Origin of the sequence: Vibrio chemaguriensis (assembly GCF_012275705.1) — a bacterium.
GTDB lineage: Bacteria > Pseudomonadota > Gammaproteobacteria > Enterobacterales > Vibrionaceae > Vibrio > Vibrio diabolicus.
On sequence record NZ_SHOE01000013.1, the window covers coordinates 56,527 to 114,197 of the forward strand.

General features: G+C 45.4%; 48 protein-coding genes, 10 tRNA genes and 1 pseudogene (2 of these 59 only partly in view). 47 read left to right on the top strand and 12 right to left on the bottom strand.

Annotation, left to right across the window (positions count from 1 at the left end; genetic code table 11):
• A protein-coding gene (gene barA, locus EX191_RS13645) for a two-component sensor histidine kinase BarA (protein ID WP_193447903.1) crosses the window boundary here: on the bottom strand, window positions 1-1,116 show its start. It extends 1,683 nt beyond the left edge of the window; the window shows 1,116 of its 2,799 coding nt (coding positions 1-1,116); the start codon lies at window positions 1,114-1,116; its stop codon lies beyond the left edge, outside the window.
• 192 nt (window positions 1,117-1,308) lie between these two features.
• Here barA and rlmD point away from each other — a divergent pair, with 192 nt between their 5' ends.
• From rlmD to rpoS, 13 genes and pseudogenes are all read left to right on the top strand, one after another.
• A complete protein-coding gene (gene rlmD / locus EX191_RS13650) occupies window positions 1,309-2,628 on the top strand; it encodes a 23S rRNA (uracil(1939)-C(5))-methyltransferase RlmD (protein ID WP_193447904.1) in 1,320 nt (439 codons plus the stop codon).
• A 123-nt stretch (window positions 2,629-2,751) separates the two neighbouring features.
• Window positions 2,752-4,971: a GTP diphosphokinase gene (gene relA, locus EX191_RS13655; RefSeq protein ID WP_005393896.1), complete on the top strand. Its 2,220-nt coding sequence runs from the start codon at window positions 2,752-2,754 to the stop codon at window positions 4,969-4,971.
• Window positions 4,972-5,177: 206 nt separating this feature from the next.
• Complete coding sequence (mazG, locus tag EX191_RS13660; RefSeq protein ID WP_005393894.1) at window positions 5,178-5,975, top strand: nucleoside triphosphate pyrophosphohydrolase; 798 nt, start codon at window positions 5,178-5,180, stop codon at window positions 5,973-5,975.
• Between the two features lie 211 nt (window positions 5,976-6,186).
• The gene (locus EX191_RS13665) at window positions 6,187-7,827 is read left to right on the top strand and encodes a CTP synthase (RefSeq protein WP_005393892.1); all 1,641 of its coding nucleotides are present in this window, start codon (window positions 6,187-6,189) and stop codon (window positions 7,825-7,827) included.
• A 78-nt stretch (window positions 7,828-7,905) separates the two neighbouring features.
• Window positions 7,906-9,207: a phosphopyruvate hydratase gene (eno, locus tag EX191_RS13670; RefSeq protein WP_005383785.1), complete on the top strand. Its 1,302-nt coding sequence runs from the start codon at window positions 7,906-7,908 to the stop codon at window positions 9,205-9,207.
• 465 nt (window positions 9,208-9,672) lie between these two features.
• Window positions 9,673-9,954, top strand: coding sequence for a cell division protein FtsB (ftsB, locus tag EX191_RS13675; RefSeq protein WP_005380907.1), 282 nt, complete (start codon window positions 9,673-9,675; stop codon window positions 9,952-9,954).
• 1 nt (window position 9,955) lies between these two features.
• On the top strand, window positions 9,956-10,660 hold the full coding sequence (ispD, locus tag EX191_RS13680) for a 2-C-methyl-D-erythritol 4-phosphate cytidylyltransferase (RefSeq protein WP_047008818.1): 705 nt from the start codon (window positions 9,956-9,958) through the stop codon (window positions 10,658-10,660).
• Window positions 10,661-10,677: 17 nt separating this feature from the next.
• Window positions 10,678-11,154 carry a 2-C-methyl-D-erythritol 2,4-cyclodiphosphate synthase gene (gene ispF, locus EX191_RS13685; protein WP_005393886.1) on the top strand — a complete coding sequence of 159 codons (477 nt, stop codon included), beginning with the start codon at window positions 10,678-10,680 and terminating at the stop codon, window positions 11,152-11,154.
• Window positions 11,155-11,199: 45 nt separating this feature from the next.
• Complete coding sequence (gene truD / locus EX191_RS13690) at window positions 11,200-12,243, top strand: tRNA pseudouridine(13) synthase TruD (RefSeq protein ID WP_193447905.1); 1,044 nt, start codon at window positions 11,200-11,202, stop codon at window positions 12,241-12,243.
• Complete coding sequence (surE, locus tag EX191_RS13695; protein WP_046875092.1) at window positions 12,243-13,019, top strand: 5'/3'-nucleotidase SurE; 777 nt, start codon at window positions 12,243-12,245, stop codon at window positions 13,017-13,019. The genes truD and surE overlap by 1 nt, the downstream gene beginning before the upstream one ends.
• Entirely contained in the window at window positions 13,019-13,645 is a 627-nt protein-coding gene (locus EX191_RS13700) for a protein-L-isoaspartate(D-aspartate) O-methyltransferase (RefSeq protein WP_005393881.1), read from the top strand. The genes surE and EX191_RS13700 overlap by 1 nt, the downstream gene beginning before the upstream one ends.
• A gap of 13 nt (window positions 13,646-13,658) precedes the next feature.
• A complete protein-coding gene (locus tag EX191_RS13705) occupies window positions 13,659-14,582 on the top strand; it encodes a peptidoglycan DD-metalloendopeptidase family protein (RefSeq protein WP_006743295.1) in 924 nt (307 codons plus the stop codon).
• 80 nt (window positions 14,583-14,662) lie between these two features.
• Window positions 14,663-15,649, top strand: a pseudogene (rpoS, locus tag EX191_RS13710) (RNA polymerase sigma factor RpoS).
• Between the two features lie 81 nt (window positions 15,650-15,730).
• Here the strand turns inward: rpoS and mutS are convergent.
• Window positions 15,731-18,292 carry a DNA mismatch repair protein MutS gene (mutS, locus tag EX191_RS13715; RefSeq protein WP_193447906.1) on the bottom strand — a complete coding sequence of 854 codons (2,562 nt, stop codon included), beginning with the start codon at window positions 18,290-18,292 and terminating at the stop codon, window positions 15,731-15,733.
• Between the two features lie 84 nt (window positions 18,293-18,376).
• Between mutS and pncC the strand changes: the two genes are divergently transcribed.
• The 25 genes from pncC to luxS all read left to right on the top strand — a co-directional run bounded on the left by pncC (window position 18,377) and on the right by luxS (window position 37,819).
• Window positions 18,377-18,859 (top strand): nicotinamide-nucleotide amidase, encoded by a 483-nt coding sequence (pncC, locus tag EX191_RS13720; RefSeq protein ID WP_193447907.1) that lies wholly within the window; start codon window positions 18,377-18,379, stop codon window positions 18,857-18,859.
• Window positions 18,860-19,059: 200 nt separating this feature from the next.
• Window positions 19,060-20,103, top strand: coding sequence for a recombinase RecA (gene recA, locus EX191_RS13725; protein ID WP_005393872.1), 1,044 nt, complete (start codon window positions 19,060-19,062; stop codon window positions 20,101-20,103).
• 128 nt (window positions 20,104-20,231) lie between these two features.
• On the top strand, window positions 20,232-20,699 hold the full coding sequence (recX, locus tag EX191_RS13730; protein WP_046875088.1) for a recombination regulator RecX: 468 nt from the start codon (window positions 20,232-20,234) through the stop codon (window positions 20,697-20,699).
• Window positions 20,700-20,841: 142 nt separating this feature from the next.
• Entirely contained in the window at window positions 20,842-23,424 is a 2,583-nt protein-coding gene (gene alaS, locus EX191_RS13735) for an alanine--tRNA ligase (RefSeq protein WP_109169448.1), read from the top strand.
• A gap of 212 nt (window positions 23,425-23,636) precedes the next feature.
• Complete coding sequence (locus EX191_RS13740) at window positions 23,637-24,824, top strand: aspartate kinase (protein ID WP_005393869.1); 1,188 nt, start codon at window positions 23,637-23,639, stop codon at window positions 24,822-24,824.
• A gap of 92 nt (window positions 24,825-24,916) precedes the next feature.
• Window positions 24,917-25,114: a carbon storage regulator CsrA gene (gene csrA, locus EX191_RS13745; RefSeq protein WP_004415691.1), complete on the top strand. Its 198-nt coding sequence runs from the start codon at window positions 24,917-24,919 to the stop codon at window positions 25,112-25,114.
• Window positions 25,115-25,448: 334 nt separating this feature from the next.
• Window positions 25,449-25,540, top strand: a tRNA-Ser gene (locus EX191_RS13750).
• A gap of 32 nt (window positions 25,541-25,572) precedes the next feature.
• A tRNA-Arg gene (locus tag EX191_RS13755) sits at window positions 25,573-25,649 on the top strand.
• A gap of 29 nt (window positions 25,650-25,678) precedes the next feature.
• Window positions 25,679-25,770, top strand: a tRNA-Ser gene (locus tag EX191_RS13760).
• An 85-nt stretch (window positions 25,771-25,855) separates the two neighbouring features.
• Window positions 25,856-25,932 (top strand) — tRNA-Arg (locus EX191_RS13765).
• Between the two features lie 55 nt (window positions 25,933-25,987).
• Window positions 25,988-26,064: transfer RNA gene (locus EX191_RS13770), tRNA-Arg, on the top strand.
• A 52-nt stretch (window positions 26,065-26,116) separates the two neighbouring features.
• A tRNA-Arg gene (locus EX191_RS13775) sits at window positions 26,117-26,193 on the top strand.
• Between the two features lie 52 nt (window positions 26,194-26,245).
• Window positions 26,246-26,322: transfer RNA gene (locus EX191_RS13780), tRNA-Arg, on the top strand.
• Window positions 26,323-26,374: 52 nt separating this feature from the next.
• Window positions 26,375-26,451 (top strand) — tRNA-Arg (locus EX191_RS13785).
• A gap of 53 nt (window positions 26,452-26,504) precedes the next feature.
• A tRNA-Arg gene (locus EX191_RS13790) sits at window positions 26,505-26,581 on the top strand.
• 52 nt (window positions 26,582-26,633) lie between these two features.
• Window positions 26,634-26,710: transfer RNA gene (locus EX191_RS13795), tRNA-Arg, on the top strand.
• A gap of 555 nt (window positions 26,711-27,265) precedes the next feature.
• Window positions 27,266-27,523 (top strand): oxaloacetate decarboxylase subunit gamma, encoded by a 258-nt coding sequence (locus EX191_RS13800; RefSeq protein WP_005379932.1) that lies wholly within the window; start codon window positions 27,266-27,268, stop codon window positions 27,521-27,523.
• A 31-nt stretch (window positions 27,524-27,554) separates the two neighbouring features.
• Window positions 27,555-29,339 carry a sodium-extruding oxaloacetate decarboxylase subunit alpha gene (gene oadA / locus EX191_RS13805; protein ID WP_005396707.1) on the top strand — a complete coding sequence of 595 codons (1,785 nt, stop codon included), beginning with the start codon at window positions 27,555-27,557 and terminating at the stop codon, window positions 29,337-29,339.
• Window positions 29,340-29,348: 9 nt separating this feature from the next.
• Window positions 29,349-30,479 carry a sodium ion-translocating decarboxylase subunit beta gene (locus EX191_RS13810; protein WP_005396706.1) on the top strand — a complete coding sequence of 377 codons (1,131 nt, stop codon included), beginning with the start codon at window positions 29,349-29,351 and terminating at the stop codon, window positions 30,477-30,479.
• A gap of 123 nt (window positions 30,480-30,602) precedes the next feature.
• Window positions 30,603-31,553: an NADP-dependent oxidoreductase gene (locus tag EX191_RS13815; protein WP_193447908.1), complete on the top strand. Its 951-nt coding sequence runs from the start codon at window positions 30,603-30,605 to the stop codon at window positions 31,551-31,553.
• Window positions 31,547-32,008, top strand: coding sequence for a YqaA family protein (locus tag EX191_RS13820; RefSeq protein WP_193447909.1), 462 nt, complete (start codon window positions 31,547-31,549; stop codon window positions 32,006-32,008). The genes EX191_RS13815 and EX191_RS13820 overlap by 7 nt, the downstream gene beginning before the upstream one ends.
• A 9-nt stretch (window positions 32,009-32,017) precedes the next feature.
• Window positions 32,018-34,861 (top strand): M16 family metallopeptidase, encoded by a 2,844-nt coding sequence (locus EX191_RS13825; RefSeq protein WP_193447910.1) that lies wholly within the window; start codon window positions 32,018-32,020, stop codon window positions 34,859-34,861.
• 156 nt (window positions 34,862-35,017) lie between these two features.
• The gene (gene gshA / locus EX191_RS13830; RefSeq protein WP_193447911.1) at window positions 35,018-36,586 is read left to right on the top strand and encodes a glutamate--cysteine ligase; all 1,569 of its coding nucleotides are present in this window, start codon (window positions 35,018-35,020) and stop codon (window positions 36,584-36,586) included.
• A 63-nt stretch (window positions 36,587-36,649) separates the two neighbouring features.
• A complete protein-coding gene (locus EX191_RS13835) occupies window positions 36,650-37,216 on the top strand; it encodes a transglycosylase SLT domain-containing protein (RefSeq protein ID WP_226977501.1) in 567 nt (188 codons plus the stop codon).
• An 84-nt stretch (window positions 37,217-37,300) separates the two neighbouring features.
• The gene (gene luxS, locus EX191_RS13840; protein WP_005396698.1) at window positions 37,301-37,819 is read left to right on the top strand and encodes an S-ribosylhomocysteine lyase; all 519 of its coding nucleotides are present in this window, start codon (window positions 37,301-37,303) and stop codon (window positions 37,817-37,819) included.
• A gap of 120 nt (window positions 37,820-37,939) precedes the next feature.
• On the opposite strand, the gene EX191_RS13845 is transcribed toward luxS, so the two are convergent.
• Both EX191_RS13845 and EX191_RS13850 read right to left on the bottom strand, forming a co-directional pair.
• The gene (locus EX191_RS13845) at window positions 37,940-39,208 is read right to left on the bottom strand and encodes an HlyC/CorC family transporter (RefSeq protein WP_193447912.1); all 1,269 of its coding nucleotides are present in this window, start codon (window positions 39,206-39,208) and stop codon (window positions 37,940-37,942) included.
• A gap of 124 nt (window positions 39,209-39,332) precedes the next feature.
• A complete protein-coding gene (locus tag EX191_RS13850; protein ID WP_047008980.1) occupies window positions 39,333-40,127 on the bottom strand; it encodes a cytochrome C assembly family protein in 795 nt (264 codons plus the stop codon).
• Window positions 40,128-40,351: 224 nt separating this feature from the next.
• Here EX191_RS13850 and ffh point away from each other — a divergent pair, with 224 nt between their 5' ends.
• From ffh to rplS, 5 genes are all read left to right on the top strand, one after another.
• Window positions 40,352-41,734: a signal recognition particle protein gene (gene ffh, locus EX191_RS13855; protein WP_005385423.1), complete on the top strand. Its 1,383-nt coding sequence runs from the start codon at window positions 40,352-40,354 to the stop codon at window positions 41,732-41,734.
• Window positions 41,735-41,943: 209 nt separating this feature from the next.
• Window positions 41,944-42,192, top strand: coding sequence for a 30S ribosomal protein S16 (gene rpsP, locus EX191_RS13860; RefSeq protein WP_005379962.1), 249 nt, complete (start codon window positions 41,944-41,946; stop codon window positions 42,190-42,192).
• 29 nt (window positions 42,193-42,221) lie between these two features.
• On the top strand, window positions 42,222-42,770 hold the full coding sequence (gene rimM, locus EX191_RS13865) for a ribosome maturation factor RimM (RefSeq protein WP_005379964.1): 549 nt from the start codon (window positions 42,222-42,224) through the stop codon (window positions 42,768-42,770).
• A 27-nt stretch (window positions 42,771-42,797) separates the two neighbouring features.
• On the top strand, window positions 42,798-43,541 hold the full coding sequence (gene trmD, locus EX191_RS13870; protein ID WP_005425529.1) for a tRNA (guanosine(37)-N1)-methyltransferase TrmD: 744 nt from the start codon (window positions 42,798-42,800) through the stop codon (window positions 43,539-43,541).
• Window positions 43,542-43,582: 41 nt separating this feature from the next.
• The gene (gene rplS, locus EX191_RS13875) at window positions 43,583-43,936 is read left to right on the top strand and encodes a 50S ribosomal protein L19 (RefSeq protein ID WP_005379971.1); all 354 of its coding nucleotides are present in this window, start codon (window positions 43,583-43,585) and stop codon (window positions 43,934-43,936) included.
• A 646-nt stretch (window positions 43,937-44,582) separates the two neighbouring features.
• Here rplS and yacG read toward each other — a convergent pair.
• From yacG to nadC, 8 genes are all read right to left on the bottom strand, one after another.
• Complete coding sequence (gene yacG, locus EX191_RS13880) at window positions 44,583-44,777, bottom strand: DNA gyrase inhibitor YacG (RefSeq protein ID WP_005396692.1); 195 nt, start codon at window positions 44,775-44,777, stop codon at window positions 44,583-44,585.
• A gap of 157 nt (window positions 44,778-44,934) precedes the next feature.
• Window positions 44,935-45,675, bottom strand: coding sequence for a cell division protein ZapD (gene zapD, locus EX191_RS13885; RefSeq protein WP_012841416.1), 741 nt, complete (start codon window positions 45,673-45,675; stop codon window positions 44,935-44,937).
• A gap of 27 nt (window positions 45,676-45,702) precedes the next feature.
• Window positions 45,703-46,317: a dephospho-CoA kinase gene (coaE, locus tag EX191_RS13890; RefSeq protein ID WP_047008979.1), complete on the bottom strand. Its 615-nt coding sequence runs from the start codon at window positions 46,315-46,317 to the stop codon at window positions 45,703-45,705.
• Window positions 46,318-47,187: a prepilin peptidase gene (locus EX191_RS13895; protein WP_193447913.1), complete on the bottom strand. Its 870-nt coding sequence runs from the start codon at window positions 47,185-47,187 to the stop codon at window positions 46,318-46,320.
• Between the two features lie 64 nt (window positions 47,188-47,251).
• Window positions 47,252-48,475, bottom strand: coding sequence for a type II secretion system F family protein (locus EX191_RS13900; protein ID WP_193447914.1), 1,224 nt, complete (start codon window positions 48,473-48,475; stop codon window positions 47,252-47,254).
• A gap of 23 nt (window positions 48,476-48,498) precedes the next feature.
• Window positions 48,499-50,184, bottom strand: coding sequence for a type IV-A pilus assembly ATPase PilB (pilB, locus tag EX191_RS13905; RefSeq protein ID WP_193447915.1), 1,686 nt, complete (start codon window positions 50,182-50,184; stop codon window positions 48,499-48,501).
• Window positions 50,181-50,621 (bottom strand): pilin, encoded by a 441-nt coding sequence (locus tag EX191_RS13910; protein ID WP_017447682.1) that lies wholly within the window; start codon window positions 50,619-50,621, stop codon window positions 50,181-50,183. The genes pilB and EX191_RS13910 overlap by 4 nt, the downstream gene beginning before the upstream one ends.
• A 262-nt stretch (window positions 50,622-50,883) precedes the next feature.
• The gene (gene nadC / locus EX191_RS13915) at window positions 50,884-51,771 is read right to left on the bottom strand and encodes a carboxylating nicotinate-nucleotide diphosphorylase (protein ID WP_005379983.1); all 888 of its coding nucleotides are present in this window, start codon (window positions 51,769-51,771) and stop codon (window positions 50,884-50,886) included.
• Between the two features lie 92 nt (window positions 51,772-51,863).
• Here nadC and ampD point away from each other — a divergent pair, with 92 nt between their 5' ends.
• The 4 genes from ampD to aceF form a co-directional block, all read left to right on the top strand.
• Window positions 51,864-52,415 (top strand): 1,6-anhydro-N-acetylmuramyl-L-alanine amidase AmpD, encoded by a 552-nt coding sequence (gene ampD / locus EX191_RS13920; RefSeq protein WP_193447916.1) that lies wholly within the window; start codon window positions 51,864-51,866, stop codon window positions 52,413-52,415.
• Between the two features lie 405 nt (window positions 52,416-52,820).
• Window positions 52,821-53,588 carry a pyruvate dehydrogenase complex transcriptional repressor PdhR gene (gene pdhR, locus EX191_RS13925; RefSeq protein ID WP_005396680.1) on the top strand — a complete coding sequence of 256 codons (768 nt, stop codon included), beginning with the start codon at window positions 52,821-52,823 and terminating at the stop codon, window positions 53,586-53,588.
• A gap of 48 nt (window positions 53,589-53,636) precedes the next feature.
• On the top strand, window positions 53,637-56,300 hold the full coding sequence (aceE, locus tag EX191_RS13930) for a pyruvate dehydrogenase (acetyl-transferring), homodimeric type (RefSeq protein ID WP_193447917.1): 2,664 nt from the start codon (window positions 53,637-53,639) through the stop codon (window positions 56,298-56,300).
• Window positions 56,301-56,319: 19 nt separating this feature from the next.
• A protein-coding gene (aceF, locus tag EX191_RS13935; protein WP_193447918.1) for a pyruvate dehydrogenase complex dihydrolipoyllysine-residue acetyltransferase crosses the window boundary here: on the top strand, window positions 56,320-57,671 show its 5' portion. Its footprint extends 541 nt past the window's final position; only the first 1,352 of its 1,893 coding nucleotides appear in the window; its start codon is at window positions 56,320-56,322; its stop codon lies beyond the right edge, outside the window.

Below are 57,671 nucleotides of genomic sequence, written 5' to 3' on the forward strand. Positions count from 1 at the left end.
TTCTTCTAAACTTTCTCGGAAATCAAACGGAATGTTTTCCAGCGCCAGCTTACCCGCCTCAAGTTTCGAGAAGTCGAGAATGTCATTGATGATGTTCAGTAGATTGTTCGCCGATTTCTCAATCGTCTGTAGGTAATCAGTTTGGCTGTTAGAAAGCTGCGTTTTAAGCATTTGACGAGTAAAGCCAATAACCCCATTGAGCGGAGTACGCAGTTCGTGCGACATGTTCGCCAAGAACTCAGATTTAACCCTGGCCGCTTCTTGCGCGCGTTTCTTCGCGATATCTAACTCAACGTTCTGAATCTCTAGCTGCTCAAGCGTTTCACGCAAGTCTGATGTGGCTTGGTCTATACTGTGCTGCATCTCCACGTGATATTCCGATAGAGATACCGCCATGGCGTTAATACCGTTTTTCAGTTGGTCTAACTCACCATGCATTTTACCTTCGATACGCACGTCTAGGTGACCACGGCGGATGCGGTCAACGACATTCTTCATGTGGGTGATAGGCTGGGTAACATCGTGCATCAGACGTGAAGCAAACACACTTGCCAAGCCAAGACCGAGTATAAGAACTAAAAAAGCAGAGAACACTTCTTGATACTGTTGCAGCCTTAAAGAGGAGAGATCTAACTCAACGGCAATATAACCAATTGCTTTAGTTCCTTGGCTTTCGTTCGACAGCTCAGCTAAATAGTGACCCTCGGACAAAATAGGTACGCGCAATATCAGTGAGTTTTCGTAGATTTCCGAATTGCCCAGTTGCGGGATCGGTTTATCTTTAGGGAACATCAAGGCTTCGAAATTAGGGTGAAAGTTAGATGTCACGAAGAGCTCATGATGTTCATCAAACACCGCGATACTACGAACCAGTTTAGAGTTTTTGCGATGGGCGTAGCTTATCAAGCGACGTACCGCCTCTCGGCTTTCTGATAGTAGATGAGTTTCACTGGCAATTGCTAACGGCTCAATGATGCTGTTACCAGTGGTGATAACTTGTTTCTCAAGGTCTTGGTAGCGATTAAATGAGAAAAAGCCGCTCAGTAATAAACCAATGATGAGAGTGGGAGCGAGAGTCAGTGTAATTACACGTGCTCGTAAGCCATATCTGGTCATGTTATCTAATTACATCGGAGTCTGGATATGGGAAAATAACGCATTATTTCTCAAGCGCACGATAAGGCGTTGAGCAAAGAAGTGACGTCACCTAATAAACGGTAAGCATAATCAAGTCACTCGAATCACACAACGGCTGCAATCAAGAATAGTGAAGCCGAAGAGCAATTAGACATAAATCAGGCATAGAGCATGGCACGCATCTTTCAACCGAAAAAGAAAACCCAACTAAATACTCGTCATCAAGCGGTGCAAGTGGAGCGTTTAGATCACCACGGCGCAGGTATTGCTTACCTAAAGAAAAAACCGCTGTTTATTGATGGCGCATTGCCGGGAGAAGAAGTCGTCACGCAGTTAGTGGAAGAAAAAAGTAAATTTGCTCGCGGTAAACTGATTAAGATTCTCAAGCCGAGTGACACTCGCGTGGAGCCATTTTGTCCGCATTACCACGAGTGTGGTGGCTGTGATTTGCAACATCTAGATTATGACCAACAATTGACGTACAAACAGCAAACACTGCGTCAGCTGATGCGAAAATTTTCAGGCAATGATATCGAGCTTGATGCGCCATTATTAGGGGATTCACTGGCCTATCGTCGTCGTGCGCGAGTGAGCTTATTTGTCGATAAAAAAACACGTCAATTGCACTTTGGTTTCCGTAAAAAGCAGAGTAAGCAAATCGTGCAAGTGACCGACTGCCCAGTGCTGGCGCCGGAACTGAACGTTCTGCTTCCAGAGATTTATTCAGCACTAAAAGCGTTTAAAAAGCCGGAACAATTGGGCCATGTAGAGCTGGTACTTGGTGATAATGGGCCGTGTATTACGTTGCGTCACTTGAGTGCTCTGACAACGGTTGAAACTAACGCTCTAACGGAGTTGGCAAAGCGTCATGGTGCATCGCTGTACTTAATGCCAGCAACAGATCTGCTAAACCTTGTTGAAGGCGATATGCCTTTCTATCAAGAAGTTGGCGTGAAAATTCCTTTTGCGCCAAATAATTTCATTCAAGTGAACCAAGCCGTAAACCAAAAAATGGTCAAGCAAGCGGTTGAGTGGTTAGACCCGCAAAAGAGTGACCGAGTGTTAGATTTGTTCTGCGGCGTAGGCAACTTCAGTTTACCGATTGCGAAGTTAGCTAAGCACGTGGTTGGGGTCGAGGGTGTTGCAGAGATGGTCGAAAAAGCCACAAATAATGCATCCTTGAACCAAATCAATAATGCGCAATTTTATCACGCTAACCTTGAGCAAGATTTTGAAGGGCAGGTCTGGACGGAAGAACAGTTTGATAAAGTGCTGTTAGACCCAGCACGCGCGGGGGCAAGTGGGATCATCGATCAAGTTTCTGAGCTTGGCGCACAGCGTGTAGTTTATGTTTCTTGTAATCCTGCTACCCTTGCTAGGGACAGCCAAAGCTTGATGGAGCAAGGCTATAAATTAACTAAATTAGGTATGCTGGACATGTTCCCTCATACCAGTCATCTAGAATCGATGGCATTGTTTGAAAAGTCCTAACTTTAGGACTTTGGCCCCTTATTTGTGGTGGGTGGTCATAAAGCCAGCGTTTATGCGCAGGTAAAAGAACTAACCTGGACGGTGTTAGTCAAACCACACGAATATAATAATTAGGATGATGAGATGGTTGCGGTAAGAAGCGCGCATTTAAACCAAGATGAACAGTTTGAACTCGAAAACTGGGTGGCTAGCCTAGGTCAAGAGAAAAACACAGCCTCACGCTTAATCGAAGTATATCGAGATTGCCAGACGGTATTAGCCGATAACGAGCAAGCGGAACTGTTGTTGTGGCGTGGACGAGAAATGATCGAAATTTTGATCACCTTGTCTATGGATCAGGCCACCTTAGTGGCTGCACAACTGTTTCCTTTGGTTTCAAGTGGTGCTTTTAACAGAGAAATTCTGGAAGAGAAATACAGCAAAGAAATCATAAAATTAATCGATGGCGTTGAAGAGATGGCGGCTATTGGCCAACTCAATGTCAACATGGAAGGCAGTGCGGCGTCATCTCAGGTAGATAACGTACGCCGCATGCTGCTTGCCATGGTGGATGACTTCCGCTGCGTGGTTATCAAGCTTGCGGAGCGAATTTGTAATCTTATTGAAGTTAAAAAAGCGCCTGATGAGGTTCGACGTGCGGCGGCAAAAGAGTGTGCCAACATCTATGCGCCGCTAGCAAACCGATTAGGCATCGGTCAGCTGAAATGGGAAATTGAAGATTACGCTTTCCGCTACCAACAGCCGGAAACTTACAAACAAATTGCCAAGCAGCTTTCTGAGCGACGCATCGTTCGTGAACAGTACATCAAAGACTTTGTTGAAGACCTTACGCACGAAATGGAAGTGTCAGGTATTAACGCCGAAGTGAGTGGTCGACCTAAGCACATCTACAGCATTTGGCGAAAAATGCAGAAGAAGAGTTTGGCATTCGATGAGCTGTTTGATGTTCGAGCAGTACGTATCATCGCAGACAAACTGCAAGACTGTTACGCGGCTTTGGGCGTAGTTCACACCAAATACAAGCACCTACCGAGCGAGTTTGATGACTACGTTGCTAACCCTAAACCAAACGGTTATCAATCGATCCACACCGTAATTCTAGGGCCAGAAGGCAAAACCATCGAGATCCAGATTCGTACCAAGCAAATGCATGAAGAGTCGGAGCTGGGTGTTGCAGCGCACTGGAAATATAAAGAAGGGGCAAGCAGCCGAAGCGGTTATGATGAGAAGATCACGTGGCTGCGTAAGCTACTGGATTGGCAAGAAGAAATGTCAGATTCTGGCGAAATGCTTGATGAGCTACGTAGCCAAGTCTTTGATGACCGCGTCTATGCGTTTACGCCTCGTGGCGATGTTGTCGATTTACCTATGGGGGCAACGCCGCTAGATTTTGCCTACCATATTCACTCCGAAGTGGGACACCGTTGTATCGGCGCCAAAGTCGGAGGCCGCATCGTACCGTTTACTCATAAACTACATATGGGGGATCAGGTTGAGATTATCACTCAGAAAGAGCCTAACCCATCACGTGACTGGTTAAACCCATCATTAGGCTTTGTTCATTCTGGCCGCGCGCGTGCCAAAATTAACGCCTGGTTCCGAAAGCAAAGCCGTGAGAAGAACCTTGAAGCGGGTCGTGAAATTCTTGAACATGAGTTAGCAAAAATTGGCGCAACGTTAAAAGATGCTGAGCATTACGCTCTCAAACGGTTTAACGTCAAAACACCAGATGAGCTTTACGTTGGTGTTGGTAGCGGTGATTTGCGTATCAACCAAATCATTAACCATATTAATGCGCTCGTTAACAAGCCAACGGCAGAAGAAGAAGACCAGCAAGCACTGGAAAAACTGCAAGAAGCAGAGCACAAATCACCAGCGCAAAGCCGACCGAAAAAAGACGCCGTCGTTGTAGAAGGCGTTGATAACCTAATGACGCACCTAGCGCGTTGCTGTCAGCCAATTCCAGGTGACGATATCTGTGGCTACATCACGCAAGGCCGCGGGATTTCAGTACACCGTAGTGACTGTGAACAGCTAGAAGAACTGCGCCATCACGCGCCAGAGCGTATCATCGATACTGTCTGGGGCAGCGGCTTCGTCGGGTCATACATCCTCACCGTCCGTGTTGAAGCGATGGAGCGAGGTGGTCTACTCAAAGACATTACGACACTGTTCGCCAACGAAAAGATCAAAGTGACCAGTATGAAGAACCGAGTCGATTACAGACGTCAACTTGCCATCATGGACTTTGACCTAGAAGTCACCAATATTGAGGTGCTTTCTCGTGTTTCGAAACGGGTAGAACAAATAAAGGATGTCATGACGGTGAAACGCCTCGGCTAATTTTTGCGTCACATTTGGCTTTTTATCTGCGTTAGCTGCACTTATTCGCTCCATCACATGGTGAACCATGCTCAGGAGTCTCATAAGTTTGCTGCCTTGCTAAAAGAGCCAACTGTTTAGTAAAAACCGATCAATGAAATAACTTAAGGTGAGTGGTTTTGGCTGCTCACCTTTTTCTTTAGTAGAAAGGTTTAAAGGAACAAAAAATGAGTCATCCAATTGAACAATTAGAACAAATCATGGCGAAGTTACGTGACCCAGAAAGCGGTTGCCCTTGGGACTTAAAACAAACCTTTGACACCATCGTTCCGCACACCATCGAAGAAACCTACGAAGTGGTGGATGCGATTCAGAATCGTGATTGGCTAAACCTGAAAGAAGAGCTGGGTGATTTGTTGTTTCAGGTGATTTTTTACAGTCAGCTAGCGAAAGAGCAAGAGCTGTTCGACTTTTCGGATGTCGTCGAAACCGTGAATGAAAAACTGACTCGCCGTCATCCGCATGTTTTTTCAGATGTTGAGTTTGAATCGGACGAGGAAATCAACGCCAACTGGGAAGCGGAAAAAGCAAAAGAAAAAGCGCAGGTAGGCAAAGCGGAAGAAAGTATCCTAGACTCAATACCAAACTCTTTGCCAGCACTTTCTCGTGCTACAAAGATACAGAAAAAATGTGCGAAATATGGATTTGACTGGGACTCTCTTGGCCCGGTCGTCGATAAGGTGCGAGAAGAAATTGATGAAGTCATGGAAGAAGCACTACAAGTTCAGCCTGATGAAGAAAAAGTGGAGTTGGAACTCGGCGATTTGCTATTTGCGACCGTCAATTTGGCACGCCATCTTGATAAAAACCCAGAAGTCGCACTAGGTAAAGCAAACTTAAAGTTTGCGAGACGTTTTAAGCAAGTTGAAGGAAAGGTCCAGCAGTCAGGCAAAGCGCTTACAGATTGTTCTTTATCAGAGCTCGACGATTTCTGGGATGAAGTAAAGCGAGAAGAGTCTAGATAGGGGAAAATAAGCGGAATATACAATATGAGGCCAGTTTGCCTCTTAACACGAAAACGGACTTTGGTTTGTCTTTGCTCACTTTGATTTGAAGCAAAAAATAAAAAATTACGGTGTGATAGATTTCACGTTGTGGCGGTAAGGAGCTTCTGGTATATTTATCTCCCGTCCAGAAGCACTCCATTTCCCTCATTCAACCAATTTCAGGTTAAACATGACGACAAATTACATTTTTGTTACTGGCGGGGTTGTATCCTCTCTAGGTAAAGGTATTGCAGCAGCATCTCTTGCGGCTATTCTAGAAGCTCGTGGTCTTAAAGTGACTATGATGAAGCTTGACCCTTACATCAACGTTGACCCGGGCACAATGAGCCCTACTCAGCACGGTGAAGTGTTCGTTACAGAAGATGGCGCAGAGACTGACCTTGACCTTGGTCACTACGAGCGTTTCATCCGTACCAAGATGACCAAGCGTAACAACTTCACTGCAGGTCGTGTTTATGCCGACGTACTTCGTAAAGAACGTCGTGGTGACTACCTAGGCGCAACTATTCAAGTTATCCCTCACATCACTAACGCGATCAAAGACCGTGTAATTGCTGGCTCTGAAGGCCATGATGTGGCTATCGTTGAAGTTGGCGGTACCGTTGGTGATATCGAATCACTACCATTTATGGAAGCGATTCGTCAGCTAGCCGTTGAACTAGGCCGTGAGCGCGCAATGTTCATGCACCTAACACTTGTTCCTTACCTAGCGGCAGCGGGCGAAGTGAAAACTAAGCCAACTCAACACTCTGTAAAAGAACTTCTATCTATCGGTATTCAGCCAGATATCCTGGTTTGCCGTAGCGACCGCGTTATTCCAGCGAATGAACGTAAGAAAATCGCACTATTCTGTAACGTTCCAGAAAAAGCAGTAATTTCAATGAAGGACGTAGATTCTATCTACAAGATTCCTCAATTGATCAAGTCTCAAGGTCTAGATGATCTTGTGTGTGCTCGCTTTGGCATCACAGCTCCTGAAGCTGACCTTTCTGAGTGGGAACAGGTTATTTACGAAGAAGCAAATCCTACTGGTGAAGTAACCATCGGTATGGTTGGTAAATACACTGAATTGCCAGATGCATACAAGTCTGTGAACGAAGCGCTTAAACACGCTGGCTTGAAAAACCGTCTAAGTGTCACAATTAAGTATGTAGACTCACAAGATATCGAAACAAAAGGCGTTGAGCTGCTAGAAGGCTTAGACGCGATCCTAGTTCCAGGTGGCTTCGGCGATCGTGGTATTGAAGGCAAGATCCGTGCGGCTCAATATGCACGTGAAAACAATGTGCCTTACCTAGGTATTTGTTTGGGTATGCAAGTTGCACTAATTGAATACGCGCGTAACGTTGCGGGTATGGAAGGTGCACATTCAACAGAATTTAACAAAGAGACTAAGTACCCTGTGGTAGGTTTGATCACAGAGTGGGTAGACGAGTCAGGTAACGTAGAAGAGCGTACTGAAAAGTCTGACCTAGGTGGTACGATGCGTCTTGGTTCACAGCTATGTCACCTAGAGAAAGGTACGAAAGCTCGTGAACTATACGGTAGCGCGACGATCCATGAACGTCACCGTCACCGTTACGAAGTGAATAATGTGCTTCGTCCGCAAATCGAAAAAGCAGGTCTGAAAGTTTCTGGCCTATCAGCGGACAAGAAGTTAGTGGAAATGATTGAGAACCCAGCTCACCCATGGTTTGTAGCGGCTCAGTTCCACCCAGAATTCACATCGACTCCTCGCGATGGCCACCCATTGTTTGCAGGTTTCGTTAAGGCTGCGGGCCAAAACGCACGCGGCGAATTCGAGAAGTAAAAGGATACGGGCGGCGGCGAAGGTTGTGCTGCTGCCCTTTAAAATTGACATTTATATTTGAAACGAGAGGAAACATTAATGTCTAAGATCGTTAAAGTTCTAGGTCGTGAAATCATCGACTCACGTGGTAACCCAACTGTAGAAGCTGAAGTACACCTAGAAGGCGGTTTCGTAGGTATGGCGGCAGCTCCATCTGGCGCATCTACTGGTTCTCGCGAAGCTCTTGAGCTACGTGACGGTGACAAAGCACGTTTCCTAGGTAAAGGTGTTCTTAAAGCAGTTGAAGCTGTAAACGGCCCAATCGCTGAAGCTCTAGTTGGCAAAGACGCTAAAGACCAAGCTGCAATCGACGCAGTAATGATCGAACTAGACGGCACTGAAAACAAATCTAAATTCGGTGCTAACGCTATCCTAGCTGTTTCTCTAGCAAACGCTAAAGCTGCTGCTGCAGCTAAAGGCATGCCTCTATACGAGCACATCGCTGAACTAAACGGTACAGCTGGTCAGTTCTCTATGCCTCTACCAATGATGAACATCATCAACGGTGGTGAGCACGCAGACAACAACGTTGACATCCAAGAGTTCATGATCCAACCAGTTGGTGCTAAGACTCTTAAAGAAGGTCTACGTATCGGTGCAGAAGTATTCCACAACCTAGCTAAAGTTCTTAAGTCTAAAGGCTACAGCACTGCAGTTGGTGACGAAGGTGGTTTCGCTCCTAACCTTAAATCTAACGCTGAAGCTCTAGAAGTTATCGCAGAAGCTGTTGCAGCTGCTGGTTACGAACTAGGTAAAGACGTTACTCTAGCTATGGACTGTGCAGCATCTGAGTTCTTCGACAAAGAAGCTGGCATCTACAACATGAAAGGCGAAGGTAAAACTTTCACTTCTGAAGAGTTCAACCACTACCTAGCTGAGCTAGCTAACCAATTCCCAATCGTTTCTATCGAAGACGGTCTAGACGAGTCTGACTGGGATGGCTTCAAGCACCAAACTGAACTACTAGGTGACAAACTTCAACTAGTAGGTGACGACCTATTCGTTACTAACACTAAGATCCTTGCTGAAGGTATCGAGAAAGGCGTAGCTAACTCTATCCTTATCAAGTTCAACCAAATCGGTTCTCTAACTGAGACTCTAGCTGCAATCAAGATGGCTAAAGACGCAGGTTACACAGCAGTAATCTCTCACCGTTCTGGCGAAACTGAAGATGCAACTATCGCTGACCTAGCGGTAGGTACTGCTGCAGGTCAAATCAAAACTGGTTCTATGAGCCGTTCTGACCGTGTTGCTAAGTACAACCAACTAATCCGTATCGAGGAAGCTCTAGGTGAGCGAGCTCCTTTCAACGGTCTTAAAGAAGTTAAAGGTCAAGCTTAATTCTTAATTGAATAAGTTTAGCTAAATAGCTTTCTAGAAACGCTCCACTTCGGTGGGGCGTTTTTTATTTAAGAGCGATGAACCGTTCTGGCCGTGTTGCTTGCCATACCTAAAGAAAGCAACCCATTTATCTGCATCGAGGAAGCTCTAGATGAGCACGCTCCTCCATGTTTCAAAGAAGCGGTCTTAAAGAAGCTCAAGCTTAGTTCTTCATTGGATTAACCGCTTAGATTGAAGCTTTGAAATACCCTGATTTTGCGGGGTGTTTTTGTATCTATAGGCTTGTATTTCTTGGTCTTACTTTGGTGAGTGCTAAGAATAGCTTCATATGTCTTTGTTTCATTTTGCTGCTTATTTCTTGTAAGGAGCGTGTGAGTCTCCCTTTCTCCCCTAGAGGCAACCTCGCATTTATGCTATATATGTCACCTTATCTAATTCCTTTCGGTACAGAATGTTAGCAGCGATATGCGAATCTTTGTTATAGCCCTTACGCTACTGTTTGGCTTGCTTCAATACACTCTATGGTTTGGTAAAAACGGAGTGTCTGACTACTACACAGTAAAAGATGAAATTGAAGTTCAGCAACAAGTGAACAGCAAGCTACAAGCTCGCAATAATGAAATGTTTGCTGAGATTGATGACTTAAGGCAAGGTCTTGATGCGATTGAAGAACGTGCGCGTCATGAGCTTGGTTTAGTTAAAGATGGCGAGACTTTCTACCGCATTATAGGTGAGGAAAATCATTAAAATGTTGGATGTGAACTCATCGCATGTCGCAATTGTTCCCGCTGCCGGTGTCGGTAGTCGAATGAAGGCTGACCGCCCTAAGCAATATTTATTGATCGACGGAAAAGCGGTGCTGGAACACACTGTAGAAAAGTTGCTGTCGCACCCACGAATTTCGAAAGTGGTTGTCGCCATTACCGAAGGTGACCCTTATTTCCCTGAGTTAACCATCGCGAACCATCCCGATGTAATTCAAGTCGCGGGTGGCAAAGAGCGCGCTGATTCCGTACTTTCAGGGCTAAACTATGTCAATGAACATCTGGAAAGCGAGTGGGTATTGGTCCACGACGCTGCAAGGCCATGTGTATTAACATCCGACATTGACCGTTTGATTGATGTTTGCTGCGCTCACCCAACGGGTGGCATCCTCGCATCTCCAGTGAGAGACACAATGAAGCGAGCAAACGTAGCACAAGATATCGGTCATACGGTAGAGAGAGAAGCATTGTGGCATGCATTAACTCCACAAATGTTTAAAACTCAACAACTGACTCGAGCACTGGCTGACGCATTAGAACAAGGCGTAGCCATCACGGATGAAGCATCGGCTTTAGAGTGGTTGGGCGAAACGCCTGCTTTAGTCCAGGGTAATGCGAATAACATAAAAATTACTCAGCCAGAAGATCTCGCGTTAGCCGAGTTTTATCTGAGCCGTGAGCGCGGCTAAAAAAGAAAGGATAAAAAATGATTCGAATTGGTCACGGTTTTGACGTGCATAAATTTGGTGGTGAAGGCCCGGTCATTATCGGTGGTGTTGCTATCCCTTACGAGCAGGGCTTAGTAGCCCACTCAGATGGTGATGTTGCTCTTCATGCTTTGACTGATGCGCTACTCGGGGCGATTGCTGCGGGTGATATTGGTCGTCACTTCCCGGATACCGACGATAAATGGAAAGGGGCAAATAGCCGCGAATTGTTGAAGGACGTTTATCGTCGTGTCAAAGAGCAAGGCTACCGCCTTGGTAATGCCGATGTCACCATCATGGCACAAGCACCTAAGATGGCACCTCATATTGACGCGATGTGTGCGGCGATTGCGGAAGACCTAGAAACCGATATTAGTAACATTAACGTAAAAGCGACGACGACAGAACGTCTCGGTTTTACTGGACGCAAAGAAGGCATTGCAACGGAAGCCGTTGTACTTCTGTTTAAGCAATAACTAGCAATTTGCTCCTCTAAGCTGTGATATCAGCGGAAAAACATCATGTCAGATATTTTATCTTCATTGGCTTATCTAACGGGTAAGCCTGTTGCATCGGCAAAAATCAAAGCGCAACCAGAACATTTTCAGGTTCGTGAGGATTTAGGTTTTGCCTTTACGGGCGAAGGCGAGCACCTAATGGTGCGTATTCGAAAAACTGGAGAAAATACCAGTTTTGTTGCGAATGAGTTGGCGAAAGCTTGTGGCGTAAAGTCGAAAGACGTTAGCTGGGCAGGCCTTAAAGACCGCCATGCCGTGACGGAACAGTGGCTGAGTGTCCATTTACCGAAAGGGGAAACGCCGGACTTCTCGGCATTCCTAGCTCAATATCCGAGTATTGAAATCTTAGCGACTGATCGACACAACAAAAAACTGCGTCCTGGAGACTTAATAGGGAACGAGTTTGTTGTCACTTTGTCTGAAGTGACTGACGTTGAAGATGTAGAGCAACGCCTTGAAAAAGTGAAACAAGTTGGTGTGCCAAACTACTTTGGTAGTCAGCGTTTTGGCAATGATGGCAACAACCTTGAAGAAGCACGTCGATGGGGACGCGAAAACGTTCGTACCCGTAATCAAAATAAGCGCAGCATGTATTTATCAGCGGCGCGTTCGTGGATCTTCAACCGTATCGTTTCTGCTCGTCTAGAAAGTGGTGTGTTTGATAAATTCATCGATGGTGATATTGCACAGACAAGTTCTGGCACTCAGTTGATTGATGCAAGCAATATCGCAGATCTACAAGCACAATTTGCTGCTGGTGAAGTGGCAATTACCGCGGCCCTAGCAGGTGATAATGCGCTTCCAACTCAAGCGGATGCGCTTACTTTAGAACAACCGTTCTTAGATGAAGAGCCTGATCTCATGGCGCTGATTCGTGGTAATCGCATGCGCCACGACCGTCGCGATATTGCGCTGAAGCCAAAAGATTTATCTTGGACGGTTGAAGGTAACAACATTACGCTGACTTTCTCACTGGATGCGGGATCTTTTGCAACATCTATCGTTCGTGAGTTAGTTAATGAGGTTGAAGTAGAAAGAGAATACTAATGGAACAGGATTCACTAAACGCGAAGCCCCTAAGAGTCTTAATCAGCAATGACGATGGCGTACATGCGCAAGGGATTCATGCACTTGCTGATGAGTTGCGAGATATCGCTGAAGTGACCATTGTTGCACCCGATCGAAACCGTTCAGGTGCTTCGAACTCACTGACACTAGAGCAACCATTACGCGTAACTGAAATTGCCCCAAATATCTATTCAGTGCAAGGAACGCCTACAGATTGTGTACATTTCGCGCTGAATGAGCTGATGAAAGATGATTTGCCCGATCTTGTTTTATCAGGCATCAACCACGGTGCAAATTTGGGTGATGATGTTCTTTACTCAGGAACGGTAGCTGCAGCAATGGAAGGGCATTTCCTTGGTGTTCAGTCGGTTGCTTTTTCGCTGGTGGGTAAGCGTCATTTCGAATCTGCCGCAAAAATTGCACGTCAAATTGTGCAACAGCATTTAGCGTCTCCGATTCCAACGAATCGGTTATTGAACGTAAACGTGCCTGACTTACCAGCAGAAAACCTGGATGAAATCGAAGTCACGCGTTTAGGTGCGCGTCATCACGCAGAGAATATGATTAAGCAGAAAGATCCGAGAGGCCATGATATTTATTGGTTAGGGCCTCCAGGAAAAGAGCAAGATGCGGGTGAGGGCACCGACTTTTATGCGATTGAACATGGTCGAGTTTCAATGACGCCTCTGCAAGTTGATCTCACTGCTCATGAATCGCTGCGTGCAATGGATAGTTGGTTAAAGGAAGAGAAGTAATGAGTAACCCACATGCTGACAGGTTGATAGCGTTTCTTATCTCCAGTGGCATCAAAGACCAAAGAGTTCTGGATGCTATCCAACGCTTACCACGAGAAAGCTTTGTCTCTCAAGCGATGATGCACCAAGCCTACGATAACAATGCGTTACCGATTGGTCAGGGACAAACTATTTCTCAACCTTATATTGTTGCTCGTATGACCGAGTTACTCGAACTAGAGCCAACGAGTCACGTACTGGAAATCGGAACGGGTTCCGGTTATCAAACCGCAGTACTGGCGAAAATTGTTGACCATGTATACTCCGTTGAGCGAATTAAATCGTTGCAATGGGAAGCAAAACGCCGTCTGAAACAATTGGATATCTACAATGTTTCAACCAAGCATGCTGATGGGTGGCAAGGTTGGGAAGCTCGTGGTCCTTTCGATGCCATCATTGTTACTGCTGCTGCAGAAGTGATCCCCCAAGCACTTCTCGCACAATTAAAAGATGGCGGTAAGATGGTGATTCCTGTTGGAGATAAGGAGCAACAGTTACTAAAAATTGAACGTAAGGGAGATGAATATCTCTCTACTGTTGTGGAAATGGTTCGATTTGTACCTCTGGTTGCGGGTGATTTAGCTTAAGGGTTAGGGATAGGTGAGTAAGTTATTACGTCATATTGGTATTAGCTTTGTGTTTGCTGCAGGACTAGTTGGTTGTGCAGCGCATTCTCCTGCACCTGTCTCTAGCTTAAAGAAAGACTATTCAAGCCTTGAAAGAGGAAGTTACAGAGGGAGTTATTATGAGGTAAAAAAAGGCGATACACTTTACTTCATAGCTTATGTCACAGATAAAGATGTAAATGATCTTGTCCGTTACAATGAGTTAACTCAGCCTTACACCATCTACCCTGGACAGAGGCTAAAACTTTGGGCTCCGAAATATGTCGCCCCTAAATATGGCCAAAAAGTTGAACCCGTTGTGGTTCCAGTTGTTACGACGCCACCAGCCCCAGTGACGAAAACATCAACAGCCTCTAAACCGAAAACTTCAAGTAAAAACTCTAGTCAAAAACCTACAGAGACTAAGCCTAAAGTCGTACAAAAACAGCCTCCAAAGAAGGTTGAACAATCGAAAACAAAGGAGTATGTTGGTTCAAAAGATAACCAAAAAGTGAAGCAAAAAGCGCCAGTTACCACGGCGAAGAGTGATAAAGTTTCTAAGTGGTTGTGGCCGACAAAAGGGAGAGTAATCAAGAACTTTTCGGCGGGAGAACAGGGAAATAAAGGTATCGACATCGCAGGACAGCGTGGTCAACCTATCGTTTCAACCGCAGCCGGCACCGTTGTTTATTCAGGCAATGCGCTACGAGGTTATGGCAACTTAATTATAGTAAAGCATAACGACAATTATTTAAGCGCCTATGCACATAATGACAAACTGCTGGTATCAGAAGGACAAAGTGTAAAAAGCGGACAGAAAATCGCCACCATGGGTAGTTCCGGTGCTAAATCAGTCAAGCTACACTTTGAAATTCGCTATCAAGGTAAATCGGTGAATCCAAAACGCTATTTGCCTTAAAGCTTTGAAAAACAACTTGCGACATCATTTAGCGACATATTGAGTTGTCATGTCTTGCTAACTCGCCAGGGGGAGGCGTTATGAGTATCAGCAACACAGTAACCAAAGTTGAAGAGTTTGCATTTGACAATGCGTCAGTGAAGACCATTGATAACGAACTCGAAAAATCATCATCCACAGAAAGCAAAACGGCTGCGCGTGAAGAATTTGACGCGAGCAGTAAAAGCTTAGACGCAACTCAGTTGTATCTAGGTGAAATTGGCTTCTCACCTCTACTTACTGCCGAAGAAGAAGTGCTTTATGCTCGACGAGCCCTGCGTGGCGACGAAGCGGCACGTAAACGTATGATCGAAAGTAACCTACGTTTGGTGGTCAAGATCTCTCGTCGATACAGTAATCGAGGTCTAGCACTACTCGATCTGATTGAAGAAGGTAACCTTGGTTTGATCCGTGCGGTCGAGAAGTTCGATCCAGAGCGTGGTTTCCGCTTCTCTACTTATGCGACCTGATGGATCCGACAAACGATCGAACGTGCGTTGATGAACCAAACTCGTACGATCCGTCTACCTATTCATGTCGTGAAAGAGCTGAACATTTATCTGCGTACTGCGCGTGAACTTTCTCAGAAGCTCGATCACGAACCTACCGCAGAAGAAATTGCTGCTCAGTTAGATATTCCAGTCGAAGATGTAAGCAAAATGCTACGCCTTAACGAGCGTATTAGCTCTGTCGACACACCAATCGGTGGTGACGGTGAAAAAGCGCTGTTGGATATTATTCCCGACGCAAACAACTCCGATCCAGAAGTCTCGACTCAAGATGACGATATCAAATCATCGCTGATTCATTGGTTAGAAGAGTTGAATCCAAAACAGAAAGAAGTACTTGCACGACGCTTTGGTCTTCTAGGCTATGAGCCTTCGACGCTTGAAGAAGTTGGTCGAGAGATTGGTTTGACACGTGAGCGTGTACGTCAAATCCAAGTAGAAGGTTTACGTCGTCTTCGTGAGGTTTTAATCAAGCAAGGTTTGAATATGGAAAACTTATTTAACGTCGAAGATGATTAAATAATCCGTATTTCACTAGATACGCAAAAGGCTATGGGGAACCATAGCCTTTTTTCTTTGCGCTCACTTACGTGAATCGATTTAAAGCATCTTCTTCAAACGATACAACTCTTCAAGTGCTTGGCGTGGAGTCAAATCATCAGGATCAATACCAGATAAGGCTTGTTCGATCTCGCTAGGTTCTGGAATTAGACTCAATTGGTTAGCCACATCTACTGCACTTGGACGTGGTGCGTCACTGTTTTGCCCTAGTTGCTCTAGCTGAGATAGCTTGTTACGCGCATTTTTGATAACCGTTTTTGGTACACCTGCTAAGCCCGCAACAGCTAGGCCGTAAGACTTACTTGCCGCACCTTCTTGAACTGCGTGCATAAAGGCAATGCTGTCTCCATGCTCTACGGCATCCAAGTGAACGTTCGCTAAGTTTGGCAGTTGGTTTGGCAACTCTGTCAATTCGAAGTAGTGAGTTGCAAATAGTGTCATCGCACCAATTTGTGTTGCGAGCCATTCCGCACTTGCCCAAGCTAAAGAGAGGCCATCGTAAGTACTGGTACCGCGACCGATTTCATCCATTAGCACTAAACTGTTTTTAGTTGCATTGTGCAGAATATTAGCGGTTTCCGTCATTTCTACCATGAAGGTAGAACGACCAGATGCGAGATCATCTGACGCTCCAATACGAGTAAATATACGATCTAAAGAACCAATTTGTGCAGATTCTGCAGGTACATAAGAGCCGATATGTGCCATCAATGCAATCAGCGCAGTTTGACGCATGTAAGTGGATTTACCACCCATGTTTGGACCGGTGATGATTAACATTTTACGTGCTGGGTTAAGCTCTATTGGGTTCGCGATGAACGGTTCTGTTGTTACTTGCTCTACGACTGGGTGACGACCCGCTTGAATGTGAATGCCAGCGTCTTTCACAAGCGTTGGTCGGCAGTAATCCAACGAATCTGCACGCTCTGCTAGGTTTTGTAGTACATCGAGTTGAGACAGAGCAGAAGCTAAATTCTGCAGCTTCTCCAGATTTGGCATCAATAGATCAAACAGTTCTTCCCACAGCTGCTTTTCAAGTGCCAGCGCTTTCGATTTCGAGTTAAGTACTTTGTCTTCGTGCTCTTTGAGCTCTGGGATGATATAGCGTTCGGCATTTTTTAGTGTTTGGCGACGTACATAATGCGGTGGAACCAAATGGCTCTGGCCACGGCTCACTTGAATAAAGAAGCCATGTACGTTGTTGTAGCCGACTTTAAGCGTATCGATGCCGTGTCGTTCACGCTCATCTCGCTCAAGCTGCTCAAGGTATTCTGTTGCACCGTCTGCTAATTTGCGCCAATCATCGAGCTCGGGATTATAGCCTTCAGCGATCACACCACCATCACGAATAACAACTGGCGGATTTTCTTTAATTGCACGCTCTAACAGATCACATACTTCGTCAATCGGAGCTGCGTATTGCGCCAGTTTTGCTAGATATGGATGGGTCAAAGAAGCGGTTACAGATTCTAGCTCTGGTAGCTGCTGCATGGCATTGCGAAGTCTAGCCATATCGCGAGGGCGAGCAGAGCGTAGTGCAAGGCGTGCTAAGATACGTTCAATATCACCAATTTGTTTTAACGTTGGTTGAAGATCGGCAAACAGCGCTTGTTCTTTAATCTCACCAATCGCATCAAGACGATTGTTTAACGTTTCAATGCAACGCATAGGCTGATGTAGCCAACGCTTCAGCATTCGGCTGCCCATCGGCGTCGCACAATGGTCGAGTACCGCAGCGAGTGTGTTATCGGTTCCACCTGCTAGATTTTGAGTAATTTCCAGGTTGCGTCGGGTAGCGGCATCAAGGATGACGGATTGGTCCTGATGATCAAACGTTAAAGAGCGAATATGAGGCAAAGCAGTGCGTTGCGTATCTTTCACATACTGGATCAAACAACCAGCAGCACATAACCCTAAGGACGCATGTTCTACGCCAAAACCAACCAGATCTTTAGTGCCAAACTGTTGATTGAGTTGTTGCTTAGCCGTATCAAGCTCAAATTCCCATACTGGGCGACGACGGTTACCGTTGCGGCTCGCCATTAAATGTACAGGTTCAAAATCTTCTGGGAATAGTAGCTCACGTGGTGCGGTACGCTGAAGCTCGGCTGTCATCGCTTCTTCGGTTTCTGGTTCTGTCAGTTGGAAGCGACCAGAAGTGACATCCAGCGTCGCATAACCGAACTTACCGTTGTGATGGTAAATTGCTGCGATTAAGTTATCGACACGCTCAGAAAGCAATGCTTCATCCGTCACAGTGCCTGGTGTCACGATACGCACAACTTTACGTTCTACCGGACCTTTGCTGGTGGCTGGATCGCCAATTTGTTCGCAGATTGCGACTGATTCACCAAGCTGAACAAGTTTTGCTAGATAGCCTTCTACTGCGTGAAATGGCACTCCCGCCATAGGAATAGGCTCTCCAGCTGACGAACCGCGCTTAGTTAGCGAAATATCAAGCAGTTGGGACGCTCGCTTTGCATCATCGTAAAAGAGTTCGTAGAAATCGCCCATGCGGTAGAACAGCAAAATCTCAGGGTTCTCAGCTTTTAGCTTGAGGTATTGCTGCATCATCGGAGTGTGTTTTTGTTCAGCTTTCACAGGTAAGTTCTTTTGTTTATTTCCGTAGCGGCTTAGGATACGTGAATCCCTATCAAGTAAAAAGAGACAAAGGGCATTTTGGCTATGGAAAAAACAACAAAATTGAGCGCAGATTTAGGCGCATTATTGGCAAAGTATGGTCATGTTTTAACGACGGCAGAATCGTGCACGGGTGGCGGTGTTGCGACCGCTATTACTGATATTGCAGGCAGCTCAGGTTGGTTAGATAGAGCTTTTGTCACTTACAGCAACGAAGCCAAAATGGAAATGCTGGGTGTGAGAGTGGAAACCTTAGAGGAACATGGTGCCGTGAGTGAGCCTGTTGTGCTTGAAATGGTGCAAGGTGCGCTTCAACACTCGAATGCCACTATTGGGGTTTCCATCAGTGGTGTTGCTGGACCGGGGGGAGGCACTGATGAAAAGCCGGTTGGAACCGTCTGCTTTGCTTTTGCGGATAAGCACGACTGGTTCTTTGTTGAGACCATGCATTTTTCTGGTGACAGGGCGGAAGTTCGTCAACAAGCGGTGATGCATGCATTGACTCGATTGCATCAACATTTAATTTAGAATTTCTTACACTGTCTTAGCCCAGAATTGATAAGGGCTGGAGCAAATCCTTAGAAGCAGTGAACTAAATTTTTTCTATACAGGTATAGACACTGTATGAATCAACAGTATAATAACTTTCATTGCTGAGCAGGTTAGCTGCTTAAGAAAAATGAATTACTATTCGTCGCCCAAAGAAGATGAATAAATCGGAGAAAGTAATGGACGAGAACAAACAGAAAGCGCTCGCCGCTGCGCTAGGTCAAATTGAAAAGCAATTCGGTAAAGGCTCTATCATGCGCCTTGGTGATAACCGCGCAATGGACGTAGAAACGATTTCAACAGGCTCTCTTTCTCTTGATATCGCTTTGGGTGCTGGTGGTCTGCCAATGGGGCGTATCGTAGAAGTCTACGGTCCAGAATCTTCAGGTAAAACAACACTAACGCTTGAGCTTATCGCTGCTGCGCAACGTGAAGGTAAAACTTGTGCGTTTATTGATGCAGAGCACGCTTTGGACCCTGTCTACGCGAAGAAACTTGGTGTTGATATCGATGCGCTCTTGGTTTCTCAGCCAGACACTGGTGAGCAAGCACTGGAGATTTGTGATGCGCTAGCTCGCTCTGGCGCTATCGACGTAATGGTTGTTGACTCAGTTGCGGCGCTAACACCAAAAGCAGAAATTGAAGGCGAAATGGGCGACAGCCACATGGGTCTACAGGCTCGTATGCTTTCTCAAGCGATGCGTAAGCTAACTGGTAACCTAAAACAGTCTAACTGTATGTGTATCTTCATCAACCAAATCCGTATGAAGATTGGTGTGATGTTCGGTAACCCAGAAACGACCACGGGTGGTAACGCACTTAAATTCTACGCTTCTGTTCGTCTTGATATTCGTCGTACTGGCGCAATCAAAGAAGGTGACGAAGTCGTTGGTAACGAAACGCGCATCAAAGTGGTTAAGAACAAGATTGCTGCACCGTTTAAAGAAGCCAATACGCAAATCATGTACGGTCAAGGCTTTAACCGCGAAGGTGAGCTGGTAGATCTAGGCGTGAAGCACAAGCTGGTTGAAAAGGCTGGTGCTTGGTACAGCTATCAAGGCGATAAGATTGGTCAAGGTAAAGCGAACGCGTGCAACTACCTACGTGAGCATCCTGAAGTGGCTAAAACCATCGATACTAAATTGCGTGAAATGTTGTTAGCGCCAGCCCTTGCGGAAGCTCCTGAAGCAGGCGAGGCGCCTGAGCAAGCTGAAGAGTTTTAATCCCTTCACAGATTAAAAAGTGATAAAGCCCTGCAATGCGGGGCTTTGTTGTATCTATTGACATCAAAAATCGAATCATCACAAAGGCCATTGAGAGTCTGTACAGCAAAAATACCTTTAGGATCACCATGTACCAAAAGCGCCAGACACCAACATTATCGAGCAAAGAGGCGGCTATCCAACTGCTTAGCCGTCGCGATCATGGTCAGTATGAGCTGTACCAAAAACTGTCGATGAAAGGCTATGAAGCATCAGACATCGAAATCGCGATTAATTTTTGCTTAGACCATAACTATTTAGATGATTTACGTTATGCGAAGAGCCAAATTCGGCAGCATGTATACAAAGGACATGGAGAGCGTCGAATTCGCCAAGAATTAAACCAGAAACGTGTTGCGGAATCGGTGATTGAGCAAGCTATGGCTGAAGAACCGCAAGACTGGTTTGAACTTGCTAAGCAGGCGTCAGAAAAGAAATTCAAAGGCGTCAAAGCCAAGGACCAAAAAGAATACGCAAAACAAGTCCGTTTTCTACAATACCGAGGCTACAGTTTCGACCAAATTAGCTATGCGCTTGCCTTTGAAGACCAAGATTAGCGTTGATCCAATTGCGCTGATTTTTGTTTTGCTTCAAATTTTTTCTTCTACTCCCTCTTTTCCTCAAGAAAACTAGTCTCAGCTGTTTGCATGATCTACAATACGGCAAAATTCTAACTCGACTATTTTCAGGAAGAGCTGCATGTACATGAGCACTGACGAGGTTCGTAACGCGTTCCTCAAGTTCTTTGAAAGCAAAGGACACCAAATCGTAGAAAGTTCATCGTTAGTTCCACATAACGACCCAACCCTGCTGTTCACAAACGCAGGTATGAACCAATTTAAAGATTGTTTCTTAGGCTTAGAAAAACGAGCCTATACTCGAGCGACTACGGCTCAACGTTGTGTACGTGCTGGTGGTAAACATAACGACCTGGAAAATGTTGGCTTTACCGCTCGTCACCACACATTCTTTGAAATGCTAGGCAACTTCAGCTTTGGCGACTACTTCAAAGAAGATGCGATTTCATTTGCTTGGGAATTCCTAACCGAAGTTCTTAAACTGCCTGCGGATCGTCTATTGGTAACCGTTTACGAAACCGATGACGAAGCATTCGACATTTGGAACAAAAAAGTTGGCGTGCCTGCTGATCGTATCGTGCGTATTGGTGACAAAGAAGGTGGCAAGCCTTACGAGTCTGATAACTTCTGGCAAATGGGCGACACTGGTCCTTGTGGTCCATGTACTGAAATCTTCTACGATCACGGTGAACACATCTGGGGTGGTCGTCCTGGCACGCCTGAAGAAGATGGTGACCGTTTCATCGAGATCTGGAACAACGTATTCATGCAGTTCAACCGTCACGCAGACGGCACTATGGAACCGCTACCAAAACCATCGGTAGATACTGGTATGGGTATCGAGCGTATTTCTGCAATCATGCAAGGCGTTCACTCAAACTACGAAATCGATGTATTCCAAACTCTTATCAAAGCAGCGGCTGAAGTCATTGGTTATGAAGATCTATCGAACCAATCGCTACGCGTTATTGCTGACCACATCCGTTCATGTTCATTCTTGATTGTTGATGGTGTGATGCCTTCAAATGAAGGTCGTGGTTACGTACTACGTCGTATCATTCGTCGTGCCGTACGTCATGGTAACAAGCTAGGTGCACAAGGTGCATTCTTCTATAAGCTTGTTGGCGTATTAGCAGAAGTAATGGGTACAGCAGGCGAAGAGCTGAAGCGTCAACAAGCAGTGGTTGAAAAAGTACTGCGTATCGAAGAAGAAAACTTCGGTCGTACACTTGAGCGCGGTATGGTAATTCTTAACGAAGCATTAGATAACCTAGATGGCAAAGTGCTAGACGGCGAAACGGTATTCAAGCTTTACGATACTTACGGCTTCCCAGCAGACCTCACTAACGACGTTGCACGTGAGCGTGAGTTCGCGATCGACGAAGAGGGTTTCGAAAAAGCGATGGAAGAGCAGCGTCAACGTGCGCGTGAAGCTGGTCAATTCGGTACAGATTATAACGCAGCAATCAAAGTTGATACGCAAACAGAATTCTGTGGTTACACAGGTACTAAAGGTTCTAGTTCAGTCGCTGCGATGTTTGTTGAAGGCAACGAAGTAGATTCACTATCTGCGGGCGATAAAGCCATCATCGTGCTTGGTGAAACGCCATTCTACGCAGAGTCAGGCGGTCAGTGTGGTGACGCTGGTGAAATCCGTACTGAGTCTGGTGTATTCCGCGTTGAGGACACTCAAAAACTCGGTAACGCAATTGCACACCACGGTGTAATGGCAGAAGGCGTTCTAGCGAAAGGCGACGAAGTAGCAACTATCGTTGACGCAGAGCGTCGAGCAGCTATCTCTCTAAACCACTCAGCAACGCACTTGCTACACGCAGCACTACGCCAAGTTTTAGGTGAGCACGTAACGCAGAAAGGCTCATTGGTGAAGGCAGACAACCTACGTTTCGACTTCTCGCATCTAGAAGCCGTAACCGCAGCAGAGTTGAAAGAAGTTGAGCGCCTAGTTAACGCGCAAATCCGTCGTAACCACACGATTGAAACCAACGTGATGGATATTGAGTCTGCTAAGAAGAAAGGCGCAATGGCACTGTTTGGTGAGAAGTACGATGACGAAGTTCGCGTGCTATCTATGGGCGATTTCTCTACTGAGCTTTGTGGTGGTATTCACGCATCAAGCACGGGTGATATTGGTCTATTCAAAATCACATCAGAAAGCGGTATTGCAGCCGGTATTCGTCGTATTGAAGCGGTAACAGGCGAGGCGGCATTAGACGCCATTGAAGCTCAAAATGCGAAGTACGAAGAGAAACTGGCAGAATCTGCACAGAAAGCAAAAGCACTAGAGAAAGAAGTGCAGAAGCTAAAAGATAAGATGGCAGCCGCAGAAAGCGCTAACATCATGGGCAAAGCGGTTGAAGTAAATGGCACAAAAGTTCTAGTTGCGGCCCTTGAAGGTGCTGATAGCAAGAACCTACGTACCATGGTTGATGACATCAAGAATCAAATGGGTTCTGGTGTTGTACTGCTTGCAAACGTAACGGGTGACAAGGTTGGCTTGATTGCTGGTGTGACTAAAGATCTCACTGGTAAAGTAAAAGCAGGTGATCTAGTTAAAATGGTTGCAGAGCAAGTCGGTGGTAAGGGCGGTGGTCGTCCAGACATGGCTCAAGCCGGTGGTACTGATGTTTCAGCACTACCAGAGGCAATCAAAACAGTTCAGCCTTGGCTAGAAGAGCGTTTATAAGCTCTTAACTAATAAAATTACGCTCAATCAAGTTTCTTTGATTGAGCGTAATTTTTTTTAGCAACCAAGTGGTTTAATTGACCAAAAGTTAACCGAGTCATTTAAGCTGCTTGGTTTTTGTTGTAACTACTGCTTATATAATTTTTCTCAAAGGAAATATTTAAGATGTAAGCAGTTCTAAAGAGACTTCGGTCTTGGGAAGGTGAAGACTGGTGAAAAAGCCCCTTATCGTGCAAAAGTTTGGCGGAACCTCTGTGGGTTCAATTGAAAGAATCCACCAAGTCGCTGAACACATCATTAAGGCGAAAAATGATGGCAATCAAGTTGTTGTTGTCGTGTCTGCAATGTCAGGCGAAACAAACAGACTGATGGATCTCGCTAAACAGATAGATAGCGTACCTACAGCTCGAGAACTTGATGTTTTGCTCTCTGCTGGTGAGCAAGTGTCAATGGCACTGTTAGCCATGACTTTGAATAAAATGGGTCATGCTGCGCGCTCGCTTACCGGAGCACAGGCGAATATTGTGACGGATAATCAACACAATGACGCAACGATTAAACACATTGATACCACGACAATTATGGGATTGCTTGAGCAAGACCAAATCGTGATTGTTGCGGGATTTCAAGGTGTGAATGAGAACGGGGATATCACCACATTAGGTCGAGGTGGCTCAGATACGAGCGCAGTGGCACTGGCGGGCGCATTGCGCGCTGACGAGTGTCAAATCTTTACCGACGTTGATGGTATTTATACTTGTGACCCACGTGTAGTGAAAAATGCGCGCAAATTGGCGGTTATCGATTTTCCTTCAATGGAAGCGATGGCAAGCCGAGGCGCAAAAGTATTACATTTACCTTCAGTGCAATTTGCATGGAAGAATAATGTGCCACTACGCGTGCTTTCGACATTTGATGTTAATGAAGGCAGTTTGGTAAAGGGGGAGTCAGGCAATCAAGCCGTCTCTGGTATAGCCATTCAACGTGACCTTGCCATTATCGAAGTCGATAAAGAACATTTATCTAGTGCTACAAAACAATGTCAGATGTTGGGTATAGACATTTGGAATGTGATCGAGGAAGCAGAACGGGCAGGTATCATGATAAAACAAGATGCATGTGCCAAGTTCGATCTGGTGTTCAGCGACAAAATCCGTAATAGTGAAGTGGTAAGCCTGTTGACCGCAGTGGGGCTTGAGGCCAATGGAATGGTAGAGCACGCATGCGATTTGTTGGCAAAGCGAGATATTGAGATCAATTTCAGCGCAACGAATGCACTCACTATGATGCTAGTTTTAGCACCCGAATGTGTGGATACAGCAGCAAACATTCTGCATGATGCTTACATTACGTCTAGTGAAGCATTAAACATTCAACAAAAACATGCCTTTTTAGGCTGATTTTCGCTAACAAGGTAGTTTACGAAAATATAACTTTTGTTGGATAATAGCTTTGTAGCAAGAAAATTTAGAGATTACTCAAGGAGCAAAGAATGCTAATTTTGACTCGCCGCGTAGGCGAAACACTGATGATTGGTGATGAAGTGACTGTAACTGTACTAGGTGTGAAAGGTAACCAAGTACGTATCGGCGTTAACGCTCCGAAAGAGGTTTCAGTTCACCGTGAAGAAATCTACATGCGCATTCAAGCTGAAAAAGGCAATGGCAACGTTGCTTCAGGTAACTACTAAGTCGCTCCTGTTTACAGAGCTTAGTTTGAATGAAAAAGGCTAACCGAAGGGTTGGCCTTTTTAGTCTTTAATGTTTTTGAAGATTTGCGGAAACCATTGTGTTGAGTGTGGCCGTGAATCCGTCAATATTGTTGAATCGAACACCAGGAAGTTGTTTGAAAATAAATGTCTTTTTTTCAGAGAAGACTCTCTTTTTTTCATCATAATAGAGTGGTAAAGTTCGTTTAATAGTCACTTTGATTAAATCAGCAACGGTTAAGTCAGTTTCGTGGATTTTTTCAAAGAAAGTGTTTGACATATTTTCGGTAAAACGTAATATGTGCCTCCGCAAGACGGTGAGGTGGCCGAGAGGCTGAAGGCGCTCCCCTGCTAAGGGAGTATACGGTTTATCCCGTATCGAGGGTTCGAATCCCTCCCTCACCGCCATTCTTGCAATGTTGAGAAATCAACAAAAAAGTGCGTCCTTAGCTCAGCTGGATAGAGTACCTGGCTACGAACCAGGCGGTCGGAGGTTCGAATCCTCCAGGACGCGCCATATCTCTTCTGAGATATAACAATGAAAACGGTGAGGTGGCCGAGAGGCTGAAGGCGCTCCCCTGCTAAGGGAGTATACGGTTTATCCCGTATCGAGGGTTCGAATCCCTCCTTCACCGCCATTCATTGACTGGCCCGATGGCCTTTTTTTTGTTTCGTAAGAAATGAATGTGATTTGCTTCACAACTTCCTAGCAAGAAGATCTGCGCGTCCTTAGCTCAGCTGGATAGAGTACCTGGCTACGAACCGGGCGGTCGGAGGTTCGAATCCTCCAGGACGCGCCACTATTTAATAATTCGTTTGATAAACGGGTTATACAAAGTAAAATAAGATTATTGCGCGTCCTTAGCTCAGCTGGATAGAGTACCTGGCTACGAACCAGGCGGTCGGAGGTTCGAATCCTCCAGGACGCGCCACTTATTGAAGGGTATTGCCCTGATATTGATGAAAGTCGATATCAAAAACTGCGCGTCCTTAGCTCAGCTGGATAGAGTACCTGGCTACGAACCAGGCGGTCGGAGGTTCGAATCCTCCAGGACGCGCCACTTATTGAAGGGTATTGCCCTGATATTGATGAAAGTCGATATCGAAAACTGCGCGTCCTTAGCTCAGCTGGATAGAGTACCTGGCTACGAACCAGGCGGTCGGAGGTTCGAATCCTCCAGGACGCGCCACTTATTGAAGGGGATTGCCCTGATATTGATGAAAGTCGATATCGAAAACTGCGCGTCCTTAGCTCAGCTGGATAGAGTACCTGGCTACGAACCAGGCGGTCGGAGGTTCGAATCCTCCAGGACGCGCCACTTATTAAAGGGTATTGCCCTGATATTGATGACAGTCGATATCGAAAACTTGCGCGTCCTTAGCTCAGCTGGATAGAGTACCTGGCTACGAACCAGGCGGTCGGAGGTTCGAATCCTCCAGGACGCGCCACTTATTAAAGGGTATTGCCCTGATATTGATGAAAGTTGATATCGAAAACTGCGCGTCCTTAGCTCAGCTGGATAGAGTACCTGGCTACGAACCAGGCGGTCGGAGGTTCGAATCCTCCAGGACGCGCCATTTACTGAAAAAGCCTCGCAATTGCGAGGCTTTTTTGTATCTGGACATCTAGAACTATAACCTGAGTCGTTAGAGGCGATGCCCTTCTTTTCCAAAAGCGAATATGTGCTTATCTAAGCAATTTGGAATAAAGTTTCTGCTGTAGTTTGTGAATCCATCCTTACTATCTCTCCTGTATATTGATTTCCGTTTCTTTCACTTCAATTGTTTAAATGTAACTTCTTTGTTTTTTATTTGTTTATTAATTGTTATTAAATGGCATCCTTTTGTTTTTATTGTCTTTTATGTGTAAATCTCGATTTGGTTTTGAAATCCAAATCGCAGTTTTTATTTATGTCCTCCTTTACTCTGTTCGTAAGGAGATAGCAGATTCGCAGTAATTATTTTGTCATGAACTGTGATCTGGGTAGTGAATAAATAATCATTTATCAGGATTATTACAAACCTTCCTTAAACAAAATTGACAAAATTTAACCAATCGAGATAATCCATTGGTCGGGATTTGACGCTATTAAAGTCCTGCACGTTGTCAGGATGACAAAGAAAGGAAGCAACATGACTAATATAGGAAGCCTGCTAGTAGATGCGGCCACCCTGATGCTAACGGGGATGGCGGTCGTATTTATTTTCCTCACTATTCTTGTTTATCTCGTTCGGCTAATGTCGAAATTGGTACCAGAAGAAGTACCAGAGCCGATCGCAGCACCAAAAACAAATACTAATATTCAATCAACCTCTTCAGCTGTTAGTCCACAAGTAGTGGCGGCGATCTCGGCTGCGATTCATAAACATCGCGCCTCATTCGCGAAGTAGCCGAACCAGGATTAAAAAGGAGTTTAAGAGCATGTCTAAACCACTAGCTATTACAGATGTGGTCCTTCGTGATGCCCATCAATCACTATTTGCTACGCGTATGCGTATTGAGGATATGCTGCCTATCGCAGCTGAGTTGGATAAGGTTGGTTACTGGTCTCTAGAGACTTGGGGTGGCGCAACGTTTGATTCTTGTATTCGATTCTTAGGGGAAGATCCTTGGGAGCGTTTACGTGAGCTGAAAAAAGCGATGCCTAATACGCCAATGCAAATGCTACTGCGTGGTCAAAACCTTTTAGGATACCGCCATTATGCCGACGACGTAGTAGAGAAGTTCGTTGAACGCGCACATGCTAACGGTATGGACGTGTTCCGTATCTTTGATGCAATGAATGACGTGCGAAACTTCCAGAAGGCCGTTAAAGCAACGGTCGATGTTGGCGCACATGCTCAAGGTACGCTGTCTTACACAACAAGCCCTGTGCATAACGCAGACACTTGGGTTGACTTGGCAAAACGCCTAGAGGATTTAGGTTGTCATTCACTGTGTATCAAAGATATGTCTGGCTTACTTAAGCCTTATGAAGCGGAAGAGCTTATTACGCGTATCAAAGCGTCTTGTGATGTGCCATTAGCACTTCATTGTCACGCGACGACAGGCTTGTCTACTGCGACAGCGGTAAAAGCAGTTGAAGCTGGTATTGATATTCTCGATACAGCGATTTCTTCAATGAGTTGTACCTATGGTCACACACCGACTGAAACGGTAGTCGCGATGCTAGAAGGAACCGAGCGAGATACGAATTTGAAGCTCGAGCAACTAGAACCTATCGCCGCGTATTTCCGTGAAGTACGTAAGAAGTACGCGAAGTGGGAAGGTCAGTTGAAAGGTGTAGACTCTCGCATCCTGATTGCTCAAGTGCCTGGCGGCATGCTGACTAACATGGAAGGCCAGTTGAAAGAACAGGGCGCGGCGGATCGCATTGATGAAGTCTTAGAAGAGATCCCTCGTGTTCGCGAAGATCTTGGTTTCATTCCATTGGTGACTCCAACTTCGCAGATCGTCGGAACGCAAGCGGTGATTAACGTTCTTACTGGCGAACGCTATAAGAGCATTACTAAGGAAACCGCTGGTCTATTGAAAGGCGAATACGGTCAAGCGCCAGCCGAGTTAAATGCAGAGCTGCAAGCTAAAGTACTTGATGGCAAAGAGCCTATTACGTGTCGTCCTGCCGATTTGCTTGAGCCTGAAATGGAGACGCTTACTGTTGATCTAATGGAGAAAGCGAAATCAGAAGGTATTAAGCTAGCAAGTGAACGTGTTGATGATGTACTTACTTATGCGCTTTTCCCTCAAGTTGGTCTTAAGTTCCTTAAGAATCGTGAAAACCCAGAAGCATTTGAACCTGCACCAACGCTAGAAGCCGCGAAGCCTGCCGTACCTGCGGCGCAACCAGCAACTGGCGGCGTAGAAACTTATAGCGTACGTGTTGACGGACAGGTGTATGAGGTGGAAGTTGGTCCTCAAGGCGAGCTAACCTCTGTCGCTCCTTCTGCGGCGCCAGCAAAATCGACGGCACCTAGCGCACCTTCTAGCGCTTCTGCTGAAGCGGTGCCTGCTCCTCTTGCCGGTAACATCTTTAAAGTGAATGTTCAGCCTGGCGCTGAAGTGGCTGAAGGCGATGTACTACTGATTCTTGAAGCAATGAAGATGGAAACAGAAGTGCGTGCGGCGCGTGGTGGTGTGGTTCAAGAGTTGAACGTTAAAGAAGGCGATGCTGTCACAGTAGGTGCGCCTCTATTGAGCCTGGCGTAAGGGAGTATCATGGACGGATTGTTAACCCTTTGGGCAGAAACTGGGATCGCTAACTTCGAGTTCGGCCAAATCTGTATGATGCTGGTTGGTTGTACCTTGCTGTTTTTGGCAATCAAAAAAGGCTTTGAACCTTTACTGTTATTGCCGATTGGTTTTGGTGCTATCTTGGCGAATATTCCAAATGCTGGCTTTACTGAGCCTGGCGGCTTGCTCTACTACGTTTACTACATTGGGATTGAATCGGGTGTGTTCCCGTTGTTGATCTTCATGGGTGTGGGTGCGATGACCGACTTTGGTGCTTTGATCGCAAACCCAAAAACGTTGTGGCTAGGTGCGGCAGCTCAGTTTGGTATTTTTGCGACGCTGTTTGGCGCTATTTTGCTCAACTATGTACCTGGCATGGAGTTCTCCATGGCGGATGCATCGTCTATCGCTATCATCGGTGGTGCGGATGGCCCAACGGCGATTTTCTTAGCAAGTAAGTTATCACCAGATTTGCTTGGTGCGATTGCTGTAGCCGCGTATAGCTACATGGCTTTAGTGCCAATCATTCAGCCGCCAATCATGAAGGCGCTAACCACTAAGGAAGAACGTGAGATTCAAATGGCGCAACTGCGTCACGTGGGTAAATGGGAAAAGGTATTGTTCCCGATGGCAGTATTACTCATGACGATTCTTTTCCTACCTTCAGCAACGCCTCTTGTCGGTATGTTCTGTCTTGGTAACTTAATGCGTGAAGCGGGTGTGGTCGATCGTCTATCGAAAACCGCACAAAATGAGCTGATCAACATCGTGACGATCTTCTTGGGCTTAGGGGTTGGCTCGAAGCTGCAAGCGGATCAATTCCTGAACTTAGAAACATTAGGCATTCTAGGTCTTGGTGCGGTTGCGTTTAGTATTGGCACGGGTGCTGGTGTGCTAATGGCTAAGTTGCTTAACAAGTTCTCGAAAGAAGACATCAACCCACTTATCGGTGCGGCTGGCGTTTCTGCGGTACCAATGGCCGCGCGTGTGGTGAACAAAGTCGGCTTACAAGCTAACCCGCAAAACTTCTTGTTGATGCATGCGATGGGACCAAACGTTGCAGGTGTATTGGGATCAGCGGTTGCCGCTGGTATCTTGCTAGCACTTGTCGGCTAGTCATTACCGAAAATGGAATGATCAACCAATTTACAAAATCACGATTAACTTCGGTTAACAAAATGGTTTATAGTCAAAGGGATGCTTTCGCATCCCTTTTTGTTTTCTTGCAGGGAATGGTTTATGGAACACAAACAGATCGTTATCACTGAATTTGGTGATGCCAACGTACTCGCGATTCAACATGCTTCTACACCATCACCACAGCCTGGTGAAGTCTTAGTAAAAGTCGCTTTTTCAGGCGTAAATCCTATTGATGTTAAAACTCGAGCCGGACTCGGTTGGGCAGCTGCGCAGAACATGGATAATTTACCTTGGGTACCAGGTTACGACATCTCAGGAAAAGTCGTGTCCTGTGGAGACGGGGCGTCGCGTTTTAATGATGGTGATGAGGTGGCTGGATTTATCGGTTTCCCAGTCCGAGGCGGTGGGTACAGTCAGTACATATGTGTTCCAGAAGCTGAGTTAAGTCATGTTCCCAGTTCAGTTGCTTTAGAGGCTGCAGCAGCATTACCGTTGGCTGGCCAAACTGCGGCACAAGCACTCAGTAAAGCCAATGTGACAGAAAACGATCGCGTACTTATCCTCGCTGGAGCCGGTGGCGTTGGACACCTAGCGGTACAAATCGCGGTCGCGACTAAAGCGGAAGTCTTTACAACCTGCAGTGAACGAAATTTAGACTACCTGGCTACCCTTGGCGCTCACGCAGTGAACTATCAATTTGCACCAGTGTCAGAACGTGTTGAAGACGTTGATGTTTTGATTGATTTAGTAGGTGGAGATGCCGCGTTAGATGCGCTTAAATGCCTGAAAGACGGTGCGAGAGTCATCACCGTTCCAACCATAACAGCTGAGCTGATTTGTGAAAAAGCCAAACTCCTAGGCTTTGAGGCTAGTGGCATGTTGGTTGAACCAGATCCTGCGCAGTTAGATACCTTGTTGTACATGGTTGGCGTTGGTTTACTGAAGACTGAAATTCAACAGGTTTATCCGATGAGCGATGTGATTGCTGCTCACCAGCAAGTTGAATCAGGAAGAACCAGAGGCAAGGTGTTGCTTGATATGACATGCTAGAAGCATTTAATACGAGCTTTGAAAGTCTAGCGCTTTGGTTTTCAGATTCAGCATTATGGGTGCTTTTCATGACCGGTTTTCTCAGTGCCACTTTGTTACCTGGTGGTTCTGAGGCGGGCTTAGTTGCCACTCTCTCATTAAATCAATATTCCGTTTCGTCAATTATTATGGTCGCCACTATCGGCAATACGCTTGGTGGCTTAACAAATTATTGGCTTGGCTTGTGGATTCCCAACAAAGCGCAAGAAGAAAAGCACGGTCATACCGCATTAAACTGGCTGTCTAAGTATGGCTATTGGGGATTGTTTTTTAGCTGGTTACCCATAATTGGAGACCCGCTGTGTTTAGCCGCAGGGTGGCTGAGAATGAAGTTTCTGCCTTGCGTGATTTTAATATTTTTAGGAAAGGCTGCCAGGTATAGCTTACTTGCGGCTATCTATCTCGGATTATTTTAAGGAAAGTACATGAAGATGTTTTGGGTTGGCGCGTGTTCACTTTTGGTGATCACGGGTTGTGCATCAAATACGCCTGTTTCATCACTGCCGAAAGGGGTAACTTTCGTTGAGTCATCGAAAGCTGAAGAAGGCAAAGTTAAGATTCCATACCAAAAGTATAAACTCGATAATGGTTTAACGGTGATCTTAGCTCCTGAAGATTCTGACCCATTGGTCCATGTGGATGTGACTTACCATGTTGGTTCGGCTCGTGAAGAAGTGGGTAAGTCTGGTTTTGCGCATTTCTTTGAGCACATGATGTTCCAAGGTTCAGAGAACGTTGGTGACCAAGAGCACTTCAGAATCATCACAGAGGCTGGCGGTACGTTAAATGGTACGACAAACCGTGATCGTACTAACTACTTTGAAACTGTCCCGGCTAACCAGCTAGAGAAAATGTTGTGGTTAGAGTCTGACCGTATGGGCTTTTTGCTAGATGCGGTTTCTCAACGCAAATTTGAAATTCAGCGTTCTACTGTAAAAAATGAGCGAGCTCAGCGTTACGATAATCGTCCTTATGGCTTAATTTGGGAGCGCATGTCCGAAGCGCTGTATCCTGAAGGTCATCCGTATTCGTGGCAAACTATTGGTTATGTTGAAGATCTTGATCGTGTTGATGTGAACGACCTCAAAGCGTTTTTCTTGCGTTGGTATGGCCCAAACAATGCAACCATTACGATTGGTGGTGACTTAGACGTTGAACAAACTCTTGAGTGGGTAAATAAGTACTTCGGTTCGATTCCTCGTGGGCCAGAGGTTGAAAATGCGCCGAAACAACCTGCAAAACTGCAAGAAGACAAATACATCACGCTAGAAGATCGCATTCAACAACCGATGGTGATGATCGCGTGGCCAACAACTTACAACGGCGAAGAAAGCCAAGCGTCTCTCGACACGCTATCTGAAGTGCTAGGTGGCGGTACAAACAGCGTGCTCTACCAAGACTTAGTCAAGACTCAAAAAGCCGTCGATGCGGGCTCATTCCATGACTGTGCAGAACTGGCGTGTAACTTTTACGTTTATGCAATGGGTGACTCTGGGGACAAAGGCGACCTATCAAAACTGTACGACGAGCTTTTACAGTCACTTAATCAGTTTGCTGAAAAAGGCGTGACAGAAGATCGCCTTGAGCAGTTAAAGGGTAAGGCGGAAGCGGATGCTATCTTTGCATTAGAAAGCGTTAAAGGCAAAGTAACGCAGTTGGCTTCCAACGAGACATTTTTCGGCGATCCTGATCGTCTTGAGCAACAGCTTGAGCAGATCCGCGCAGTGACACCTGCATCGGTAGAAAAAGCGTATACGGATTTTATCCAAGGTAAGAACAAAGTGACCCTAAGCGTGGTACCAAAAGGAAAAACTGACCTTGTCGTAAAACCAGCGACCTTTGTGACGCCAAAACGTATGCTACCAGAATACGAGAAGATCACTGATGATCAATTGGCGTATCGTCGTGCGACCGATAACTTCGATCGCTCTGTGCAACCGCCTGTAGGGGAGCCAGTGAAAGCGACGATGCCTGAGTTGTACGAGCTTCATTTTAATAATGGCTCGGAGTTGCTTGGCGCGGTTAGCGATGAAACACCAACGGTCATGATGCAGTTTAGTTTACCTGCGGGAACACGTTTTGTTGAAAAGGGCAAAGAAGGTCTTGCCCAATTGACCGCCGCAATGTTGCAAGAAGGCACAACGAAACGTAGTGTCGAAGAGATTCAAGCTGAGCTCGATAAACTAGGTAGTGTCATCTCCGTGAATGCAACGGGCTACACAACAAACATCAGCGTTTCTGCTTTAGAAAAGAACTTAGAGCCGACGTTGAAAATTGTCGAAGAGATGTTGCTGTCTCCTGCATTTAAGCAAGCAGACTTCGATCGTGTGAAGATGCAAGCGCTAGAAGGTCTTGTGTATGAGCATCAAAACCCAAGTTGGATGGCATCACAAGCGACTCGCCAGGTGCTCTATGGGGACTCTGTTTTTGCTCGACCAAAAGACGGCACGCAAGCAGGGGTAAGTGCACTAACGTTGGATGATGTCCGTGAATTCTACTCGAAGCATTACACGCCACAAAGTGCGCAAATCGTCGTTGTTGGTGACATTGAACAACAGGAAATTGAACAGCAGCTGACGTTCTGGAAAAACTGGCAGGATGAAGCTGCACCATTGTATGCACCGCAAAGCATCGCTGCATTAGGTGAGCAAAAGATCCATCTTGTTGATAAACCAGGTGCACCACAAAGTGTGGTCATGATGGTTCGTCAGGGTATGCCTTACGATGCAACGGGCGATTTTTACCTAAGCCAACTGGCAAACTTCAACTTAGCTGGAAACTTCAATAGCCGCATTAACCAAAACCTACGTGAAGACAAGGGTTACACATACGGCGCTTACGGCTACTTCTCTGGAAATCCAGAAACTGGCTCGGTTGTTTTCACCGCGCAAGTACGAGCGGATGCAACGGTTGCTTCTATCATTGAGATGGAAAATGAGCTAAATGAATACTCGCAGTCAGGAATTACTGATGAAGAGATGAAATTTATGCGTCAAGCGGTCGGTCAAAAAGATGCACTGAAATATGAAACGCCAACACAAAAAGCGGAACTCATCAGTGATATTCTTAAGTACAACCTCGATCAAGATTACTTGCAGCAAAGAAACGCTATCGTAGAAAAAGTCGATAAGCAGACGTTGAATGCACTGGCTCAAAAGTGGTTTGATCCAAATGACTATCAAATTATCGTCGTTGGTGATGCTAAATCACTGCGTCCTCAATTAGAAAAGTTGGGGAAAGACGTAGAAGAGCTTGAAATCATTCGATAGAGTACACATTTAATAGCGGAGAAACGTTTCTCCGCTATTCATCTAGATAAGCGACTTTTCGTGGGTTATTTATCTAGATGCATTAAATATCAATAACTTAGCTTGCGCTTGTCCTTTGTGACAAGTGTCCTGCTCCCAATATAAGCGAACCTCATTTTGACTGATTTTGCTGCGCGACTAAAAAAAGTTGCATCAAACCCCGAAGTATTTAAGCAGTTTGGACGCGGTGTTGAGCGAGAAACTTTGCGCTATCGTCAGGATGGACATCTAGCAACAACACCTCATCCAGAGGGGTTAGGCTCTGCGTTCACAAACCAATGGATCACGACAGATTTTTCTGAATCATTGCTAGAATTCATTACGCCTGTGTCACATGAAATTCCAGAACTGATGGCACAACTGAAAGATATCCATCACTTCACGCAGACAAAAATGGGTGAAGAAAAGATGTGGCCTCTTTCTATGCCATGTTATGTCGGCTCGGAAGAGGATATTCAGCTTGCTCAGTACGGCTCTTCGAATGCAGCAAAAATGAAAACCCTGTACCGAGAAGGTCTAAAACGCCGCTATGGCAGCCTGATGCAAATCATTTCAGGTGTGCATTTTAACTTCTCGTTCCCTGAGACATTTTGGGATGCGCTATACGGCGAGCAAGATGAACAAGCCCGCCAAGATGCTAAGTCTGATGCCTACTTTGCGCTGATCCGTAACTATTACCGTTTTGGTTGGATGATTCCGTATTTCTTCGGCGCATCGCCAGCGTTATGCGGCTCTTTTATTCAAGGTCGTGAAACCGATCTGCCATTCGAGAAAATTGGCGGCACTTTGTATTTGCCGAAATCGACGTCTTTGCGTTTGAGCGATCTGGGCTACACCAATAGTGCGCAAAGTGTACTGAAAATTGGCTTTAACAGCATTGATCAGTATCTGGATGGTTTGAGCGATGCGATTCGTCACCCATCAGAAGAGTTTGCGAAAATAGGCGTCAAAGTGGACGGTGAATACCGCCAGCTTAATTCCAATATATTACAAATTGAGAACGAGCTATACGCTCCAATTCGCCCGAAACGCGTGTCGAAAAGTGGTGAGAAGCCTTCAGATGCGTTACGACGCGGTGGGGTTGAGTACATTGAAGTTCGCTCTCTAGACGTTAACCCATTCAGCGCAGTGGGGTTGAATGAAGAGCAAGTACGATTCCTTGATCTCTTCCTGACTTGGGCGGCCTTGTCAGACTCGGATCCAATGGACAACTGTGAATTAGAGTGTTGGCGCGACAACTGGAACAAAGTCATTGTTTCTGGTCGTGAAAAAGGGCTAATGCTGCAAATTGGTTGCCAAGGTGAACGTCTATCTCTGCAAGATTGGGCGCATCGAGTGTTTGTCGAGCTGCGTCAGATAGCACAGCAAATGGATATGGCTGCTGGTGGCAGTGCATACCAAGATGTGTGTAATAAACTCGGGACATGGATTGATAACCCAGAACTAACGATTTCAGGTCAACTTTTAGAGCTGACGAAAGAGCTTGGTGGGTTAGGTAAAGTCGGCTGTGCGCTTGGCATGAAGTACCGCGAGGAAAATCTAGCTCACGGTTATCAGTACTACTCACAAGATACGATGGAAACGGAAGTGGCGTCGTCAGTAGAAAAGCAAAAGCAAGCGGAACAAAGTGACACGCTATCTTTTGATGATTTTTTGGAAGATTACTTTGCTTATCTGAAGCAGTAGTGAATAGGTAAAGGTTGGGTGGGATTGAACATTAAACCGTTAGTAGTATCGGTACTCGGAAGCATGTTACTTGCAGGTTGTGCCACGGCACCGCCAAAGCAGCAGAATAATTTATGTGAGATATTTCGAGAGAAATCCGGCTGGTATGATGATGCCAAAGATATGGAAGAAAAGTGGGGAACTCCCATTCATGTCGCTATGGCTATCATTAAACAAGAAAGCAGCTTTCGGCACGATGCGAAACCACCCAAAGACTATTTATTGGGATTTATCCCTTGGGGACGAGTCAGCAGTGCGTATGGTTACGCTCAAGCTCAAGATCCTGCTTGGGAAGATTTCCAAGATGCGACGGGGCAAGGCGGTTCTCGTACCAACTTTGATGATTCAATGATGTTTGTCGGTTGGTATACTCACGAAACGAGGCGCCAACTAGGGATTTCGTTATGGGACCCATACAGTCAATATCTGGCTTATCATGAAGGTCGAGGTGGGTACAAGCGAGGTACTTATAAGCGAAAGCCTAGTTTGATCAAAGTCGCTCGACGTGTTGAACAAACTGCAAAAACTTATGGCTGGCAGCTGAAGCAATGTCGTCAGGAATTGGAAGACAACAGCAGCTGGTTCTTTTAACCTACAGCCTGTTTATGTGCTGTAGGGATGAATGACATTTATCCAGTACCGAGAGGTATTGGAGTTACAATCAGGAGAGATGTAATGCCTTTACTCGATAGTTTTACCGTGGACCACACTCGCATGAATGCACCGGCAGTGCGAGTGGCGAAGACCATGCAGACCCCAAAAGGGGACACGATTACTGTCTTCGATTTACGCTTTACCGCGCCAAACAAAGACATCCTTTCTGAAAAAGGTATTCATACACTAGAGCACCTTTATGCAGGCTTTATGCGCAATCACCTAAACAGCGATTCTGTTGAGATCATCGATATTTCGCCTATGGGTTGCCGCACGGGCTTTTACATGAGCCTGATTGGCACTCCATCAGAGCAGCAAGTAGCGGATGCTTGGATTGCGGCCATGGAAGACGTACTAAAGGTAGAAAGCCAGAACAAGATCCCTGAACTCAACGAATACCAATGTGGCACGGCAGCGATGCACTCTTTAGAAGAAGCACAACAGATCGCAAAGAGCATTTTGGATGCTGGTGTATCGGTGAACAAAAATGATGAACTTGCTTTGCCTGAATCGATGCTAAAAGAGCTACGCATCGACTAGTTGCTAAAAACTTATCAAGAAGCATATTTATCCAGAACTAAAAAGAGCCTGACATGATCAGGCTCTTTTCTTTTTATTTCTTATCGTGAGTTTTTCTCATCGTGATTTGTAGATAGGTGGCTATTTTTTCTTTTTAGGATAAACACGAACGAGCTTGATGCGGTTTTCTTCAATCTCAACAAGCTCCATTGGATGACCAGCCACTCTCACGCTTAAATGGCTCTCTGGGATATCTTCCAGGTGCTCCAAAATAAGACCGTTTAACGTTCTTGGGCCATCCGTTGGTAAATCCCATTTCAGGCCTTTGTTGATATCTCGGATATTGGTGCTGCCTTCAATGAGGAAGCTTCCGTCACCTTGAGGACTGATTTCATCAGAAAGGCTTGGAGAAATCGAGGTCGTGAATTCGCCAATGATCTCTTCCAGAATATCTTCCAATGTCACCAAGCCAATAATGTCGCCATATTCATCAACAATTAGACCAATGCGCTGTTTATTGCGTTGAAACTTTAACATTTGCACGTTCAGTGGCGTACCTTCCGGGATGTAATAGACTTCATCCGCGGCACGTAATAGCGTCTCTTTATTGAACTCGTTTTTTTCCAGCATCAGGCGGTAAGCTTCACGCAGGCGCAGCATGCCAACCACTTCATCAATTTGGTCACGATAAAAAACAATGCGTCCATGTGGTGAGTGGGTAAGCTGACGAACGATGGATTTCCAGTCATCATTAATATCGATACCGGTAATCTCATTACGTGGCACCATGATATCGTTCACAGTGACGTGCTCAAGATCCAAAATAGACACCAACATGTCTTGGTGTCGGCGAGGGATCAAGCCGCCAGCTTCGTTTACTACGGTACGCAGCTCATCGGAACTAAGATGGTCTTCTACTGAGTGATCCGCTTTTACGCCAAGTAAACGAATAAAGCCATTCGTAATAAAGTTAACGAGCATCACCAAAGGCGATAGTAACTTCATCAATATGGTCAGTAGGATACTGCTCGCGTAAGACACGCGTTCAGGGTACAGCGCTGCAATTGTTTTTGGGGTAACTTCAGCAAAAACCAATACAACCATAGTCAGTGCACCGGTTGCGATAGCGACACCTAAATCACCATACAAACGCATACCAATAATGGTCGCGATGGCGGACGCGAGAATATTAACGAGGTTGTTGCCGATAAGAATAAGACCAATCAAACGATCTGGACGGTCTAATAGCCTTTCGACTCGCTTAGCGCCTTTATGCCCATTTTGGGCTAAGTGCTTTAAGCGATAACGGTTCAGAGACATCATCCCTGTTTCTGAGCCGGAAAAGTAACCTGATATGACGATAAGACACGCGAGTAGCGCAAACAAGATACCCGTAGAGATGTCGTCCAAAACGTTGCTGTTCCTTGTAAGTATTGGGTTATATAACGGTTGAGTAAGTCCGTTAAGTCAAAGGGTTAAGGCGTACTGTATTTTATCTAGCCTAAAATATAAAGGATAGGAGCCCTAGAGCTCCTTAATTCAAGATGATTTCTTTCACAAAGCGACTGCCAAAATACGCCAGAGTTAACAGCGTTGCCCCTGCGACAGCGAACCAAGTAACTTTTCTACCACGCCAACCTTTTTGATAATGACCCCAAAGCAGTATTGAGTACACAATCCAAGCGATGAAAGAAAGAATTCCTTTATGCGCTTTACCTTGAGCAAACATATCCTGCACAAAGACAAAGCCAGTAATGAGCGTGCCAGTTAACAATAAGTTACCGATCAAAATGATTTTGAATAGCTGACGCTCTACCATTAATAAAGGCGGCAGGTTTGGGTTAATCGCCAAAGATTTTTTTGTTTTCAGTTTGTGATCTAACCAAGCCAGCTGAAGTGCGTAGAGTGCACCGATAGTTAAAGTTGCGTATGAGAACAGCGCAAAAGAAATGTGAATGAGTAGCTTAGGGTCATTCTCTAGGTGCTTGATAAACGTGCTTGGCAAAAATGTGGCAGCAGATAAATTGATGGCAGCAAAGCTATAAACGACAGGCAATAAAAACCACAACCGATTTTTCAACATAGCAAGGCTCATGACCAGAGAAATAATAAAACTGATCAAAGAGGCTACGTTGAGAATACTAAGGTTTTGACCTGCACCATCAAAAATCAGATCACTCAAAATCCACGCATGAAAAACAAGCGCACAGGCAGCACTAGCAAACACTGTTTTTGCTTTGATTCCTGACTGCTGTGAGAGTCCGGGTATGATGGTCGCAATCGCCAAAACATAAAGTATGGCGGCCGCGATGGCTATTAAGCTATCCATGAATCCTAAATATTATTGTGCACAATGAGGAAATTATACCTTGCATTACACTTTGGGGCTACGTTATATCCGACATCAATCGTGAGAGATGAGATATTGAAATTAATAAGTTACCGCACCATATAGAAATAGAGACAAGAATAGAGCAGCGGTACGGGTATGACTCAGACCTTGGCTAATGTATACTCACACTAATTAATCGCCATTTTAGCGAAGAGACAAAGATGTTTGAGAATTTAACGGATCGATTATCCAAAACGCTGAAAAATATCAGTGGCAAAGGTCGTCTGACCGAAGACAACATTAAAGAGACCCTACGTGAAGTACGAATGGCCTTACTTGAAGCTGACGTTGCGCTTCCGGTTGTTCGTGAATTTGTTAACCGCGTTAAAGAAAAAGCGGTAGGTGTAGAAGTTTCTAAATCTCTGACTCCAGGTCAGGAATTTATCAAGATCGTTCAAACAGAACTTGAAGCCGTAATGGGTGAGTCGAATGAGGCGCTAAACCTTGCCGCTCAACCACCTGCTGTGCTTCTTATGGCGGGTCTACAAGGTGCGGGTAAAACCACATCGGTAGGTAAGCTATCTAAGCTTTTAAAAGAGCGTGACAAGAAGAAAGTCTTGGTTGTGTCTGCCGACGTTTACCGCCCTGCGGCAATCAAGCAGCTTGAAACGCTGGCATCAGACATCGGTGTTGACTTCTTCCCATCATCACCAGACCAGAAGCCTATTGATATCGCCAATGCAGCGATTGACCATGCGAAGAAAAAATTCTACGACGTATTGATTGTCGATACCGCAGGTCGCTTGGCGATTGATGAAGAGATGATGGGGGAGATCAAAGATCTTCACGCAGCTATCAACCCAGTAGAAACGCTATTTGTTGTTGACGCTATGACGGGTCAAGATGCAGCAAATACAGCAAAAGCCTTTGGCGATGCGCTACCTCTTACCGGTGTGGTTCTAACTAAAGTTGATGGTGATGCTCGTGGTGGTGCGGCACTGTCAGTACGCCATGTAACGGGCAAACCAATCAAATTCTTGGGTGTCGGTGAAAAAACTGACGCGCTAGAACCGTTCCATCCAGATCGTGTTGCTTCACGTATTCTTGGTATGGGTGACGTTCTGTCTTTAATTGAAGACCTACAACGCAACGTTGACCAAGAAAAAGCAGAAAAGCTGGCGAAGAAGTTCAAAGAGAAGAAAGGTTTCGACCTTGAAGATTTCCGTGAACAGCTAGGCCAGATGCAAAACATGGGCGGCATGATGGGCATGATGGATAAGCTTCCTGGCATGTCTCAGCTACCAGACAATGTGAAAGACAAAGTCGATGACAAGATGTTCAAACAGATGGAAGCGATCATCAGCTCCATGACAATGAAAGAACGTCAACGCCCAGAGATTATCAAAGGCTCGCGCAAGAAGCGTATTGCGGCTGGTTCTGGTGTGCAGGTTCAAGACGTAAACCGCTTACTGAAACAGTTCACCCAAATGCAGAAGATGATGAAAAAGATGCAAAAAGGTGGCATGAAAGGCATGATGCGCAACATGCAAGGCATGATGGGCGGCATGGGTGGAGGCGGTGGCTTCAACCCATTTGGTCGTTAATTAATCGATTACGCATAGATTCAGGGTGTTAGGTACGTCACAAACTTTAAATTCAATTTATGTTGGTGAAAAAGTAACTAAACTCCTTGCATTGCTCCGGGAGAAGAGTAAAATTCCGGAGCTTTATTTTGGCACGAGACCCCAAACTATTTAATTTCTTGAATGGTTTTTGGGGTTAATTTTATTTTTGAGAAAGCAAAGAGGACGACATGGTAACCATTCGTTTGGCACGTCACGGCGCTAAAAAGCGTCCATTTTATCAAATCGTAGTAGCGGACAGCCGCAACGCTGCAACTGGCCGTTTCATCGAGAAAGTTGGTTTCTTCAACCCAACTGCTAAAGGTCAAGAAGAAGGTCTACGTCTAGACCTAGACCGCGTTAACCACTGGGTTGGTCAAGGCGCGTCTGTATCTGACCGCGTTGCTAAGCTAGTTAAAGACGCTCAAAAAGCGGCTTAATTTTTTACTTGAAAAGTAGAAACTAGTTTATGTCGATGAAAGGTAAAGAAACAATGAGCAACGAAAAGATTGTTGTAGGCAAGTTTGGTGCTACTTACGGCATTCGAGGTTGGCTTAAGGTTTTTTCCTACACAGACAATGCTGAAAGCATTTTCGATTACAGCCCTTGGTACATTAACCAAAAGGGTAAGTGGGTTGAGTACAAAGTAGAAAGCTGGAAGCGCCATAACAAAGGTATGGTGGCTAAGCTGGAAGGCATGGATGTTCGTGAAGACGCGCATCTAATGACGAACTTTGAAATTGCTATTGACCCTGCGGTACTTCCTGAATTGTCAGAAGATGAGTTCTACTGGCGCGAATTGTTTGGGATGCAAGTTGTAACCACTAAAGGTTACGATCTAGGTGTCGTTACTGACATGCTAGAAACTGGCTCAAACGATGTTCTGGTTGTTAAAGCAAATCTTAAAGATGCTTTCGGGCAGAAGGAACGATTAATCCCGTTCCTTGAAGAGCAAGTGATCATTAATGTTGATCGCGAAGCTCAACGGATCGAAGTTGACTGGGATCCTGGATTCTAATCTCCAAAATTACAGAGCGAGATAAACATGTGGGTTGGCGTTATTAGCCTTTTTCCAGAAATGTTCCGTTCTGTTACTGATTTTGGAGTAACAGGTCAAGCGGTTAAAAAAGGTCTTTTGTCGATTGAGACTTGGAATCCTAGAGATTTCACTCACGACAAACATCGCACTGTCGATGACCGACCTTACGGTGGTGGCCCTGGTATGTTAATGATGGTTCAGCCTTTGCGCGATGCCATTCATACCGCGAAAGCAGCCTCACCGGGCAAGACGAAAGTCATCTACCTTTCTCCTCAAGGTCGCAAGCTCGACCAGAAAGGAGTGGAAGAACTGGCAACGAATGAGAACTTACTTCTGATTTGTGGTCGTTATGAAGGGGTAGATGAGCGCATCATTCAATCTGAAGTCGACGAAGAATGGTCGATTGGTGATTTTGTGATGACGGGTGGTGAGATACCAGCCATGACGTTAATCGACTCTGTCTCTCGGTTTGTTCCGGGGGTACTAGGGGATTTCGCGTCAGCAGAAGAAGACTCTTTTGCAAATGGCTTGTTAGATTGCCCTCACTATACGCGTCCAGAAGTATTGGATGACAAAGAAGTACCAGCGGTACTGATGTCAGGCAATCACAAGGACATTCGTCAATGGCGACTAAAACAGTCGCTGGGCCGAACTTGGCTTAGAAGACCAGAGCTCCTGGAAAACCTAGCTCTGACTGACGAACAGGAACAATTACTTGCTGAGTTCATTAGTGAACATAACGCAAAGTAACCTAATTTATTTAGTATCAGTTTATTCTAGGAATTTAAAAAATGAGTAACATCATCAAAGCTCTTGAAGAAGAGCAAATGAAATCAGACCTACCTAAATTTGCACCAGGTGACACTGTTGTAGTTCAAGTTAAGGTAAAAGAAGGTGACCGTGAGCGTTTACAGGCTTTCGAAGGCGTTGTAATCGCAATCCGTAACCGTGGTCTACACTCTGCTTTCACTGTACGTAAAATCTCTAACGGTGAAGGTGTTGAGCGTACGTTCCAAACACACTCTCCAATCGTTGATAGCATCGAAGTTAAACGCCGTGGTGCAGTACGTCGTGCCAAGTTGTACTACCTACGTGAGCGTTCTGGTAAGTCTGCTCGTATCAAAGAGAAACTTGCTAAGAAGTAATGCTATAACTAGCGTTCTCATCTTAAACGGAGTCCTTTTAGGGCTCCGTTTTTTTATTTGTGTAATTAGCTTGCTCGTTTCTTTTCACCCGACCTGTACTGTCGGTTCTCATGCACTGACTTTGCCTTGATGTGAGTAGATTCCTGATATCGCTATGGCTCCTCGGAATGACGAGAAATGACGGTCAAATATTGTAGGGCGCCGCGATTAAAATTCGTCATTCTGAACAGCGACGAAGGAGCGTGATTCAGAACCTACTCGCAGAGAGCGCTCGTGTTTAAGCCGTCAGCTTTAGCTACATCCTTGCTGTTAGTAGATTCCTGATGTCGCTATGGCTCCTTGGAATGATGGCAAATGATGACCAAAGATTACAGGGCTCCGCGGTTAAAATTCGTCATTCTGAACAGCGACGAAGGAGCGTGATTCAGAATCTACTAGTCGAAAATGCAAGTGTTTAAGTTGTTAGCTTCATCCTTGCTGTGAGTAGATTCCTGATGTCGCTATGGCTCCTCGGAATGACGGCAAATGATGACCAAAGATTACAGGGCTCCGCGGTTAAAATTCGTCACTCTGGACAGCGACGAAAGAGCGTGATTTAGACTCCCCAAGAAGGAACCTAGGATATTCCTTTACCCTAGTGCCTCAATTAATACTGGTCTTCAGACCAGCCATCACTGTCGGACATATCGGGGGCGCCTGGGATGGTGTTTTCTTCATCTGCCCATTCACCAAAATCAATCATTTGGCATTGTTTACTGCAGAAAGGGCGATGAGGACTTTGTTCTCCCCATTCTACGTCGGCGCCACACTGTGGGCATTGAACGATGGTAATTTTAGACATAGTTGAGCGTCCCATTACTAATTGGTGTTAAAGGGTAGTATACCTAAATGAATTCAAGATGGCTTATTCAACGCGCTATTGCTGCTACGAAATTTTATCCAATATAAGCGTAATAAAGCGTTGAATTTTAGATTGTGGGGGGGGGCTTAGTGTCGTCTTAGCTGCACACAGCAAGTTCAAACTCAATATCTTGTGTGCACGCTTGACCGTTTTCAAACGACATAAACTTGATCGCAAAGCGGTTTTTATGGCCAGAAATCATAGGATAAACGCCATATTCCATTGGGATGTGGAGCCTTAGAATATTGGCTTCATCAGCGTCACTTTGGAAGAAACCCGCACGACCGATTTGAGCTTTGAAATGTCCGGTCTCTCTGGTGAGTTTCAACCATAGCGAAAGCGCATCAGATAAGGGCTTTAAGCTTACTTGCCACTGCTGTGCATCATGCTTTTTACGTTCAATGGGTAGGTGAAGCCAGTAATGTAACGCAGGCAAATCAAAACAACATGAACCACCCGGCAGATTAAAGCGTTGGCGGATAGAGCTTAAGAAGCGATCTTCTTTTAGTGCTTGACCAAAACGCTCTGCACCCATCAGTTGGCTATGAACGACATCTATCTCTTGTAGTAGGGTATTTAATGCGTCTTGATCGACGCCATCAACATTTAGCCAATGGCGGTACGACAGTCGTTGTTTCTCTAGATCTTTGGCCAGTTCACTTTTCAACTGGATCTGTTCGAAGATTTCAACCATATCGAATAACGCACGGAAAAACAGTTGGTACTGGTGATTTTCGCTAAACCCAGAGGCCAAGTGAGCCTGACGCAGCAGAGACTCCACTCTTAGATAAATACGAGTTTTCTCATTTAACGGATGTTCAAATTTGTGCGTGGTCATCGACATAAGCCTTTGTGAGTTTCGTTCCTATTTTCGCAGATTTTTCTTACACATGGCTAGGTACTTTTCGTGCAAATCTGTGATTTGAAGCAAAAGATCTGGGTCACTTGGATTATTCTTAACCACATCGTCTGCAAGCGCGAGTCTTTGCTCTCTTGATGCTTGAGAGGCAAGGATAGCGCGAGCTTGTTCTTCACTCACATTGTCTCGTTTCATCGTGCGAGATATCTGTGTATTCGGTTCTACATCAACGACAAGAACTCGATCACACAAACTGTCTAGCTTGTTTTCTACGAGCAACGGCACCACAAGTAACGCATACTCTGAGGTGACTTGCTGCAAATCTTCGATCATCTTTTCACGAATTATCGGGTGCAACAGTGCGTTGAGCCATGCTTTTTCATCTGAGTTTGAAAAGATTTTCTCTCTCAGCTTTGCGCGATCTAAAGTTTGGTCTTCACGAACTATATCGTGACCAAAATGTTCAATAATCGCGTTTAGGCCGGGAGTGCCTGGCTCGACAACTTCTCTTGCTACAATGTCGGCATCGACGATATCGATTTTAAATTGTTGTTTGAACAGATTCGCGACGGTTGTTTTACCGCTAGCGATACCACCTGTTAAACCAATAACCAAAGCCATTTACACTCCTAGAACTGAAGTAAAGTACCAGTTTAAAATCTGGTCGCCCCAAATTAAGCTTATCCAACCAGCAATTGCTAAGTAAGGACCGAAAGGAAAAGCTTTTTCAATTCCCTGTTTTTGCAAGCGTAGTTGAATGATGCCAAATACGATGCCAACCACAGAAGAAAGTAGAATGATCATCGGCAGTGACTGCCAGCCCAGCCAAGCCCCTAGTGCTGCTAGTAGTTTAAAATCACCATATCCCATTCCTTCTTTACCGGTAAGTAACTTAAAGCCCCAGTAAACGGACCAGAGACATAGGTAACCAGCAATAGCACCAATGACAGAATTTTGTAGAGTAACAGGACTTATTTCGACTAATGCTAAGGCAATGCCAGCCCAAGTTAATGGTAATGTTAATTGGTCAGGTAACAACATAGTATCGAGATCGATAAATGTTGCGGCGATTAAGATAAAAGTGAAAAAGAGTAGGGCAACGGTAAAGTAACTAAAACCAAAGTGGTAAGCGACAAAGCCTGAGCAGAACGCAGTGAGCAGTTCAATCAGTGGATAGCGTGCGCTAATGGCTGTCTGACAGTTGTGGCATTTGCCTTTTAAAAGCAGCCAGCTAATCACAGGGATGTTGTCTCGAATACGTATCGGCGTTGCGCACTTCTGACAGGAGGAGCGTGGGACGCTCAAGGTCAGCACTTCTTTAGGAGGTTCTATTTTGTATTCGGGAAATGACTCGGCACATTCGCGTCGCCATTCTAGTTCCATGATTTTAGGTAGTCGATAAATAACCACATTGAGGAAGCTACCCACGATCAGACCGAAGATGGTGGCAAACACAACGAATAGCCAAGGGTAGTACTGGAATACTTCCATATTTGTCTCTTGAGCGATGAGTGAAATCAGCAAGATGCTGTTTTAAAGGAGTTAACAGCTCATTCTAGCCCAATACACTCATTAAGTTAAAGATTGGCAAGTACATTGCTGTCACTAATCCGCCAACAACGATGCCTAAAAAAACGATAATTAGCGGCTCTAGAATTTTACTAAGGTTGTCGACGGTGTTATCGACTTCAAACTCGTAGATCGTTGCAACTTTATTGAGCATATCGTCAAGTCGACCAGACTCTTCACCGATCATGACCATTTGTAACACTAATTCAGGGAACACATTACAGTTACGCATGGCAACATACATTGGCATACCTGCGGCGGTATCACGGTAAACTTCTTCTATGGCGAGTTGATAGTGTAAGTTTCCTGAGGTTTTTGATGTGGTTTTTAAACTGGTTAGAATTGGAATACCCGCTGTAAAGCTTGTGGCGAGTGTTCGACTAAATTTGGCGATAGCGGCTTTTGATAATACAGGGCCAAGAACAGGAAATTTAAGCACAGAGCGATTGAGCATTAAGCGAAAAGAATCTGAACGCTTAGAGAGGATTCTCGCTGAGATAAATAGACTGATAGAGCCTAGTGCTATAAATGGGCTCCAGTTTTGTGTCCAGGCGGAAAGATCTAACACTTGCCTGGTAAACCACGGTAAGTCAGCACCAAAACCAACAAACATTTTTTCAAACTCGGGAATGACTTTGGTGAGCATGATAAACGACACGCCTAACGCTACTAGCACTACCATTGCTGGGTAAATCAGTGCTTTGATCACTTTCGCACGAAGCTGCTCATTTTTTTCTCGGTAGGTGGCTAAGCGCTCGAACACTTCCGCTAAGTTACCGGATTGCTCACCTGTTGTGATAAGGTCGGTATAGAGTGGGTCAAAGTGTTCACTTGCAGTGCGCATGGCTTTTGACATGGGTGTACCCGCTTCGACGGCGCGTGTCACGCTCATCAAAATGGATTTCATCTCTGCTTTTTTATGGTTTTCTGAGACCAATTTTAAAGCCTGAACTAAGGGCACACCGGTTATCAACATCGTCGAAATCTGACGGGTAAACACAGTGATGTCTCTGCCTTTCACGCGATGGCTGAGTTTAGTGAGAAACGAGATACTGCTTTTCTTTAACTTCTTGATCTTGATGTGCTGTGCGTCTAGACGCTCGCGTACTTCAATTTCCGTCATCGCGAGGGTTTGTCCAGATGTCTTTTTGCCTGAACTGTTGATGCCTTTCCAGCGGAAGTTTTTAAGTTGTGGTGTAGTGCTTTTCATAGAGGTGATTGCTGATTAAAGGATTAAAAATAAAGTACGCGCTGTAGTTCACTAAAACTTGTGATCCCTTGTTTGAGTTTTTCTATGCCCGACATTTGTAACGTGCTCATACCATTTGCGATGGCGAGTTTTTCTAGTTCATGTACCGAGGCGCCTTTAATAAGCGCTTCCGAAAGAAGTTCATCAAAGCGCATCACTTCATAAATCCCCGTTCGGCCGGAGTAACCATGAGTACACTCATTGCATCCACCGGGATTGGCTTTAAAAATGTTGTCGCTTGCTTGAATTCCGAGATGTTGTAGCTGAACGGTAAACTCTTGTGATTGTTTGCAGTGCGAGCACAGTTTTCGGGCCAAGCGCTGGGCAATAATCAAACTAAGAGAGGAGGCCAAGTTAAAGCTTTCTACGCCCATGTTTGATAAACGAATCACCGTTTCAGCCGCAGAATTGGTATGCAAGGTTGAAAGTACTAAGTGACCGGTTTGCGATGCTTTTATGGCGATTTCCGCAGTGTCTAAGTCACGAATCTCACCGACCATGACCACATCGGGGTCTTGACGAAGAAAAGAGCGTAACGCCTCTGCGAAGCCAAAGCCGATCTTGGGTTGTACTTGTACTTGGTTAATGCCCGATAAGTTAATTTCTACCGGGTCTTCTGCTGTGGAAATGTTGATTTCTGGCTTATTGAGAATACTCAATCCAGTGTACAGAGAAACGGTTTTTCCGCTCCCGGTTGGCCCTGTCATCAGAATCATGCCTTGTGGGCGACGCAGCGCATCCAAGTACAATTGTTTTTGTTGTTCGCTATAACCAAGCTTGTCGATATCCAATGACGCAGAGCTGCTGTCGAGCAGTCGTAGTACAATTTTTTCTCCGAATAGAGTAGGTAGCGTGGATACACGCATATCAATTGCGGTGTCTTGATTCAACTTGAGCTTAATACGCCCATCTTGTGGTAAACGTCGCTCTGCAATATCAAGCTTAGAGAGGATTTTGATACGAGCGGATAAGCGGCGACTTAAGTGGCTTGGTGGCTGCTGTGTTTCAATTAAGATGCCATCACAGCGTAAGCGAACGCGGTACATCTTTTCATAAGGCTCAAAGTGGATATCGGATGCGCCTTTGCGCACAGCGTCCAACAGAATTTGGTTTATGTAACGGCTAACAGGAGATTCGTCTTGGCTCAAGTCTTCAATGTTGTCGATTTCATCTGCGCCCACGTCAACCAGATTGGCTAACTCTTCTTGGTTGATCTCTTTTAACCCGGACTTCTCATGACTCAATGAACGACCATATAAGCGTCGAATTGCCGCGCTGAGTTGACGAAAATCCGCCAGCACCAATTCAATCTGTAAACCAGTGGCAAAACGAAAGTCATCTTCTGCTTGCTGGTTCGTGGGGTCGGCAACGGCTAATAATAACGTTGAAGGCGTACGCTGGAGTGGGAGTGCGTTATGTCGAGTGATTAATTCACGTAGACCGAGTTGTTGACAAAGCGAAGCATACTCGTACTGAGATAACTCGGGCTGATTTAAACCAAAGAGAGAACTTAAGTGCTCTACCAGTTCACTTGACGTGAAGAATCCAGAACTGAGTAAAGCCTCTGGCATCGAAATGCCAGAAGCTTTGACTTGCTCTATTAACGCTTCTTCTTGGGAAAATGTCAGTAACCCTTTTTGGCGAAGAACCGTTGAGAGGTTGGTTATCATTTATATGTTGCTGTACAACTATTTGGACGAGAATCTTCTGGGACATTTTTAGTCGCGCAAGTCCAACCTGTTTTGTTGTTTTTGGCATATTGAACAGAAGCTGTTTTACCTTTCAAGCTACCTTCATCGAATACAAATGTAGCAGTACCGCCACTAGTAGCTGTAGCTAAGGTTATAGTTCCTAGGGCATTCATTTTTTGAGTCCCACCAACTAATTTCGCATCAGTGGGAAAAGTACCACCATTTTCTTGTTGATACATATCGATATTTGTAAGTAATCCGCGAACAGTGGCAGAAGCTGAAGCTACTTCTGTCTTTTGGACATAGTTTTGATATGCAGGTATTGCGACTGCTGCTAAAACACCAATAATCGCCACCACAATCATCAATTCAATCAGAGTAAAACCCTGCTGTTTTTTCTGTTTACTGTTTTTCATTTTTAACCCTTTCCTAAAAATTAATAATGCTCTTGCATTAGCGAAAGATTATGGAGACTTCATAAAGGTTGAAAATGGGGAAGAGGTTGCCTCTCGAGTGAGATAAAACTCTTTGGTGAAAAGTTGCATATCGCATGCAGAGTTTTGCGAGTAGTACTATTTTTTTAGTGGATAAAAAGAAAGGGCCAATAGGCCCTTTTAAATTATGAATTGCTCACAACTTACTGAGTTATTTGAAGTAATTGAAGGTTTGTTACTTCTATTATTTGAAGCGCATCGAAAGATCCATCGCTTTTAGGTGCTTAGTCAAAGCGCCTACCGAAATGTAATCGACACCGGTTTCTGCGTATTCTGCGATGGTCTCTAGCGTAATGTTGCCGGAGTTCTCTAAAGCGGCACGACCTGCGTTAATCGCGACGGCTTCACGCATCATTTCTTTTGTGAAGTTATCTAGCATGATGATGTCGGCACCAGCCTCTATCGCTTGTTTCAACTCTTCTAAGCTTTCCGTTTCTACTTCTACCGGTTTGCCTGGGTTAAGCTCTTTCGCTTTTTGGATAGCTTGGGTGATGCCACCACAAGCAATAATGTGGTTTTCTTTAATGAGGTAAGCGTCGAACACGCCGATGCGATGGTTAAAGCCACCACCACACGTCACGGCGTATTTTAGTGCGCTACGCAGACCAGGAATGGTTTTGCGTGTGTCTAGTAGACGACACTCAGTATGCGCGATTTTTTCAGCGTACTCTGCGGTAACTGTTGCGCAGCCAGACAGCGTTTGGATGAAGTTCATTGCGTTACGCTCACCAGTCAACAAGTCACGAGCAGGGCCTGTCAGCGTGCAAAGGGTTTGGTTAGGTTCGACTTTATCGCCGTCCTTTACGTGCCATTCAATGCTGACCTTGCCACCGAGCTGCTTAAAAACTTCATCTGCCCATGCTTGACCACAGAACACACCATGCTCACGAGTAATAATCGTTGCGGTATTAACCGCATCGGCAGGGATCAAAGATGCAGTAATGTCGTTATCTGCGTCTACACTGCCACCTAGATCTTCTTTTAAGGTATCAGCGACAGAGCGAGTGATCTCTAAAGGGAGCTGTTGTTTAAGGTATTCCAGGCGTTCTTGAATGTTGTGTGTGTTCTTCATCGCAAATCTTGTCTTGAAAGGGAGATGGCAACGAATGATACTCTCCGGTGTCAATAATTTCAGCAGTTAATTTGCAAAGTAGAGAGGTTGATATGCGCCCAATTATCGAGAATGGCTGGCTGACACAGGCAAAGCATGTTCCGTCACCATTTTTTGATGCCCGCTCTGATATAAACGACATCTCTCTGCTGGTGGTACACAACATCAGTTTGCCTCCTGGGCAGTTTGGTGGACCGTATATAGAGGACTTCTTCACTGGCAAGCTAGACCCAAACGCACATCCATTTTTTGAAGTTATTCACAAAATGGGCGTTTCTGCACATTGCTTGATTAAGAGAAACGGCGAGGTTGTTCAATTTGTTTCTTTTCTCGATAGAGCATGGCATGCCGGTCAATCCAGTTTCGCGGGCAGGGAGCGTTGTAATGATTATTCCATTGGTATCGAGCTTGAAGGGACAGAGTTTACTGTCTACACAGAAGCGCAATATCAATCACTTGCAGAGATCACTGAGGTGATTATGCAGTCTTATCCCCACATCACCCTGCCACGAATTACCGGTCATCAATATATTGCGCCCTTGAGAAAAAGCGATCCTGGTCTAAGCTTTGATTGGGTGAAATATAGACAGCTTATACAGCGTTGATTTGTAGCGAAAGTGTAAATTCAAAAAAGCGAAATAAATAAGGCATACGATCAGGTATGCCTTTTTTTGATACCAGAAATATTAATGATTGTTAAAAGTTAACTACATTTTTACGCTCGTATACACCGTTTTGGTGAAGAAGTAGACTGATAATTTTGTCATTTTCTGTATTTCTTTTCCAAAATTGCTAGCACGTCGACTTCCCATTTGTATGCTTTATGTAATTGGTCATACCAATTCTATTGCTGTTTTAACAGTCGATTGTTATCAGAGTGTTGGAAGTAAGCTCGTTCTATGATTTAGGTCAATTTTCGGCTGGACAGTGGCGTTTTAATTATGTTAATTTCTGCACCAACTTAAAATTGGTATTACCAATTACCTGCAAGAGTAGAAGAACAATAAATTATGGCTTATCAAAGGATTCGTCAGCCAAAACTCTCTGATGTTATAGAACAAGAGTTAGAAAGGTTGATAGTGGAAGGAACATTGTCTCCGGGGCAACAACTGCCTCCAGAGCGTGAACTGGCAAGACAGTTCGATGTGTCTCGTCCTTCAGTCCGAGAAGCCATTCAACGCTTAGAAGCGAAGCGTTTGTTAACTCGTCGCCAAGGTGGCGGAACATTCGTAAGTGAGAATATCTGGAAGAGCTTTTCAGATCCCTTGTTGAATTTGTTGTCTAGTCATTCTGAAACCCAGCTTGATGTGCTTGAGTCTCGTCATGCAATGGAAGGAATTTCAGCTTACTTTGCAGCTTTACGTGGTACCGAAGAAGATTTTGCGCGTATTCAAGGCTGCCTTGAACGCATTAGCCAAGAGCAAGCAAACAACGATATCGAAGCTGAATCTGCGGAAGTGATGCAATTTTTGATCGCTTTGACAGAAGCCGCGCACAACGTGGTTTTGTTGCACATTGTTCGAAGCTTAGCACCTTTGCTTGAGCAAAATATTCTACAAAATTTTAAATTACTACGTCGCCGCCCAGAAGCGGTCGAGAAAGTCAGTAAACACCGAGCCAATATCGTGGATGCGATTGTTTCTGGTCAGCCTGAAAAGGCGCGAGAAATGTCCCACTCGCACTTGGCTTACATCGAAGAAACATTGTTGGATTTGACTCGAGAAGAGTCTCGACGAGAGCGTTCTCTACGTCGAATTCAGCAGGGTAACGACTCGTAAGAGCGTTACTTAAATAAGTAGATCCAACCAACAGAAGGATAGATCGCCATGTCTGATATGAAGCATGACGTAGATGCACTGGAAACTCAAGAATGGCTACAAGCGCTTGAGTCAGTTGTACGTGAAGAAGGTCTAGAGCGTGCTCAATTCCTATTAGAGCAAGTTCTAGATAAAGCACGTCTAGACGGTGTTGATATGCCAACAGGTATCACAACTAACTACATCAACACGATTCCTGCAGACCAAGAACCAGCATACCCAGGTGACACAACACTTGAGCGTCGTATTCGCTCAATTATTCGTTGGAACGCTATCATGATCGTTCTACGTGCATCTAAGAAAGACCTAGAGCTAGGCGGCCACATGGCGTCTTTCCAGTCTTCTGCTGCGTTCTACGAGACATGTTTCAACCACTTCTTCCGTGCGCCAAACGAGAAGGACGGTGGCGACCTAGTTTACTACCAAGGTCACATTTCACCAGGTATCTACTCACGTGCATTCGTTGAAGGTCGTCTAACTGAAGAGCAGCTAGACAACTTCCGTCAAGAAGTAGACGGCAAAGGTATTCCTTCATACCCGCACCCTAAACTGATGCCTGAATTCTGGCAGTTCCCGACAGTATCGATGGGCCTAGGTCCAATCGCTTCTATCTACCAAGCTCGTTTCCTTAAGTACCTAGAAGGCCGTGGTCTTAAAGATACTTCAGAGCAGCGCGTTTACGCGTTCCTAGGTGACGGTGAGATGGATGAGCCAGAATCACGTGGTGCTATCTCTTTCGCTGCGCGTGAGAAACTAGACAACCTATGTTTCCTAATCAACTGTAACCTACAGCGTCTAGATGGCCCTGTAATGGGTAACGGTAAGATCATTCAAGAACTTGAAGGTCTGTTCAAAGGTGCTGGTTGGAACGTAGTGAAAGTAATCTGGGGTAACAACTGGGATTCACTACTAGCTAAAGATACTTCTGGTAAGCTTCTACAGCTTATGAACGAAACGATCGATGGCGACTACCAAACATTCAAATCAAAAGATGGCGCGTACGTACGTGAGCACTTCTTTGGTAAGTACCCAGAGACAGCGGCACTTGTTGCTGACATGACTGATGACGAAATCTTCGCACTTAAGCGTGGTGGTCACGAGTCTTCTAAGCTATACGCGGCATACAAAAACGCGGCAGAAACTAAAGGTCGTCCAACAGTAATCCTAGCTAAGACTGTTAAAGGTTACGGCATGGGTGAAGCGGCTGAAGGTAAGAACATCGCGCACCAAGTTAAGAAGATGGACATGACTCACGTACTACACCTACGTGATCGTCTAGGTCTTCAAGACATCCTAACTGACGAAGCTGTGAAAGAACTTCCGTACCTGAAACTTGAAGAAGGTTCAAAAGAGTACGAATACCTACACGCTCGTCGTAAAGCGCTACACGGGTACACACCACAGCGTCTACCAAAATTCACTCAAGAATTCATCGTTCCTGAGCTAGAAGAATTCAAGCCACTACTAGAAGAACAGAAGCGTGATATCTCTTCTACTATGGCATTCGTACGTGCACTAAACGTTCTACTTAAGAACAAGAACATTGGTAAGAACATCGTTCCTATCATTGCTGACGAAGCGCGTACATTCGGTATGGAAGGTCTGTTCCGTCAAATCGGTATCTACAACCCGCACGGCCAAACTTACACACCAGAAGACCGTGGCGTTGTTTCTTACTACAAAGAAGCGACTTCAGGTCAGGTTCTACAAGAAGGTATCAACGAGCTAGGTGCTATGTCTTCATGGGTTGCTGCTGCGACTTCATACTCGACAAACGACCTACCAATGATCCCGTTCTACATCTACTACTCAATGTTCGGCTTCCAACGTGTTGGCGACATGGCGTGGATGGCTGGTGACCAACAAGCACGTGGTTTCCTACTAGGTGCAACTGCGGGTCGTACAACGTTGAACGGTGAAGGTCTACAGCACGAAGACGGCCACTCGCACATTTTGGCGGGTACGGTTCCTAACTGTATTTCTTACGACCCAACATTCGCGTACGAAGTAGCAGTAATCATGCAAGACGGTATCCGTCGCATGTACGGTCCAGAACAAGAAAACGTGTTCTACTACCTAACGCTAATGAACGAAAACTACGCAATGCCAGCAATGCCAGAAGGCGCTGAAGAAGGCATCCGTAAAGGTATCTACAAGCTAGAAACTTACACGGGCGACAACGCGAAAGTTCAGCTAATGAGCTCTGGTACTATCATGAATGAAGTACGTAAAGCAGCTCAAATCCTAAGCGAAGATTACGGTGTTGCTTCTGATGTTTACTCGGTAACGTCATTCAACGAACTAACTCGCGATGGCCAAGATGCAGAGCGTTTCAACATGCTTCACCCAGAAGCGGAAGCGAAAGTACCTTACATCCAAACAGTAATGGGTACTGAGCCTGCAATCGCAGCAACTGACTACATGAAGAACTACGCAGAGCAGGTTCGTGCATACATTCCTGCTGAGTCTTTCAAAGTTCTTGGTACTGATGGCTTCGGTCGTTCAGACAGCCGTGAAAACCTACGTCGTCACTTCGAAGTGAACGCAGGTTACGTAGTAGTAGCAGCGCTAACTGAACTAGCGAAACGTGGCGAAGTTGAGAAATCTGTAGTTGCAGAAGCAATTAAGAAATTCGACATCGACACAGAGAAAACAAACCCGCTATACGCTTAATTAAGAAGGTAGATAAGAAATGGCAATCGAAATTAATGTACCAGACATCGGTGCGGATGAGGTTGAAGTTACTGAGATTCTTGTAAGCGTTGGCGACAAGGTTGAAGAAGAGCAGTCTCTGATCACAGTTGAAGGCGATAAAGCTTCTATGGAAGTTCCTGCTTCTCAAGCGGGTATCGTTAAAGAAATCAAAGTTGCAGAAGGCGACAAGGTTTCTACTGGTTCTCTAATCATGATTTTCGAAGCCGAGGGTGCAGCTGACGCTGCACCTGCTCCTGCGGCAGAAGCAGCTCCAGCAGCAGCTCCAGCTCCAGCAGCAGCGGCAGAACTAAAAGAAGTTCACGTACCAGACATCGGTGGTGATGAAGTAGAAGTTACTGAAATCATGGTTGCCGTTGGCGACAGCATCGAAGAAGAGCAATCTCTTCTAACTGTTGAAGGCGACAAAGCTTCTATGGAAGTTCCAGCGCCATTCGCAGGTACTCTAAAAGAGATCAAAGTTGCAGCAGGCGATAAAGTATCGACTGGCTCACTTATCATGGTATTCGAAACAGCAGGTTCAGGTGCTCCAGCAGCACCAGCGGCAGCTGAAGCTCCTGCGGCAGCAGCACCAGCAGCGTCTGCGGCAAAAGAAGTGAACGTTCCAGATATCGGCGGCGACGAAGTTGAAGTTACTGAGATCATGGTTGCCGTTGGCGACACAGTGGAAGAAGAGCAATCTCTAATCACTGTTGAAGGTGACAAAGCTTCTATGGAAGTTCCTGCACCATTTGCTGGTACGGTTAAAGAAATCAAGATTGCAGCTGGCGACAAAGTGTCTACTGGCTCACTAATCATGGTATTCGAAGTGGCGGGCGCAGCACCTGCTCCTGCAGCGGCTCCAGCTCAAGCGACAGCACCTGCAGCTCCAGCTCCTAAAGCAGAAGCTCCAGCGGCAGCAGCTCCAGCAGCGACTGGCGATTTCAAAGAAAACGATGAGTACGCTCATGCGTCTCCAGTTGTTCGTCGTCTAGCGCGTGAGTTTGGCGTTAATCTTTCTAAGGTTAAAGGTTCTGGTCGTAAGAGCCGTATCCTAAAAGAAGACGTTCAAGCTTACGTGAAAGATGCACTTAAGCGTCTTGAGTCTGGCGCAGGTGCAGCAGCATCTGGTAAAGGCGACGGCGCGGCTCTTGGTCTACTACCATGGCCAAAAGTGGACTTCAGCAAGTTTGGTGAGACAGAAGTTCAACCGCTATCTCGCATTAAGAAGATCTCTGGTGCAAACCTACACCGTAACTGGGTAATGATCCCGCACGTTACACAGTGGGATAACGCAGACATCACGGCTCTTGAAGCATTCCGTAAAGAGCAAAACGCGATTGAAGCGAAGAA

Coding starts and splice junctions, on each gene's coding strand:
- EX191_RS13820 (WP_193447909.1), top strand. CDS start 31,547: ATGCTAGAAGCATTTAATACGAGCTTTGAAAGTCTAGCGCTTTGGTTT.
- rimM (WP_005379964.1), top strand. CDS start 42,222: ATGTCGATGAAAGGTAAAGAAACAATGAGCAACGAAAAGATTGTTGTA.
- pdhR (WP_005396680.1), top strand. CDS start 52,821: ATGGCTTATCAAAGGATTCGTCAGCCAAAACTCTCTGATGTTATAGAA.
- rplS (WP_005379971.1), top strand. CDS start 43,583: ATGAGTAACATCATCAAAGCTCTTGAAGAAGAGCAAATGAAATCAGAC.
- EX191_RS13900 (WP_193447914.1), bottom strand. CDS start 48,475: ATGAAAAGCACTACACCACAACTTAAAAACTTCCGCTGGAAAGGCATC.
- yacG (WP_005396692.1), bottom strand. CDS start 44,777: ATGTCTAAAATTACCATCGTTCAATGCCCACAGTGTGGCGCCGACGTA.
- ffh (WP_005385423.1), top strand. CDS start 40,352: ATGTTTGAGAATTTAACGGATCGATTATCCAAAACGCTGAAAAATATC.
- trmD (WP_005425529.1), top strand. CDS start 42,798: ATGTGGGTTGGCGTTATTAGCCTTTTTCCAGAAATGTTCCGTTCTGTT.
- oadA (WP_005396707.1), top strand. CDS start 27,555: ATGTCTAAACCACTAGCTATTACAGATGTGGTCCTTCGTGATGCCCAT.
- EX191_RS13700 (WP_005393881.1), top strand. CDS start 13,019: ATGAGTAACCCACATGCTGACAGGTTGATAGCGTTTCTTATCTCCAGT.
- alaS (WP_109169448.1), top strand. CDS start 20,842: ATGTACATGAGCACTGACGAGGTTCGTAACGCGTTCCTCAAGTTCTTT.
- rpsP (WP_005379962.1), top strand. CDS start 41,944: ATGGTAACCATTCGTTTGGCACGTCACGGCGCTAAAAAGCGTCCATTT.
- eno (WP_005383785.1), top strand. CDS start 7,906: ATGTCTAAGATCGTTAAAGTTCTAGGTCGTGAAATCATCGACTCACGT.
- EX191_RS13835 (WP_226977501.1), top strand. CDS start 36,650: ATGTTACTTGCAGGTTGTGCCACGGCACCGCCAAAGCAGCAGAATAAT.
- ampD (WP_193447916.1), top strand. CDS start 51,864: ATGCGCCCAATTATCGAGAATGGCTGGCTGACACAGGCAAAGCATGTT.
- EX191_RS13850 (WP_047008980.1), bottom strand. CDS start 40,127: ATGGATAGCTTAATAGCCATCGCGGCCGCCATACTTTATGTTTTGGCG.
- EX191_RS13815 (WP_193447908.1), top strand. CDS start 30,603: ATGGAACACAAACAGATCGTTATCACTGAATTTGGTGATGCCAACGTA.
- nadC (WP_005379983.1), bottom strand. CDS start 51,771: ATGAAGAACACACACAACATTCAAGAACGCCTGGAATACCTTAAACAA.
- rlmD (WP_193447904.1), top strand. CDS start 1,309: ATGGCACGCATCTTTCAACCGAAAAAGAAAACCCAACTAAATACTCGT.
- csrA (WP_004415691.1), top strand. CDS start 24,917: ATGCTAATTTTGACTCGCCGCGTAGGCGAAACACTGATGATTGGTGAT.
- surE (WP_046875092.1), top strand. CDS start 12,243: ATGGAACAGGATTCACTAAACGCGAAGCCCCTAAGAGTCTTAATCAGC.
- mazG (WP_005393894.1), top strand. CDS start 5,178: ATGAGTCATCCAATTGAACAATTAGAACAAATCATGGCGAAGTTACGT.
- EX191_RS13800 (WP_005379932.1), top strand. CDS start 27,266: ATGACTAATATAGGAAGCCTGCTAGTAGATGCGGCCACCCTGATGCTA.
- ispD (WP_047008818.1), top strand. CDS start 9,956: ATGTTGGATGTGAACTCATCGCATGTCGCAATTGTTCCCGCTGCCGGT.
- ispF (WP_005393886.1), top strand. CDS start 10,678: ATGATTCGAATTGGTCACGGTTTTGACGTGCATAAATTTGGTGGTGAA.
- EX191_RS13665 (WP_005393892.1), top strand. CDS start 6,187: ATGACGACAAATTACATTTTTGTTACTGGCGGGGTTGTATCCTCTCTA.
- EX191_RS13825 (WP_193447910.1), top strand. CDS start 32,018: ATGAAGATGTTTTGGGTTGGCGCGTGTTCACTTTTGGTGATCACGGGT.
- EX191_RS13910 (WP_017447682.1), bottom strand. CDS start 50,621: ATGAAAAACAGTAAACAGAAAAAACAGCAGGGTTTTACTCTGATTGAA.
- aceE (WP_193447917.1), top strand. CDS start 53,637: ATGTCTGATATGAAGCATGACGTAGATGCACTGGAAACTCAAGAATGG.
- truD (WP_193447905.1), top strand. CDS start 11,200: ATGTCAGATATTTTATCTTCATTGGCTTATCTAACGGGTAAGCCTGTT.
- recX (WP_046875088.1), top strand. CDS start 20,232: ATGTACCAAAAGCGCCAGACACCAACATTATCGAGCAAAGAGGCGGCT.
- relA (WP_005393896.1), top strand. CDS start 2,752: ATGGTTGCGGTAAGAAGCGCGCATTTAAACCAAGATGAACAGTTTGAA.
- pncC (WP_193447907.1), top strand. CDS start 18,377: ATGGAAAAAACAACAAAATTGAGCGCAGATTTAGGCGCATTATTGGCA.
- luxS (WP_005396698.1), top strand. CDS start 37,301: ATGCCTTTACTCGATAGTTTTACCGTGGACCACACTCGCATGAATGCA.
- coaE (WP_047008979.1), bottom strand. CDS start 46,317: ATGGCTTTGGTTATTGGTTTAACAGGTGGTATCGCTAGCGGTAAAACA.
- EX191_RS13810 (WP_005396706.1), top strand. CDS start 29,349: ATGGACGGATTGTTAACCCTTTGGGCAGAAACTGGGATCGCTAACTTC.
- EX191_RS13895 (WP_193447913.1), bottom strand. CDS start 47,187: ATGGAAGTATTCCAGTACTACCCTTGGCTATTCGTTGTGTTTGCCACC.
- zapD (WP_012841416.1), bottom strand. CDS start 45,675: ATGACCACGCACAAATTTGAACATCCGTTAAATGAGAAAACTCGTATT.
- pilB (WP_193447915.1), bottom strand. CDS start 50,184: ATGATAACCAACCTCTCAACGGTTCTTCGCCAAAAAGGGTTACTGACA.
- recA (WP_005393872.1), top strand. CDS start 19,060: ATGGACGAGAACAAACAGAAAGCGCTCGCCGCTGCGCTAGGTCAAATT.
- ftsB (WP_005380907.1), top strand. CDS start 9,673: ATGCGAATCTTTGTTATAGCCCTTACGCTACTGTTTGGCTTGCTTCAA.